The 54,821-nt window shown below is 71.1% G+C and carries 55 protein-coding genes, 1 tRNA gene and 3 pseudogenes (1 of these 59 running past the window's edge); 24 read left to right on the top strand and 35 right to left on the bottom strand.

Translation table 11 applies throughout. The annotated features are described in order from the left end of the window. A protein-coding gene (locus tag AQJ64_RS26470; RefSeq protein WP_059203038.1) for a bifunctional GNAT family N-acetyltransferase/NUDIX hydrolase crosses the window boundary here: on the top strand, positions 1-721 show its 3' portion. The gene continues 230 nt to the left of window position 1, outside the view; only the last 721 of its 951 coding nucleotides appear in the window; its start codon lies beyond the left edge, outside the window; its stop codon occupies positions 719-721. 27 nt (positions 722-748) lie between these two features. Here AQJ64_RS26470 and AQJ64_RS26465 read toward each other — a convergent pair whose 3' ends face one another. Further along, positions 749-2,170, bottom strand: coding sequence for a M1 family metallopeptidase (locus tag AQJ64_RS26465; RefSeq protein ID WP_240512565.1), 1,422 nt, complete (start codon positions 2,168-2,170; stop codon positions 749-751). Positions 2,171-2,177: 7 nt separating this feature from the next. On the opposite strand from AQJ64_RS26465, the gene AQJ64_RS26460 reads away from it, so the two are divergent. Continuing rightward, entirely contained in the window at positions 2,178-2,678 is a 501-nt protein-coding gene (locus AQJ64_RS26460) for a hypothetical protein (protein WP_055633188.1), read from the top strand. Positions 2,679-2,704: 26 nt separating this feature from the next. Here AQJ64_RS26460 and AQJ64_RS26455 read toward each other — a convergent pair whose 3' ends face one another. After that, positions 2,705-3,400, bottom strand: a complete 696-nt coding sequence (locus tag AQJ64_RS26455; protein WP_079061952.1) for a pentapeptide repeat-containing protein — start codon at positions 3,398-3,400, stop codon at positions 2,705-2,707. A gap of 147 nt (positions 3,401-3,547) precedes the next feature. Between AQJ64_RS26455 and AQJ64_RS26450 the strand changes: the two genes are divergently transcribed. Continuing rightward, positions 3,548-5,041, top strand: a complete 1,494-nt coding sequence (locus AQJ64_RS26450; protein ID WP_079061951.1) for an MFS transporter — start codon at positions 3,548-3,550, stop codon at positions 5,039-5,041. A 23-nt stretch (positions 5,042-5,064) separates the two neighbouring features. Here the strand turns inward: AQJ64_RS26450 and AQJ64_RS26445 are convergent, their stop codons facing one another. Continuing rightward, on the bottom strand, positions 5,065-6,471 hold the full coding sequence (locus AQJ64_RS26445) for an NAD(P)/FAD-dependent oxidoreductase (RefSeq protein WP_206189670.1): 1,407 nt from the start codon (positions 6,469-6,471) through the stop codon (positions 5,065-5,067). Then, positions 6,468-7,178 carry a rhomboid-like protein gene (locus tag AQJ64_RS26440; RefSeq protein WP_240512564.1) on the bottom strand — a complete coding sequence of 237 codons (711 nt, stop codon included), beginning with the start codon at positions 7,176-7,178 and terminating at the stop codon, positions 6,468-6,470. Before AQJ64_RS26440 ends, AQJ64_RS26445 begins: the two co-directional genes overlap by 4 nt. Here AQJ64_RS26440 and AQJ64_RS26435 point away from each other — a divergent pair. Beyond that, positions 7,168-7,683 (top strand): annotated as a pseudogene (locus tag AQJ64_RS26435) (aminoglycoside phosphotransferase family protein); the annotation flags it as partial. The gene AQJ64_RS26440 and the pseudogene AQJ64_RS26435 sit on opposite strands and share 11 nt — an antisense overlap. Further along, positions 7,683-7,856, top strand: a pseudogene (locus tag AQJ64_RS46455) (protein spdB); the annotation flags it as partial. The pseudogenes AQJ64_RS26435 and AQJ64_RS46455, both read left to right, overlap by 1 nt. A gap of 634 nt (positions 7,857-8,490) precedes the next feature. Here the strand turns inward: AQJ64_RS46455 and AQJ64_RS26425 are convergent. Next, a tRNA-Thr gene (locus tag AQJ64_RS26425) sits at positions 8,491-8,563 on the bottom strand. Between the two features lie 220 nt (positions 8,564-8,783). Between AQJ64_RS26425 and AQJ64_RS26420 the strand changes: the two genes are divergently transcribed. From AQJ64_RS26420 to AQJ64_RS26410, 3 genes are all read left to right on the top strand, one after another. Then, positions 8,784-9,869, top strand: a complete 1,086-nt coding sequence (locus AQJ64_RS26420; protein WP_055633193.1) for an ABC transporter ATP-binding protein — start codon at positions 8,784-8,786, stop codon at positions 9,867-9,869. Between the two features lie 218 nt (positions 9,870-10,087). Next, positions 10,088-10,555, top strand: coding sequence for a hypothetical protein (locus tag AQJ64_RS26415; protein WP_055633194.1), 468 nt, complete (start codon positions 10,088-10,090; stop codon positions 10,553-10,555). 110 nt (positions 10,556-10,665) lie between these two features. Next, positions 10,666-11,397, top strand: coding sequence for a nucleotidyltransferase family protein (locus tag AQJ64_RS26410; protein ID WP_055633195.1), 732 nt, complete (start codon positions 10,666-10,668; stop codon positions 11,395-11,397). 193 nt (positions 11,398-11,590) lie between these two features. Here the strand turns inward: AQJ64_RS26410 and AQJ64_RS26405 are convergent, their stop codons facing one another. The 6 genes from AQJ64_RS26405 to AQJ64_RS26380 all read right to left on the bottom strand — a co-directional run bounded on the left by AQJ64_RS26405 (position 11,591) and on the right by AQJ64_RS26380 (position 17,894). Next, complete coding sequence (locus AQJ64_RS26405) at positions 11,591-13,258, bottom strand: DoxX family membrane protein (RefSeq protein WP_079061950.1); 1,668 nt, start codon at positions 13,256-13,258, stop codon at positions 11,591-11,593. 150 nt (positions 13,259-13,408) lie between these two features. Further along, a complete protein-coding gene (gene rlmB, locus AQJ64_RS26400; protein WP_055633197.1) occupies positions 13,409-14,350 on the bottom strand; it encodes a 23S rRNA (guanosine(2251)-2'-O)-methyltransferase RlmB in 942 nt (313 codons plus the stop codon). A gap of 99 nt (positions 14,351-14,449) precedes the next feature. Then, a complete protein-coding gene (cysS, locus tag AQJ64_RS26395; protein WP_055633198.1) occupies positions 14,450-15,850 on the bottom strand; it encodes a cysteine--tRNA ligase in 1,401 nt (466 codons plus the stop codon). Positions 15,851-15,883: 33 nt separating this feature from the next. Continuing rightward, complete coding sequence (gene ispF, locus AQJ64_RS26390) at positions 15,884-16,381, bottom strand: 2-C-methyl-D-erythritol 2,4-cyclodiphosphate synthase (protein ID WP_055633199.1); 498 nt, start codon at positions 16,379-16,381, stop codon at positions 15,884-15,886. Next, complete coding sequence (ispD, locus tag AQJ64_RS26385) at positions 16,371-17,120, bottom strand: 2-C-methyl-D-erythritol 4-phosphate cytidylyltransferase (RefSeq protein ID WP_055633200.1); 750 nt, start codon at positions 17,118-17,120, stop codon at positions 16,371-16,373. Before ispD ends, ispF begins: the two co-directional genes overlap by 11 nt. Positions 17,121-17,411: 291 nt before the next feature. Next, positions 17,412-17,894, bottom strand: coding sequence for a CarD family transcriptional regulator (locus tag AQJ64_RS26380; protein ID WP_003953493.1), 483 nt, complete (start codon positions 17,892-17,894; stop codon positions 17,412-17,414). A gap of 681 nt (positions 17,895-18,575) precedes the next feature. Here AQJ64_RS26380 and AQJ64_RS26375 point away from each other — a divergent pair. Beyond that, positions 18,576-19,220 carry a hypothetical protein gene (locus AQJ64_RS26375; RefSeq protein ID WP_055633201.1) on the top strand — a complete coding sequence of 215 codons (645 nt, stop codon included), beginning with the start codon at positions 18,576-18,578 and terminating at the stop codon, positions 19,218-19,220. A gap of 229 nt (positions 19,221-19,449) precedes the next feature. On the opposite strand, the gene phoP is transcribed toward AQJ64_RS26375, so the two are convergent. Continuing rightward, on the bottom strand, positions 19,450-20,121 hold the full coding sequence (gene phoP, locus AQJ64_RS26370; RefSeq protein ID WP_004000192.1) for a two-component system response regulator PhoP: 672 nt from the start codon (positions 20,119-20,121) through the stop codon (positions 19,450-19,452). A gap of 5 nt (positions 20,122-20,126) precedes the next feature. Continuing rightward, complete coding sequence (gene phoR / locus AQJ64_RS26365; protein WP_055633202.1) at positions 20,127-21,515, bottom strand: two-component system sensor histidine kinase PhoR; 1,389 nt, start codon at positions 21,513-21,515, stop codon at positions 20,127-20,129. A gap of 190 nt (positions 21,516-21,705) precedes the next feature. On the opposite strand from phoR, the gene phoU reads away from it, so the two are divergent. From phoU to AQJ64_RS26350, 4 genes are all read left to right on the top strand, one after another. Beyond that, positions 21,706-22,407, top strand: coding sequence for a phosphate signaling complex protein PhoU (gene phoU, locus AQJ64_RS26360; protein ID WP_055633203.1), 702 nt, complete (start codon positions 21,706-21,708; stop codon positions 22,405-22,407). A gap of 121 nt (positions 22,408-22,528) precedes the next feature. Continuing rightward, the gene (locus AQJ64_RS49780; RefSeq protein ID WP_166663508.1) at positions 22,529-22,687 is read left to right on the top strand and encodes a hypothetical protein; all 159 of its coding nucleotides are present in this window, start codon (positions 22,529-22,531) and stop codon (positions 22,685-22,687) included. A gap of 267 nt (positions 22,688-22,954) precedes the next feature. Further along, positions 22,955-23,203 carry an SCO4226 family nickel-binding protein gene (locus tag AQJ64_RS26355; protein ID WP_055636732.1) on the top strand — a complete coding sequence of 83 codons (249 nt, stop codon included), beginning with the start codon at positions 22,955-22,957 and terminating at the stop codon, positions 23,201-23,203. Between the two features lie 66 nt (positions 23,204-23,269). Beyond that, on the top strand, positions 23,270-23,998 hold the full coding sequence (locus AQJ64_RS26350; protein ID WP_055636712.1) for a rhomboid family intramembrane serine protease: 729 nt from the start codon (positions 23,270-23,272) through the stop codon (positions 23,996-23,998). 267 nt (positions 23,999-24,265) lie between these two features. Here the strand turns inward: AQJ64_RS26350 and AQJ64_RS49775 are convergent, their stop codons facing one another. Further along, the gene (locus tag AQJ64_RS49775; RefSeq protein WP_167738999.1) at positions 24,266-24,439 is read right to left on the bottom strand and encodes a hypothetical protein; all 174 of its coding nucleotides are present in this window, start codon (positions 24,437-24,439) and stop codon (positions 24,266-24,268) included. Between the two features lie 727 nt (positions 24,440-25,166). Between AQJ64_RS49775 and AQJ64_RS51115 the strand changes: the two are divergent. Beyond that, positions 25,167-25,406, top strand: a pseudogene (locus tag AQJ64_RS51115) (hypothetical protein); the annotation flags it as partial. Here AQJ64_RS51115 and AQJ64_RS26345 read toward each other — a convergent pair. After that, entirely contained in the window at positions 25,340-26,101 is a 762-nt protein-coding gene (locus AQJ64_RS26345) for a phosphoglyceromutase (protein ID WP_055636713.1), read from the bottom strand. The pseudogene AQJ64_RS51115 and the gene AQJ64_RS26345 sit on opposite strands and share 67 nt — an antisense overlap. A 160-nt stretch (positions 26,102-26,261) precedes the next feature. On the opposite strand from AQJ64_RS26345, the gene AQJ64_RS26340 reads away from it, so the two are divergent. Then, positions 26,262-27,536 carry an MDR family MFS transporter gene (locus AQJ64_RS26340; RefSeq protein ID WP_055636714.1) on the top strand — a complete coding sequence of 425 codons (1,275 nt, stop codon included), beginning with the start codon at positions 26,262-26,264 and terminating at the stop codon, positions 27,534-27,536. 28 nt (positions 27,537-27,564) lie between these two features. On the opposite strand, the gene AQJ64_RS26335 is transcribed toward AQJ64_RS26340, so the two are convergent. After that, positions 27,565-28,044: a DUF2000 family protein gene (locus AQJ64_RS26335; RefSeq protein WP_206189819.1), complete on the bottom strand. Its 480-nt coding sequence runs from the start codon at positions 28,042-28,044 to the stop codon at positions 27,565-27,567. Between AQJ64_RS26335 and AQJ64_RS26330 the strand changes: the two genes are divergently transcribed. Beyond that, the gene (locus AQJ64_RS26330; RefSeq protein WP_055636716.1) at positions 28,043-28,855 is read left to right on the top strand and encodes a helix-turn-helix transcriptional regulator; all 813 of its coding nucleotides are present in this window, start codon (positions 28,043-28,045) and stop codon (positions 28,853-28,855) included. The two genes, AQJ64_RS26335 and AQJ64_RS26330, sit on opposite strands and share 2 nt — an antisense overlap. 124 nt (positions 28,856-28,979) lie before the next feature. On the opposite strand, the gene AQJ64_RS26325 is transcribed toward AQJ64_RS26330, so the two are convergent. After that, positions 28,980-29,483 (bottom strand): type III secretion system chaperone family protein, encoded by a 504-nt coding sequence (locus AQJ64_RS26325; protein WP_055636717.1) that lies wholly within the window; start codon positions 29,481-29,483, stop codon positions 28,980-28,982. After that, positions 29,476-30,813 (bottom strand): D-inositol-3-phosphate glycosyltransferase, encoded by a 1,338-nt coding sequence (mshA, locus tag AQJ64_RS26320; protein ID WP_055636718.1) that lies wholly within the window; start codon positions 30,811-30,813, stop codon positions 29,476-29,478. Before mshA ends, AQJ64_RS26325 begins: the two co-directional genes overlap by 8 nt. Before the next feature lie 220 nt (positions 30,814-31,033). On the opposite strand from mshA, the gene AQJ64_RS26315 reads away from it, so the two are divergent. The 3 genes from AQJ64_RS26315 to AQJ64_RS26305 all read left to right on the top strand — a co-directional run bounded on the left by AQJ64_RS26315 (position 31,034) and on the right by AQJ64_RS26305 (position 34,863). Continuing rightward, on the top strand, positions 31,034-31,879 hold the full coding sequence (locus AQJ64_RS26315) for a class I SAM-dependent methyltransferase (protein WP_211286511.1): 846 nt from the start codon (positions 31,034-31,036) through the stop codon (positions 31,877-31,879). Between the two features lie 251 nt (positions 31,880-32,130). Next, a complete protein-coding gene (locus AQJ64_RS26310; protein ID WP_059203036.1) occupies positions 32,131-33,219 on the top strand; it encodes a C40 family peptidase in 1,089 nt (362 codons plus the stop codon). A gap of 288 nt (positions 33,220-33,507) precedes the next feature. Beyond that, on the top strand, positions 33,508-34,863 hold the full coding sequence (locus AQJ64_RS26305) for a PP2C family protein-serine/threonine phosphatase (protein WP_055638315.1): 1,356 nt from the start codon (positions 33,508-33,510) through the stop codon (positions 34,861-34,863). 74 nt (positions 34,864-34,937) lie between these two features. Here AQJ64_RS26305 and AQJ64_RS26300 read toward each other — a convergent pair whose 3' ends face one another. From AQJ64_RS26300 to AQJ64_RS26275, 6 genes are all read right to left on the bottom strand, one after another. After that, positions 34,938-35,276, bottom strand: a complete 339-nt coding sequence (locus AQJ64_RS26300) for a DUF2516 family protein (protein ID WP_079061970.1) — start codon at positions 35,274-35,276, stop codon at positions 34,938-34,940. 162 nt (positions 35,277-35,438) lie between these two features. After that, complete coding sequence (locus AQJ64_RS26295) at positions 35,439-36,116, bottom strand: hypothetical protein (RefSeq protein ID WP_055638317.1); 678 nt, start codon at positions 36,114-36,116, stop codon at positions 35,439-35,441. 86 nt (positions 36,117-36,202) lie between these two features. After that, entirely contained in the window at positions 36,203-36,616 is a 414-nt protein-coding gene (locus AQJ64_RS26290; RefSeq protein ID WP_055638318.1) for a helix-turn-helix domain-containing protein, read from the bottom strand. A gap of 348 nt (positions 36,617-36,964) precedes the next feature. Then, positions 36,965-37,813, bottom strand: coding sequence for a putative RNA methyltransferase (locus AQJ64_RS26285; protein ID WP_055638319.1), 849 nt, complete (start codon positions 37,811-37,813; stop codon positions 36,965-36,967). Positions 37,814-38,249: 436 nt separating this feature from the next. Next, positions 38,250-39,107 carry an acyl-CoA thioester hydrolase/BAAT C-terminal domain-containing protein gene (locus AQJ64_RS26280; RefSeq protein WP_055638321.1) on the bottom strand — a complete coding sequence of 286 codons (858 nt, stop codon included), beginning with the start codon at positions 39,105-39,107 and terminating at the stop codon, positions 38,250-38,252. An 11-nt stretch (positions 39,108-39,118) separates the two neighbouring features. Next, positions 39,119-39,388, bottom strand: coding sequence for a hypothetical protein (locus AQJ64_RS26275; RefSeq protein WP_055638320.1), 270 nt, complete (start codon positions 39,386-39,388; stop codon positions 39,119-39,121). Positions 39,389-39,548: 160 nt separating this feature from the next. Here AQJ64_RS26275 and AQJ64_RS26270 point away from each other — a divergent pair, with 160 nt between their 5' ends. Both AQJ64_RS26270 and AQJ64_RS26265 read left to right on the top strand, forming a co-directional pair. Next, positions 39,549-40,427: a DUF3152 domain-containing protein gene (locus AQJ64_RS26270; RefSeq protein WP_063808091.1), complete on the top strand. Its 879-nt coding sequence runs from the start codon at positions 39,549-39,551 to the stop codon at positions 40,425-40,427. 80 nt (positions 40,428-40,507) lie between these two features. Further along, the gene (locus AQJ64_RS26265) at positions 40,508-41,326 is read left to right on the top strand and encodes a patatin-like phospholipase family protein (RefSeq protein WP_055634077.1); all 819 of its coding nucleotides are present in this window, start codon (positions 40,508-40,510) and stop codon (positions 41,324-41,326) included. Here AQJ64_RS26265 and AQJ64_RS26260 read toward each other — a convergent pair. From AQJ64_RS26260 to AQJ64_RS26235, 6 genes are all read right to left on the bottom strand, one after another. Further along, positions 41,304-41,801 (bottom strand): HAD domain-containing protein, encoded by a 498-nt coding sequence (locus tag AQJ64_RS26260; RefSeq protein ID WP_055634076.1) that lies wholly within the window; start codon positions 41,799-41,801, stop codon positions 41,304-41,306. The two genes, AQJ64_RS26265 and AQJ64_RS26260, sit on opposite strands and share 23 nt — an antisense overlap. A gap of 20 nt (positions 41,802-41,821) precedes the next feature. Continuing rightward, positions 41,822-43,888, bottom strand: a complete 2,067-nt coding sequence (locus AQJ64_RS26255; protein WP_055634075.1) for a HelD family protein — start codon at positions 43,886-43,888, stop codon at positions 41,822-41,824. 39 nt (positions 43,889-43,927) lie between these two features. Continuing rightward, positions 43,928-44,563: a TetR/AcrR family transcriptional regulator gene (locus AQJ64_RS26250; protein ID WP_055634074.1), complete on the bottom strand. Its 636-nt coding sequence runs from the start codon at positions 44,561-44,563 to the stop codon at positions 43,928-43,930. Positions 44,564-44,583: 20 nt separating this feature from the next. Then, a complete protein-coding gene (locus tag AQJ64_RS26245; protein ID WP_240512619.1) occupies positions 44,584-45,432 on the bottom strand; it encodes a hypothetical protein in 849 nt (282 codons plus the stop codon). Positions 45,433-45,554: 122 nt separating this feature from the next. Beyond that, positions 45,555-47,675: an aminoglycoside phosphotransferase family protein gene (locus tag AQJ64_RS26240; protein ID WP_055634083.1), complete on the bottom strand. Its 2,121-nt coding sequence runs from the start codon at positions 47,673-47,675 to the stop codon at positions 45,555-45,557. Between the two features lie 224 nt (positions 47,676-47,899). Then, positions 47,900-48,772, bottom strand: coding sequence for a winged helix-turn-helix domain-containing protein (locus tag AQJ64_RS26235; RefSeq protein WP_055634072.1), 873 nt, complete (start codon positions 48,770-48,772; stop codon positions 47,900-47,902). Positions 48,773-48,944: 172 nt separating this feature from the next. On the opposite strand from AQJ64_RS26235, the gene AQJ64_RS26230 reads away from it, so the two are divergent. After that, complete coding sequence (locus AQJ64_RS26230; protein WP_055634071.1) at positions 48,945-49,133, top strand: hypothetical protein; 189 nt, start codon at positions 48,945-48,947, stop codon at positions 49,131-49,133. Here AQJ64_RS26230 and AQJ64_RS26225 read toward each other — a convergent pair. Both AQJ64_RS26225 and AQJ64_RS26220 read right to left on the bottom strand, forming a co-directional pair. Then, positions 49,117-49,929, bottom strand: a complete 813-nt coding sequence (locus tag AQJ64_RS26225) for an HAD family hydrolase (RefSeq protein WP_079061945.1) — start codon at positions 49,927-49,929, stop codon at positions 49,117-49,119. The two genes, AQJ64_RS26230 and AQJ64_RS26225, sit on opposite strands and share 17 nt — an antisense overlap. Then, positions 49,878-50,771: a winged helix-turn-helix domain-containing protein gene (locus tag AQJ64_RS26220; protein WP_240512617.1), complete on the bottom strand. Its 894-nt coding sequence runs from the start codon at positions 50,769-50,771 to the stop codon at positions 49,878-49,880. The genes AQJ64_RS26225 and AQJ64_RS26220 overlap by 52 nt, the downstream gene beginning before the upstream one ends. A 142-nt stretch (positions 50,772-50,913) precedes the next feature. Here AQJ64_RS26220 and AQJ64_RS26215 point away from each other — a divergent pair, with 142 nt between their 5' ends. Continuing rightward, positions 50,914-51,108 (top strand): hypothetical protein, encoded by a 195-nt coding sequence (locus AQJ64_RS26215; RefSeq protein WP_055634070.1) that lies wholly within the window; start codon positions 50,914-50,916, stop codon positions 51,106-51,108. Here AQJ64_RS26215 and AQJ64_RS26210 read toward each other — a convergent pair. The 3 genes from AQJ64_RS26210 to AQJ64_RS26200 form a co-directional block, all read right to left on the bottom strand. After that, complete coding sequence (locus tag AQJ64_RS26210; RefSeq protein ID WP_055634069.1) at positions 51,098-52,006, bottom strand: winged helix-turn-helix domain-containing protein; 909 nt, start codon at positions 52,004-52,006, stop codon at positions 51,098-51,100. The two genes, AQJ64_RS26215 and AQJ64_RS26210, sit on opposite strands and share 11 nt — an antisense overlap. A 303-nt stretch (positions 52,007-52,309) precedes the next feature. After that, positions 52,310-53,551, bottom strand: coding sequence for a GNAT family N-acetyltransferase (locus AQJ64_RS26205; RefSeq protein WP_055634068.1), 1,242 nt, complete (start codon positions 53,549-53,551; stop codon positions 52,310-52,312). Positions 53,552-53,643: 92 nt separating this feature from the next. After that, positions 53,644-54,210, bottom strand: a complete 567-nt coding sequence (locus tag AQJ64_RS26200; RefSeq protein ID WP_055634067.1) for an RsiG family protein — start codon at positions 54,208-54,210, stop codon at positions 53,644-53,646. A gap of 162 nt (positions 54,211-54,372) precedes the next feature. On the opposite strand from AQJ64_RS26200, the gene dtd reads away from it, so the two are divergent. Next, the gene (gene dtd / locus AQJ64_RS26195) at positions 54,373-54,798 is read left to right on the top strand and encodes a D-aminoacyl-tRNA deacylase (RefSeq protein ID WP_055634066.1); all 426 of its coding nucleotides are present in this window, start codon (positions 54,373-54,375) and stop codon (positions 54,796-54,798) included. Positions 54,799-54,821: the final 23 nt, after the last annotated feature.

The raw sequence follows: 54,821 nt of genomic DNA, 5'->3' as shown, positions 1-54,821 counted from the left end.
GGCGATCACCCTGGCCCACCACCCCGACCCGGCCGACCCGGATCCCTGGATCGGGCTGCTGATGGTCGACGCGGGGGCGCACGGGCAGGGGTACGGGCGGCGGATCGCCGAGCGCGTGGCGGAACGCTTCCGCGCCGGCGGTCGTACGGCCGTACGGCTCGCCGTGCTCGACGCCAACCCCAAGGGGCTCGCCTTCTGGACGGCCCTCGGCTACGAGGTCATCGGGCACCGGCCCGATCTGCAACTCGGCCGCCCGTGCTCCGTCCTGCGCAAACAGCTCCGTGCGCTCCGCCACACCGCCCGGGTCGCCGTGCTCGACCCAGAAGGCGGCGTCTTCCTCTTCCGGTACGACAACGACGGGACCGGCCCGCACTGGGCACTGCCCGGCGGCGGGCTGGAGGCGGGCGAGACCGCGCCGGAGGGAGCCCTGCGCGAACTGCGGGAGGAGACGGGGTGGGCGGATCTCACACCGGGACCGCTGCTGGGCACCTGGGAGCACGACTTCACCCACTTCGGCGTCCACGTCCACCAGCACGACCACATCTACGTCGCCCGCGGCCCGCACCGGGAGCCGTCCGGACCGCACCTCGCCGCCGCCCACGCCGCCGACGGCATCCTGTCCTGGCGCTGGTGGACGCGGAACGAGCTGCGCACGCCCGCCGAGCCCGTGTGGCCGCCCCATCTGGCGCGGTTGCTCGACCGGTTCGACGAGGAGGGCTGAGCACACCGCGGCGAGGGCACCCGCGGACTACCCTCTCCGCTCCGGCTTGCCCTCCCCGTACAGCCAGTCGTCCCAGATCTCGTCGAAGTCCTCGTCCGGCGCCTGTCCCTCGACGTACGCGGTGAAGTCGTCGGCGTCCGCGGTGCCGTGGCGGTGGGCGGCGGTCCAGCCCTGGACGATGTCGTAGAAGGTGTCGTCGCCGACGGTCTGGCGGATGCGGTGGACGACCATCGCACCGCGCTGGTAGACGGGGTCGGAGGAGATGTCCTCGGCGGTCGGGGGCTCGCCGGGCGGGAAGTCCCACAGGCCGGGGTAGTCGTCCTCGCCGTTGTCGTAGAGGTCGGTGAAGGTCTCCTCCGCCGTGGCGCCGCCCTCGTCCTCCTCCCACAGCCATTCGGCGTAGGTCGCGAAGGCTTCGTTGAGCCACATGTCGCGCCAGGTCCTCGGGGTGACGGAGTCGCCGAACCACTGGTGGGCGATCTCGTGGACGAGGGTGGCGGTGTCGGGGGCGCCGGCGAAGACGGGGCGGTTCTGGGTCTCCAGGGCGTAGTCGGAGTCCTCCGGGCGGTCGACGATCGCGCCGGTGGAGGCGAAGGGGTAGGGGCCGAAGTTGTTCCGCGCCCAGTCCATGACCTCCGGCAGCCGGGCGAGCACCTCGCGGCTCGCGGACACCTGCGCCGGGTCGACCGCGACGTACACCGGCAGGCCGTCCTTCGTCGTGGAGCGGGTGACGGTGTAGCGGCCGATCGCGACGGTGGCCAGATAGCTCGCCATGGGTTCGGCGGTGTGCCAGGTGTAGGTGCTGCGGTCGCCGACGGTCCTCTCCCCGGCCGGCTCGCCGTTGGAGACGGCCGTCAGGCCCTTCGGGACGGTGACCGCGATGTCGTACGACGCCTTGTCGGAGGGGTGGTGGTTGCCGGGGAACCAGGCCATGGAGCCGACCGGTTCCCCGAGGGCCAGGGCGCCGTCGGCCGTGCGCAGCCAGCCCTCCTGCGAGCCGTCGGGGTCGGTGACCGGCCGCGGGGTGCCGGAGTAGGCGACCGTGACCCGGAACGTCTCCCCCTTGTCGAGGGCGTGGGCGGGGTTCACGCTCAGCTCCTGGCCCGTGCGGCTCCAGCCGGCCCGGGTGCCCTCGACCGTGACCTCCTCCACGCTCAGCCCCTTCAGGTCCAGGTGGAAGGAGTCGAGGTCCTGCGTGGCGCGGGCCGTGATCGCCGCCGAGCCGGTCAGCGCCGGGCGGCCCTTCGGGTCGTAGGCGAGGGTCAGGTCGTAGTGCGTGACGTCGTAGCCGCCGTTGCCGGCCTTCGGGAAGTACGGGTCGCCGACGCCCGCCGCCCCGTCGGCTCCCCGCCCGCCGCCGGAGCAGGCCGTGGCCGTGAGGAGGAGCAGCGCGAGGACGGAGCGCACGTATCGGGGCACAACCGCGATCCTACGAGGGCATGACACCATCACCCTCGTGCTCGACATCGGCTACGCCCTCTCCAACCGCTTCCCCGACCCGCCGCAGACCGACTACCGCCGTGCGGACGTCCACGCGCTGCGGCACGACCTGTTCTGCGGTGACGTCTACCTCGCCGACACCAAGGCGGACCGGGAGTTGTCCACAGCCTGGGGATGGGTACCGGTGCTGGACTTCGCCTGGGCGCTGTGCGACATCGTGGAGCGGATCGACCGGGACCCGGCGGGCTCGCGCGCCTCCCGCCCCCAGTACGCCGAGCTGGACTTCACCGAGTCCACCGACCGCATGCTCTTCGAGCGCCGCTTCGGCTGGGTGGACGTCGAGGCCGACTGGATGCCGGCCGAGGAACCCCCGCTGACCTTCTCCCACACCGAACTGCGCCGGGAGTCCCGCGACTTCCTCCACGACCTCCTCGCCGATCTGATCGACCTGCACGAGGACCTGGGCGAGAACCCGGCGATCTGGACCCTCCAGGCCCGCTTCCCCCGCATCGCCTGACGCCCCGGAGATCCGACAGAAGGGCCCTATCCCTCCACCCTGAGCCCCAGTTGGGCCGCCAGTACCGGTGCCAGGTCGAGGAGCTGGGCCGCGCTGATCACCGCGCCCGACAGGCGGTCCACGCCCGACGCGATGCCCAGTTCGGCCGCGCCGCGCAGGTCGACGTCGGTGAGGGTCGCCGCCGTGAAGTCCGCCGCCCGCACCGCGCAGTCCACGAACTCCACCCGCTCCAGCCGGGCCCCGCCGAAGTCCGGCTCGACGAGCACACAGCCCTGGAACACCACGTCCCGCAGCCGCGCCTGCCGCAGGTTCAGGAAGTCGATCTTCCCGCCGCGGATCAGCACCCGCTCCAGCTCGGCGCCGTACAGCTGCGTGCCGCCCAGACGGGCCTCGGCCAGCTCGACGTCGCGCAGGGTCGCCCCCGCGAGGTCGGTGCCGACACCCCGGACGCCGGTGAGGACCGAGTCGAGGAAGCGGGCGTGTCCGAGTCCCGTGCCGTCCAGCGCGCACTCCGTCAGGGCGCAGTCCATGAAGCGGGCCCCCGCGCCGTCCTGCCCGGCGAGGTCCCGCTCACGGAACTCCACCCCGTCGTAGTCCCCGTCGGGCTCCAGCTCCCCTCCCCCGTACGGCTCCAGCGCGGGCAGCCGCACCTCCGGCCGCCGCGCCCCCTTCACTCCCGCGCCACCGGCCCTGCCGGTCCCACCGCTCGCTCGCCTCGCCATGCCCCCCATCGTGCACCCCGCCACTGACAATCCCGGCCCGCCCTTGACCTCAAGTCCGCTTGAGGTCGAAGAGTGGGTCTCCTGAGCGGAGCACCGAAGCCGTCGAACGGGGATGCGATACATCCCGATTCATGGTCTTCTGGGCAAATGAGTGTCACCCGGACAGGTGAACCCTCGACGGAGCCCGACCCCCGCCGCTGGTGGGGACTGGTGATCATCGCCCTCGCCCAGCTGATGGTCGTCCTGGACGCGACGATCGTGAACATCGCGCTTCCCTCCGCCCAGCGGGACCTCGGCATCTCGGACGGCAACCGCCAGTGGGTCATCACCGCCTACACCCTCGCCTTCGGCGGCCTGCTGCTGCTCGGCGGCCGGATCGCCGACCTCGTGGGCCGCAAACGCACCTTCGTCATCGGGCTGATCGGCTTCGCGGGCGCCTCCGCGCTCGGCGGCGCGGCAGTCGACCCGGGGATGCTGTTCGGCGCCCGCGCCCTCCAGGGCGTCTTCGCCGCCGTCCTCGCGCCCTCCGCGCTCAGCCTGCTCACCACGACGTTCACCGACCCCAAGGAACGCGGCAAGGCCTTCGGCATCTACGGAGCCCTGGCCGGCAGCGGCGCCGCGATCGGGTTCATCGTGGGCGGAGTGCTCACCGAGTACCTGGACTGGCGCTGGTGCCTGTACGTGAACGTGCCCATCGCGATCGTCGCGGTGCTCGGCGCGTCCGTCCTGCTGCACGACTCCCCCGGCCACCCGGCCCGTCTCGACGTGCCCGGGGTGATCCTGGGGTGCGGCGGTCTGTTCGCGATCGTCTACGGCTTCAGCGAGGCCGAGTCGCGCGGCTGGAGCGATCCGTTCGTGCTGTCGCTGTTCGCGGGCGGGGCCGTCCTGCTCGCGGCCTTCGTGTGGTGGCAGAAGCGCGCCCCCAGCCCCCTGCTGCCGCTGCACATCATCAAGGACCGCAACCGCGCGGGCTGCCTGCTGACGATGATGCTGGCCGTCATCGGCATGTTCGGCCTGTTCCTGTTCATGACCTACTACCTCCAGGTCATCCTCGGCTACTCGCCCATGAAGACCGGCTTCGCCTTCCTGCCTCTCACCCTCGCGATCATCTTCGGCTCCACCCAGATCTCGGCCCGGCTGATGAGCCGGGTGCAGCCGCGCGCGCTGATGGTCCCCGGCATGATCCTCGCCTCGAGCGGCATGGTGATCCTCACCCAGATGACGGTGGACTCCTCCTACACCAGCGAGATCCTGCCCGCGCTGCTGCTCATGGGCCTCGGCATGGGCCTGACCTTCATGCCGGTCTTCGCCACGGCCACCGCGGGCGTCGCCCCGAAGGACGCGGGCGTCACCTCGGCCACCGTGAACACCTCGCAGCAGGTGGGCGGTTCCATCGGGACGGCGCTGCTCAACACCATCGCCACCACCAGCAGCGCCGCCTACATCACGGCCCACCTCACCGGCCCCGCCGAACGCGCCGCGGTCACCCGCGAGGGCATCGTCCACGGCTACACGGTCGCCATCTGGTGGGCCGCCGGGATCATGCTCCTCGCGGGCCTGGTCGCGGGCCTGATGGTGACGGCGAGACCCCCGAAACACGAGGTCCCGTCCCAGGAGGCGGTCCCGGAGTCGGTGGGCTGAACACCGGCACCCCCGTCAGGACCTCAGTGCCGCCCCGCCACCCGGTCCGCGAGCCGGGCCAGCCGTGAGGAACCCGCGCTGTGGGTCTGCGTCTCGCGGCGGTCGGCGGTGCGGTAGGTGGCGTACATGCCCTGGACGCCCAGCCAGCGCAGCGGCTCCGGCTCCCAGCGGCGCACCTTGTGGCCGACCCAGGGCAGCACGGTGAGGTCGGTGTTGCCGCCCCGGCCAAAGTCCAGGAGCACGAGGTCGCGCAGGGTCCGCCCGGCCAGGTTGGTGGTGGCGACGCCCGAGCCGACGTAACCGCCCGCCCAGCCGAGACCCGAGGCCCGGTCGAGGGTGACCGTGGCGCACCAGTCGCGCGGCACACCGAGCACCCCGGACCAGGCGTGCGCGATCCGCACCCCGGCGAGCGCCGGGAAGAAGGCGACGAGGATCTCCCGCAGCGCCTCGACGGTCTCGGGCTGGGTGCGGCCGTCGTGGTCGGTGCGCGAGCCGAAGCGGTACGGCACCCCGCGCCCGCCGAGCGCGATCCGGCCGTCTGCGGTGCGCTGGGCGTACATGTAGGCGTGCGCCATGTCCCCGAGCGCCTCCCGGCCCGCCCAGCCGACGGCCGCCCACTGCTCGTCGGTGAGCGGCTCGGTGGCGATCATCGAGGAGTTCATGGGCAGCCAGGTCCGCCGCTCGCCCTTCAGCGCGGCCGTGAAGCCCTCGGTGCAGCGCAGGACGTACGGTGCGCGCACGGTGCCGTACGGGGTCACGGCCCGTCCGGCGTGGATCTCGGTGACCGGCGTCGACTCGTACACCTCGACGCCCAGCGCCTCGACGGCCGCCGCGAGCCCCTTGACCAGCTTCACCGGGTGCACGCGCGCCCCGTGCGGGGTCCACGTCGAGCCGACGGCCCCCGTGATCCGCAGCCGCTCGGCGGTCTCCCGGGCGCCGTACAGCTCGCGGTCGGTCTCGCCGTACGCCAGTTCGTGCGCGTGGAAGTCCTTGAGGCGGGCCAGTTGCGCGGGGGTGCGGGCCACCTCCAGGACGCCGCCGACATGGACGTCGGCGTCGACGCCCTCCTCGGCGAGCGCCCGCACCACCTCGGCGACGGTGTCGTTCATGGCGCGCTGGAGCCGTACGGCGGCCTCGTGGCCGTGCAGGGCGGCGTAGCGGTCGCGGCCCGCGATGCCGTTGTAGAGCCAGCCGCCGTTGCGGCCGGAGGCGCCGTAGCCGCAGAACCGCTGCTCCAGGACGGTGATCCGCAGATCGGGGGCGGCCTTCTTCAGGTAGTACGCCGTCCACAGTCCGGTGTAGCCGCCGCCGACGATCACGACGTCGGCGGACCGGTCGCCGCCGAGCGGCTCCCGCACGGCCGGGAGTCCGTCGTCCGCGTACCAGTAGGAGATCCCGCCGTTCACGACATCGCTTGCCGAGGTGCTCATGGCCGGACGTTATCCGGGGAAACGGTGTCTGTCTCCTTCGGATTCCGCACTCTTCCGCGCCCTCTGACCAACGGATAGCAGCCGAGCCCGATCAGGACGGCGACGAAGTGACCGAAGTCCGTGAAGGTCGGCCCGGCGGTCAGCGGCACCGCGAAGAAGGCGAGCACGACCGCCAGATACGCGTACCGCCATGGCCCGCGGATCCGGTAGCCGAGCACCGCCACCACCCCCGCCAGGGCGTAACTCACCCCGACATCCAGGGTGTTGACCGAGGACGCCGGTGCCATCCCGTCCCGGATCGCCTTGAGCAGCGCGCCCTCGCTGACCAGGGTGGCCAGCACATGCGCCGCCACGCACACCGTCAGCCAGCGCCAGGTCCCCAGCCAGCGCTCGGCCTGCGCGTGGAAGACGGAGTACAGCACCGCGTACGGCAGCCAGTGCCCGCCGTCGATCCACATCGCACTTGCGATCAGCACCCGCACGGGGTGCCGGGACAGCTCGTGGAGGTTGGTCGACCGCTGCCGCAGGAACTCCTGCTCGAACTCCGGGGACATGTGGTGCAGGGCGACCGTGGTGAAGAACAGGACCGCCAGCCACACAGAGGTGCCGGGCGCGCTGCGGACGTACGACCACACCGCCCGCCGCACACCGGAAAACCGCGGGAGCCGATTCACATCCGCAAGTATCGTCCGGAAGGTGATCGACATTCCGGGCGCGCTGGTGACAGAACAGGTAAAGATCAACGGCGAGGCGGGGCGGGCCTTCGTCACGGGTCTGCCGGACCTGGTGGCGGCCTTCCTGGAGCGTTGGGAGCTGCGCGTCGACGGGCCGCCGATGCACGGGGTGTGCGCGCTGGTCCTGCCCGTCGTGGCGGCCGACGGCACCCGGGCCGTGCTGAAGCTCCAGCTCCTCGACGAGGAGAGCGTGGGCGAGCCCGTCGCCCTGCGCCGCTGGGACGGAGCCGACGCCGTACGGCTGCTGCGGCACGACGAGCCGACCGGCACCATGCTCCTCGAACGCCTCGACTCGCACCGGATGCTGTCCCGGGTCGCCGACATCCATGAGGCGGTCCTGGTCATCGCGGGTCTGCTGCGGCGGCTGACGTCCGTGCCCGCGCCGGAGGGCATGCGGGAGCTGGGCGGCATCGCCCGGGCCATGCTGGAGCAGACCCCCGCGGCGCTGCCCCGGATCCCCGATCCGGACGAGCGCCGCTCGCGGCCGGCCCTGCGCTGACCGACGCGGAGCTTGACGCACTGGTGGACGAGATCCAGCACAGCGAGACCCCGGCCCTGTCCTACCGCGAGATGGCCGCGCGGTTCCGCGCCGCCGGCCACTCCGCCTCTGAGGTCCGACTGCGGCAGGCATGGAAGCGCGTCGTCGCCTGACGTCCGCTACAGGCTGTCCAGGAAGTTCCAGACCGCATCGAAGATGCGGTTTCTGCGGCGGTGTGACTTGCTGCAGAACCGCCGTCTGCGCCACCGGCTGCGCGGCTGCTGCACCGGTATCCCGCACCACTTGCACGGCCGCGTTCTGACTGCTGGCTCCCCGTTCATGCCGAACACCGTAGCGGCCCACACCCGAGATACCGCCCGACCTCCTTCGGCATGTGCCTGGTGTGCGCCTACCTAGGGTTCTCAGCCGCCTGAGCTGCGGCTTTCCCCTTCAATCGCTGAGGAGTCCTCACGTCATGGGCGAGCCCGACACCGCGCAGCATCGACCGCGAGATCAGCAAGACCACCCACAAGCTGGGGGCCGTCCGCCAGGGCAAGTCCGACGGCGTGAAGGTCATCGGCCGCGACCGCCTCGCCCGCGCCCTCGCCAACCGCAACACAGACGGTTCCGCTTCCGCCTCGGAGTAGAGAGAGGCGCACCCTCCCCGAGCCAGGGAGGCAGGGAGAACTCTGGGCCACATGGATCGCCTGCTCAAACGGCGTCGCTGAGCGGGACTGCCGTCAAGAGCTGCCGTCAACGCCCTCACGGCCGGAAGGTCGTGGGGGCGTTGTCCCAGCTAGATCAAAGAGCCCCCTGTCGGACTCGAACCGACGACCTTCGCTTTACAAGAGCGGTGCTCTACCAGCTGAGCTAAGGAGGCCTGCGCGGACGTGGTTCATGACCGCGCCCGTGCAGTGTACCCAGGTCGGCGGGGCGGTCTGTCGAAAATTTCCGCGAAGTTCACATGCCTCCGGGTACTGACAGATCCGCCGGAGCCGAGGTAGCGTCCTGAGCCAGTTCACTCGTGTGGACTACACCAACCACCTTCCTACAACGGATCGTCCGGCACGTTCCTGCCGGTAGAAGGGGGCCTCTGAGCCATGGCCACTGTCACGTTCGACAAGGCGACCCGGATCTACCCCGGTTCCACCAAGCCCGCCGTCGACGGCCTCGACATCGAGATCGCGGACGGCGAGTTCCTCGTCCTGGTCGGCCCGTCCGGCTGCGGCAAGTCCACCTCGCTCCGCATGCTCGCGGGGCTCGAGGACGTCAACGGCGGTGCGATCCGCATCGGCGACCGCGACGTCACCCACCTGCCGCCCAAGGACCGGGACATCGCCATGGTGTTCCAGAACTACGCGCTCTACCCGCACATGACCGTCGCCGACAACATGGGCTTCGCGCTCAAGATCGCCGGCGTCAACAAGGCGGAGATCCGGCAGAAGGTCGAGGAGGCGGCGAAGATCCTCGACCTCACCGAGTACCTCGACCGCAAGCCGAAGGCCCTCTCCGGCGGTCAGCGCCAGCGTGTCGCGATGGGCCGCGCCATCGTGCGTGAGCCGCAGGTCTTCCTCATGGACGAGCCGCTGTCGAACCTCGACGCCAAGCTCCGTGTCTCGACCCGTACGCAGATCGCGTCCCTCCAGCGCCGTCTCGGCATCACCACCGTCTACGTCACCCACGACCAGGTCGAGGCCCTGACGATGGGCGACCGCGTGGCGGTCCTCAAGGACGGTCTGCTCCAGCAGGTCGACACCCCGCGCAACATGTACGACAAGCCCGCCAACCTGTTCGTGGCCGGCTTCATCGGCTCCCCCGCGATGAACCTCGTCGAGGTGCCGGTCGCCGACGGCGGCGTGAAGTTCGGCAACTCGGTCGTCCCGGTGCAGCGTGACGCGCTCTCCGCCACCTCCGACAAGACGGTCACCGTGGGTGTCCGCCCGGAGCACTTCGACGTGACCACCGACTCCGACACCGGCCTCGGCGTCGTCGTGAACGTGGTCGAGGAGCTCGGCTCCGACGCCTTCGTCTACGGCACCGCCCAGGTCGGCGGCGAGGCCAAGGACCTCGTGGTCCGCGTCGGCGGCCGTGACGTCCCGGAGAAGGGCAGCACGCTGCACGTCGTCCCGCGGGCCGGCGAGACCCACGTGTTCTCCATCTCCACGGGCGAGCGCCTCTCCGACTGACCCGCAAGAAACCGGACATTCCAGACCGGTTGACGACGAGGGCCCCGCGGATCACTGCGGGGCTCTTCTCGTTGCCCGCACACACCCCGGCGCACCGGACATTTCCCCCCGATCGGCCCCATGACCGTCAACCCACTACCCCACAAGAGACACCACTTCATCCCCCGTCCGAGTGACGAAATGTCGCCGAATGATTACGGGGCGCTACCCTCACACGCGTGAAGCACTCCGCGAACCACTCCACCCAGCGCACGCAACGCGGCCAGGGCGGCCCAGCCCGCCGGATCGGCCGCTCGCTCGCCCTCGTCCTGCCCGTCGTCATGGTGCTCTCGGGAACCCTCGCGGTCACCCGGGTCAACTGGTCGGGAGACCCCTCGGACTCGGTGCTCACCGCCTCCGACGTCTCCACCGCCCACCGCACCTCCCACGGCGCCCCCCAGGCCCCGCAGGACGTCCTGCGCGACCAGCTGCTGACCGAGCTCCAGGAGAAGGACCCGGGCACCGCCCTGACCCACCTCCAGGCCGCCGTGAACGGCAAGCCGTCACTGGCGAAGCACTGCACCTCCATCGCCCGCGCCCTGGGCCGCGCCGCGGTCCGTATGTACGGCCCCTCACGCGCGCAGTCCTACGCCCGCCCGGTCTGCGACACCTCCTTCGCCTCGGGCGTCCTCGCGGCCCACAGCTGAGCCCCCCACCCTTCGGCGCGGCTCCCCCTCCCCGACCGGGCGGGGGGACCGCCCGGGCTCCCCCGGGCACCTCTTACGGCGCGTACACCCGCGCCGCGTACAGTGCGCCCATGACTCACCCGCACGCCGCGTCCCGCCCCACGCAAGCCGTCGTCCTGGCCGGTGGCCAGGGGTCCCGGCTGCGTCCGTACACCGACGACCGGCCCAAGCCCATGGTGGAGATCCCCGGCACGGGGACGCCGATCATCGGCCACCAGCTCACCTGGCTCGCCGAGGAGGGCGTCACCGACGTCGTCGTCTCCTGCGGCCACCTCGCCGAGGTCCTCCAGGACTGGCTGAAGACCGCCGACCTGCCGGTGAACGTCATGACGGTCGTCGAGACCGAGCCCCTCGGCCGCGGCGGCGGCCTCAAGTACGCGGCCGCCCGTCTCCCCCACCCCGACCGGCCCTGGTACGCCACCAACGGCGACATCTGGACCCGCTTCTCGCTCCGCGAGATGGCCGACTTCCACACCGAGCGCGACGCCGTCGCGACCCTCGCGCTGGCGCGGCCGCGCATTCCGTGGGGGGCCGTGAAGACCGACGGCTTCGGACACATCACCGACTTCATCGAGGCGCCGCCGACGACGTACGAGATCAACGCGGGCGTGTACGTCTTCTCCCCCGAGTTCGCCGGCCTGCTGCCCGAGCGGGGGGACCACGAGCGGACCACGTTCCCCCACCTCGCGCGGGAGCGCAGGCTGGCGGGGTTCCCGATTCCGCAGGGGGCGTACTGGCGGGCCATCGACACGGCGAAGGACCTGACGGAGGCGGCGAAGGAACTGGCGGCGCTGGGCCGCTGACGGTTCGGCCGCTCTTCGGCTGCGGGCCGGTGGGGGTCGTGCGCGCGGTTCCCCGCCCCTGAGTACACGCAGGTGCCGTGCGCTCGTCAGCGCACGGCACCGGTGACTTTTCAGGGGCGCGGGGCTGATCGGCATGCGGCTCCGCCGCGTGGGCGCGACCAGCCCCCACCGGCCCGCGGCCAACCCCGAACCGCTACCCCAGCAATCCCCCCACCAGCCCGGGCTGACCGGAGGACGAAGAGCCGCCCGACGTACCACCGGTCGACCCGCCGGAGGTGCTCGCGGAGCCACCCGCCCCAGGGCCGGAGCTGGTGCTCGGCGCCTCGCCACCCCCCGTGGGAGCGGACTGCTGCGGCGGGGCCTGACCCGCGGTCCCCTGGGTCTGGCTGGGCGCGCCCGCGCTCGTGGTCGCCGTGCCCTCGTCGCGGGCCGTCGGCTCGCTGTCCGTGCCGGCCGTCGGTGCCGCCGAAGTCGCGCCCTGGGTGGGCGAGGTGGACGCCTCGGGACTGCGGGACGACTCGCGGGTGCCGGACTCCTCCGGGAGCGGGGAGCCGGGCAGTTCGTTGCGCGGGGCCTCGCCGGGGCCGGGGACGACGACCCGGTCGGCGTCGCGGACCGCGCCGCCCAGCAGGGCGCCGATCAGCAGCGTGAGACCGACGGCGATCGCGGTGACCAGGGCGCCGCGGCGCAGGACGTACCGGCGCAGCTCCCAGATGTCGGAGCGGGGGCCGAGCCGGCGCCAGGCCCCGGCGGCGAGACGGCCGTCGACGGAGTAGACCGGGGCGCCCGCGATGATCAGCGGCGACCAGGCGGCGAGGCAGATGATGTCGGGCGTGTCGTAGACCGGGGCGGTCTTCCAGCTGACGGTGACGAGGATCGCCGCCGACAGGCCCGCGCCGACCGCCGCCACGACCCGCTGCCAGCAGCCCAGGACCGTGAGGACGCCCACGACGACCTGGAGGAAGGCGATGACGAGCCCGGAGCCGACGGGGTGGTGCAGGGCGAACTGGCGCAGCGGCTCGGCGACTTCCCAGGGGTGCAGGGTGTTGAGCCACTTCACCATGGAGCCGCGCTTGCCGCCGTCGAAGTAGACGGGGTCGCACAGCTTGCCCATGCCGGCGTAGAGGGAGATGAAGCCGAGGAAGATCCGCAGCGGGAGCAGCACCACGCCCAGGTTCATCCGGCGGCCGGGGTAGTAGGCGTGCCGGGAGGCGTCCGCGTCGCCGGCGTGGCGCCTGCTGCGCGGCTCGACCGCCTCCGCGAGCGCCTCCCCGAAGTCCTCGAACTCGGCGTCGTCGTAGGGGGGTTCGTCGTAGGCGCTGCCGACCGTGCGCATCTGCGGCAGCAGCCGGTGCTCGCCGGGGACCGGGGCGCGCTGGGCGCCGACGAGGGGGGTCTCCAGGGTCTGCGCGGTGAGGTCGCCGTCGTAGCCGTCGCCTACGCGGGGGATGACCTGGGTGGCTCCGGCGTCGGCCCCGGGCGGTCCGCCGTGGCCGACGCTGCCTGCCCGCACCGCTTGCAGCAGCCGGTGGGCGCCGGTGTCGTCCGGGGCGGTCTGGCCGCTCCAGACGACGGGTCGGCGGCGGGCACCGGAGGCGGCGCCCGCTCTGCCCGCCGCCCCGACGACGGGGATGCGCGTGGTGTCCTGGCTGGCGCTCGCGTGCCGGGCGATCCGCGGGGATTGGTTACGCCGCGCCGACACGCCCAGCTGCACGCGGAAGCTCGCGTGATTGACGATGATCTGCGCCGGATCGCTCGGCACCTTCACCATGCTCAGCGCGGGAGCGTCGTCGAAACCGGATTCGAATCCCGACGAGCGGCCCCCCGTGGGCGTGCGGGGTGTTCTGGTGTCCACACTCATCTAACCGAGTGACGTGTGCTTAGGACACTGCTTTGACCCGCCGGATCTGTCCGGACTCCGTCAAGGTTGCCCTACCCGCCGGATTTAACCCGTCGGGGTGAACGGACGGACGCGCGTTCAGATCCGGCACAGGGTCCGGGCGGGCACCCGTCAGGCCCGGCGCCGCGCCGCCTCGTAGAGCACGATGCCCGCCGCCACACCGGCGTTGAGGGACTCCGCGCCGCCCGGCATGGGGATGCGGACCCGGAAGTCGCAGGTCTCGCCGACCAGTCGGGACAGTCCCTTGCCCTCGCTGCCGACGACGATGACGACCGGCCCGTCCAGCGCCTCCAGCGCACCGATCTCGGCCTCGCCGTCGGCGGCCAGACCGACGACCGCGATCCCGGCCTTCTTGTACGCCTCCAGGGCGCGGGTGAGGTTCGTGGCGCGGGCGACGGGCGTACGGGCCGCCGTACCCGCGGACGTCTTCCAGGCACCCGCGGTCATACCGGCCGCGCGGCGCTCGGGGACGACCACGCCGTGGCCGCCGAACGCGGAGACCGAACGGACGACGGCACCCAGGTTGCGCGGGTCGGTCACCCCGTCGAGGGCGACGATCAGCGGGTCCTCGCCCTCGTCGTGCGCGGCGTGGACCAGGTCCTCGGGGTGGGCGTACTCGTACGGCGGGACCTGGAGGACGAGCCCCTGGTGGTTGAGGCCGTTCGTCATGCGGTCCAGCTCGGGGCGCGGCGCCTCCATGAGGTTGATGCCGCCGCGCTCGGCCGCGAGCTGGAGCGCCTCGCGCACCCGCTCGTCGTTGTCGATGAACTGCTGGACGTAGAGGGTCGAGGCGGGGACGCCCTCGCGGAGCGCCTCGACGACCGGGTTGCGGCCGACGACCATCTCGGAGGTGCCCTTGCCGCCCCGCCCGCGCGCCACCGGCCGGCGCTGGACCTGCTTGGCCTTGGCGGTGGCGATGCGGTTCTTCTTGTGCCCCTTGCGCATCTCGGCGGGCGGGGTCGGGCCCTTGCCCTCCAGGCCCCGGCGCCGCTGGCCGCCACTGCCGACCTGCGCGCCCTTCTTGCCGGACATGCGGCGGTTGTTGGCTGCCATGACCTACCTGATTCTGTGCGGAGGTGTGCGTACGTCTATGCAGTGTGCCGCCCGGGGAGCCGGGCGGCACAATCGATCAAGGAAACGCGCTGTGCGCGACTAGCGCGACCCGAGGATCCAGCGCGGTCCCTGCGGGCTGTCCTCGATGGTCAGCCCGGACTGGCCCAGCTGGTCACGGATGGCGTCCGCGGTCCCCCAGTCCTTGCGCGCCCGGGCCGCCTCCCGCTGGTCCAGGACCAGGCGTACGAGACTGTCGACCACGCCGTGCAGATCCTCGCCCTGGTCCGCCTCGCCGGCCCAGTGGGCGTCGAGCGGGTCCAGGCCGAGGACGCCGAGCATGGCGCGGACCTCGGCGAGCCGGGCCACGGCTGCTTCCTTGTCGTCGGCGGCCAGCGCGCTGTTGCCCTGACGGACGGTGGTGTGCACGACGGCCAGGGCCTGCGGGACGCCCAGGTCGTCGTCCATCGCCTCGGCGAAGGCCGGCGGCACCTCGGCGGCGGGCTCGACGACGCCCCCCGCCTTCTCGACGACGCGCTGCACGAACCCCTCGATCCGGGCGAACGCCGACTCGGCCTCGCGCAGCGACTCCTCGCTGTACTCGATCATCGAGCGGTAGTGCGGGGTGCCGAGGTAGTAGCGGAGCACGATCGGGCGCCACGCCTTGACCATCTCGCTGACCAGCACGCTGTTGCCGAGCGACTTCGACATCTTCTCGCCGCTCATGGTGACCCAGGCGTTGTGCACCCAGTACTGGGCGAACGCGTCGCCGTAGGCCTTGGCCTGGGCGATCTCGTTCTCGTGGTGCGGGAAGATCAGGTCGAGGCCGCCGCCGTGGATGTCGAAGGCGGAGCCCAGGTACTTGTGGGCCATCGCCGAGCACTCCAGGTGCCAGCCGGGACGGCCGCGGCCCCACGGGGTCTCCCAGTCGGGCTCGCCCGGCTTGGTCGCCTTCCACATCGCGAAGTCGCGCGGGTCGCGCTTGCCGGTGATGCCCTCCTCGGTGGGCTGGCGCAGATCGTCGATGTCCTGGTTGGACAGCGCCAGGTAGCCGGGGTAGGAGCGCACGTCGAAGTAGACGCTGCCGTCGGCCTCGTACGCGTGACCGCGCTCGATGAGGCCGCGCATCATCTCGATCATCTCGGGGACGTGCCCCGTCGCCCGCGGCTCGTACGTGGGCGGCAGGCAACCGAGGGCGTGGTAGCCGTCGTTGAACGCGCGCTCGTTGTCGTAGCCGATGGACCACCAGGGGCGGCCCTGCTCGTGCGACTTGGCGATGATCTTGTCGTCGATGTCGGTGACGTTGCGGATGAACGTGACGTCGTAGCCGCGGTACTCGAACCAGCGGCGCATGATGTCGAAGTTCAGGCCGGAACGGATGTGGCCGATGTGAGGGGCCGCCTGCACGGTGGCACCACAGAGGTAGATCGAGACACAGCCCGGCTGGAGCGGGGTGAAGTCACGGATCTGCCGGGCGTTGGTGTCGTACAGGCGAATAGTCACGATGCCTAGGGTAGTGGGCGGTGGGCCCTGCCCTCACCCCTGTCTGACGACCAGCGCCGTCGCCACCGCCATCAGGCCTTCCTCCCGGCCGGGGAACCCGAGTCCGTCCGTCGTCGCACCGGATACCGAGACCGGTGCTCCGGCCGCCTCCGAGAGCAGCTTCTGCGCCTCCTCCCGGCGTTTTCCGATCTTCGGCCGCGGGCCCACGACCTGGACCGCGATGTTCCCGATGACGAAGCCGGCGTCGCGGACGATGCGGGCCGCCTCGGTCAGGAGGGTCACCCCGGAGGCGCCGGACCACTCGGGGCGGCCGGTGCCGAAGTGCTGTCCGAGGTCACCGAGGCCGGCGGCGGAGAACAGGGCGTTGCAGGCGGCGTGGGCGACGACGTCGGCGTCGGAGTGGCCGGCCAGGCCCGGGCCCTCGCCCTCCCACCTCAGGCCCGCGCACCACAGCTCGCGGCCCTCCTCGAAGGCGTGGATGTCGGTGCCGATGCCGACCCGGGGCAGGACGTACGGCAGCTCAGAAGCCATCGTTGAGCCTCCTGCGGGCCAGGACCGCCTCGGCGAGGACCAGGTCGAGGGGACGGGTGACCTTGAAGGCCTCCTCGTGGCCGGGGACGACCACCACGGTCAGGCCGAGCTGCTCGACCATGCTCGCGTCGTCGGTGACGTCCTCGGTGACCGTCTCGTGGGCGCGGACCAGGGTGGCCCGGTCGAACCCCTGCGGGGTCTGTACGGCGCGCAGCCGGGCGCGCACCGGGGTGGCGACGACCGGCTCGGGCTCGCCGGGGGCGGCCGGTCCGACCTCCTTGACGGTGTCGGCGAGCGGCAGCGCCGGGACGACCGCGGGGGCGCCCTCGCGTACGGCCTCGATGACCCCGTCGACGGTGTCCACGGGGACCAGGGGCCGGGCGGCGTCGTGGACGAGGACGATGTCGTACTCGGGCGGCAGGGCGTCCAGGCCGAGGCGCACGGACTCCTGGCGGGAGTCGCCGCCGGGGACGACGACGAAGTCGGTGCGGTCGGGCAGCGCGTGCGCGTCGAGCAGCGACTTGACCTCGCCGGCGCCGTCCGGCGGGGCCACGACGACCACCAGGGAGACGGCGCGGGAGGCGGCGAGGGCGCGCACCGCGTGGATCAGCATGGGCGTGCCGTTCAGCGTGCGGAGCGCCTTGGGGGCGCCCGGACCGAGGCGTACGCCCCGGCCGGCGGCCGGAATCACCGCGGCCGTACGGGCGGGCGCGGGCGAGGGACGCGAATCGTCAGACATCGGTTCCTGTCAGGTTTGTGTGCTCGGCCTAGTTGGGTACGGAGACAGCGTGCCGGGCGCGACGCCTTGACCGGACCCTTCCGTGACGCGCCGGTCGAGGGCTGCCCGGGCTCGGCACGCAAAGTATCGGGGGTTTCCCCGAAGGACACGTCGGCGGGGACGTCCCCGTCGGCCGGGTAGCACGGCATCCGGACGCGAACATGCCGCAGCGCCCGGCGACGGGAATTCGTCATCGGGCACCGCGGCATTTCGGTGTTCAACGGTGTGCGTCGGCGTCGGCCTTCGCCGGCGTCAGGACGCGAGAACCTCGTCGAGCAGGGCTTCGGCCTTGTCCTCGTTGGTGTTCTCCGCGAGGGCGAGCTCACTCACCAGGATCTGGCGAGCCTTGGCGAGCATGCGCTTCTCACCGGCGGAGAGTCCACGCTCGCGCTCACGACGCCACAGGTCACGCACGACTTCCGCGACCTTGATGACATCGCCGGAGGCGAGCTTCTCCAGATTTGCCTTGTAACGACGCGACCAGTTCGTGGGCTCCTCGGCGTACGGCGCGCGCAGCACCTCGAAGACCCGGTCCAGCCCGTCCTGACCGACCACATCACGCACGCCGACGAACTCCGCATTGTCCGCTGGCACACGTACCGTCAGGTCACCCTGGGCGACCTTCAGCACCAAGTAGGTCTTGTCCACGCCTTTGATCTGGCGAGTTTCGATGGCCTCGATCAGCGCGGCCCCGTGATGGGGATAGACCACGGTGTCGCCAACCTTGAACGTCATGTGACAGGTACCCCTTCCGTGGCTATCCAGGGTAACACGGAAACTGCGGTTCCTGAATGGCGTTTTCGCAGGTCAGGGCATATCTCGGGGCTTGACAACTGTAACAGGAACGTGCTTCGGACAGCTCCCGGAAGCAGGTATTCGCAGGTCGGAGCGGCTCTCCGAGGGGGGTGAAACGCGGACGTTACACGCGTCCAGGGCCCACCCCGGGCGGCCGAACGTCCACATATGTCCGCTTCCAGATGTGCGACTTGCGCTACTCCGTTCGGTGCCCATGGCCGGATACCAGTCGTTTCCGGAATTGATCACCAAGGCTTCGGGCAGACCCGTGATCAATTTCCCGGACGACCACGCATTCCTTCACGGAAAATCCGCGAGCGGAGCGTGACGGCGCTTAACCGGAGGCCCCGCGCGGATATGTGAATGACGTACGCGCAGGAAGAGCCAGGAAGAGTCAGGAAGAGCAAGGATGAAGTCCGAGTGACCGGTGGGTCACCCGAGAGTGTCGTGACGGGTGTGATGATCAGGGAGATCCCGGCGCGCGGCGGCCCCCGGACGCGTTAGAGGCGGGTCGGGTGCGGCGGCGCAGGAACGGCTCGGTAACCTGAGGCCGCTGACAGACCCTTAGGGCGGCTTTAACCAGGTGAGCTGCCCCTGTGCGTTCAAGGAGATGCCGCCGCCGTGAGCAGCAGCCTTCGACGCGGCGCCCTCGCCGCATCCGCCCTCGCGTTCTCGATCGCCACGCTCGCCGCCTGCGGCGCCGGCAACAACAGCCAGACGCTGGAGATCAAGCCGGACAACGCCTCCACCAGTGTGGGCGACATCAAGATCCAGAACGCTGTCGTCATCACCCAGCCGAACCCCGCCGGCGGCGGCCCGGTCGCGGTCTCCGCGACCGTCTTCAACTCCGGCAAGCAGGCCCAGACGATCGAGTCGATCGACGTCGAGGGCCTCGGCACCGCGAAGCTCTCGCCCGCCAAGGGGGAGAAGGAGCTGACGGTTCCGGCCGGCGGTGTCGTCGTCATCGGCGGCGAGGGCAACGCCTCCGCCGTCCTGGAGCACCCCGACGAGAAGTCGATCGACGGCAACGCCCAGAAGACCACCTTCACGCTCAGCGACACCGGTGCGGTGAGCCTGGCGGCCTTCGTGGTGCCGGCCGCGGGCTACTTCTCCAGCTGGGGCCCCAGCGCCATCCCGAGCGTCCCCTCGGAGTCCCCCTCCGAGAGCGCCTCGGAGACGGCGACGTCCACCGCCTCCCCGGCCGCGGGCGGCTCCGAGTCCCCGTCCGCCTCGGAGTCCCCCTCCGAGTCGGCGTCGGGCAACTGAGCCCCGTACCCATACGACAGGGGCGGCACCCTCACCCGGGGTGCCGCCCCTGTCGTATGCCGGAACCCGCCTACGGCTCGACCTCGAAGCCCGGACCGCGGACCGTCACCAGGTGGCGGGGCGCACCCGGGTCGGGTTCGAGCACCCTCCTCGACGCGCCCCTCGCACCGCCGCGCGGGCTTCGAGACGCCGCACCGGACACCGTCCGCCGACTCCCCGCCAGGCCCTCCTACGGCTCGAACTTGTAGCCGAGACCGCGGACCGTCACCAGGTAGCGGGGCGCGCCCGGGTCGGGTTCGATCTTGGCGCGGAGGCGCTTGACGTGGACGTCGAGGGTCTTGGTGTCACCGACGTAGTCGGCGCCCCAGACCCGGTCGATGAGCTGCATACGGGTGAGGACGCGGCCGGCGTTGCGCAGCAGCATCTCCAGGAGGTCGAACTCCTTGAGGGGCAGGTCGACCTTGGAGCCGGAGACAGTGACGACGTGGCGGTCGACGTCCATGCGGACCGGGCCCGCCTCCAGGGCGGCCGGGGTCACCTCCTCCGGCTCGCCGCGGCGGCGCAGGACGGCCCGGATCCGGGCGACCAGCTCACGCGAGGAGAACGGCTTGGTGACGTAGTCGTCGGCTCCTATTTCCAGGCCGACGACCTTGTCGATCTCGCTGTCCTTGGCGGTCACCATGATCACGGGGACGTTGGAGCGGCCGCGCAGCTGCCGGCACACCTCCGTGCCGGGCAGACCCGGCAGCATCAGGTCGAGGAGGACGAGGTCGGCGCCGTTGCGCTCGAACTCGTCGAGTCCGTCGGGCCCGGTGGTCGCGACGGCGACCTCGAAGCCCTCCTTGCGGAGCATGTACGACAGGGCGTCGGAGAAGGACTCCTCGTCCTCGACGACGAGCACTCGGGTCACGGAAGGACCTCCGGGGCGGAAAGCGTCTGGTACGCGGTCGAATCGGGGGATGAGCGGCGGGACGAGGTGGGGGAGGAGATGTGGGAGGAGGAGTGGGAGGAGGAGTGGGAGATGCCGCCGGCCTGCCCGTCCTCGTCATTGAGGTCGTCCAGGTCGTCGAAGGTGTCAAGACCTTCGAGGCCTTCCGGGTCGTCGGGATCCGGATGCTGGTGGGCGCGATCGCGGTCGCGGGCGGCCGCGGCGGCCTCGGGCAGCCGCAGTGTGAACGTGGAGCCCTGTCCCTCGGCACTCCACACCGTGACCTCCCCGCCGTGCGAGGCGGCCACATGCTTGACGATCGCGAGCCCGAGGCCCGTACCGCCCGTCTGACGGGAGCGGGCCGGGTCGACTCGGTAGAAGCGCTCGAAGATGCGCTCCTTGTCCTTGTCGGAGATCCCGATGCCCTGGTCGGTCACCGCGATCTCGATCAGGTCCCCGCCGGGCGCGGTCACCCGGCGGGCGGCTATGCCGACACGGGTGCGGGCGGGCGAGTAGTTGACGGCGTTCTCGACCAGGTTGCCGAGGGCGGCGGCCAGCTGGCCGCGGTTGCCCCAGACACGCAGGTCGGCGGTGCCGCCCGCCGCCATGGTGATCTGCTTGGTGCCGGCCTGGTGCCGGCAGCGGTCGACGGCCTCGGCGACCAGCTCGTCCACGCCGACCGGTTCCGCGTCCTCCAGCGGGTCGTCGTTCTGGACCCGCGAGAGATCGATCAGTTCCTGCACCAGGTTGGTCAGCCGGGTGGCCTCGATCTGCATCCGCCCGGCGAACCGCTCCACCGCCTCCGGGTCGTCCGAGGCGTCCATGACGGCCTCGGAGAGCAGGGAGAGCGCGCCGACCGGGGTCTTCAGCTCATGACTGACGTTGGCGACGAAGTCCCGCCGCACCGCCTCGATCCGCCGGGCCTCGGTGAGATCCTCGACCAGCAGCAGCACGAGCCGGGAGCCCAGCGGCGCCACCCGCGCGGAGACCGCGAGGGCCTCGCCGCGCCCGGTGCCCCGCCGGGGCAGGTCCAGCTCGACCTGGCGTATCTCCCCGTCGCGCCGGGTGTCCCGGGCCATCTTGAGCATCGGCTCGACCGCGAGTTTTCCGCCACGCACGAGTCCGAGGGCGTACGCCGCGGAGCTCGCCTTGACGACGGCGTCGGCCTCGTCGAGGACGACGGCCGAGGAGCGCAGCACCGACAGCACCGTGTCCACACCGGGCGGGAGCACGGGGTCGGTGTGCAGGGAGCTGCGGGTGGGGCGTGCCTGGTCGCGCTCGCTCCAGCGGAACGCCAGCATGGCGATGACACCGGTGAGCACCCCGGCGATCGCTGCCGCTGCGGCGACCGCCGCGTTCACGTCCATGCGTCCAGGTTAGGCACGGGATCCGGCGTGACCACAGCCATGCAGGTGCGACCTCGAACACTCGTCGCCCAGAGTTCACCTTGGAGCCAGTAGTGGTTCATTTGAGGTGACTGAATCCGACGCGTAGCGGGCGGACCGTGGCACCGTGGGGTTCGCCCCGGAGCATACGTACGTACGAGAGGGAATCCTGATGCGGGACGCGTACCACGAGGAACTTGACTCGATAGGCGACAGCCTGGTGGAGATGGCCCGGCTGGTCGGGTCGGCGATCGGGCGCGCCACGACCGCCATCCTCGACTCCGACCTGAAGCTCGCCGAGAGCGTCATCGAGAACGACCAGAAGGTCGACGAGCTGCAGCACGACCTGGAGGCGAAGGCCATCGCGCTGCTCGCCCGCCAGCAGCCGGTCGCCACCGACCTGCGGATCGTCGTCACCTCGCTGCGGATGTCGGCCGACCTGGAGCGCTCGGGCGACCTCGCCCAGCACGTGGCGAAGCTCGCCCGGCTGCGCTTCCCGAACCGGGCGGTGCCGCAAGACCTGCACGCCACGATCCTGGAGATGGGCCAGCTCGCGCAGCGCCTGATGGCGAAGGCGGCGGAGTGCATCATCACCAAGGACGTCGACCTGGCGCTCCAGCTGGAGTCCGACGACGACGCGATGGACCTGCTGCACCGCACGCTGTTCCAGCACCTGATCGACGACCGCTGGAAGCACGGCATCGAGACGGCCGTGGACGTGACCCTGCTGGGCCGCTACTACGAGCGGTTCGCCGACCACGCCGTGGCGGTCGCCAAGCGGGTGGTGTTCCTGGTGACGGGCGAGCACGCGGACGAGCTCCAGCCCGACATCCAGCCGGACATCCAGCCGGCCACGGGGACCGAGGGGGCGTAGGTCTGCCGGGGAGGCAGACGGTGGGCTTCCGGAGAGCGTGCGGGCGCCACTGTGCGCCGTTGATGCGCCTGGCACAAGGGGCATGAAATGGGCACAGGCCCTACGCCTCCGGGAGGAACCCATGGCAGAGTCCCCCAGCACCCCTCAGCCCGACCCCACCCAGGAACGCCCCACCGAGCAGCCCGCCGAGATCAGGAACCTGATGCTGATCGGCGCGTGCGGCTGCGGTTCCGGGTGCGGCTGCGGGTGCCAGTCGGGCAGCCCGTGCCAGTGCGGCTGAGCGCGGCGTCGTACGTATGACAGGGCGGGGCCGGTGCCCACACCGGCCCCGCCTTCTTGCCTTCCCGCCTTCTTGCCTTCCCGCCTTCTTGCCTTCCCGCCTTCTTGCCTTCCCGCCTTCTTGCCTTCTTGCCTTCCCGCCTTCTTGCCTTCCCGCCTTCTTGCCTTCTTGCCTTCTTGCCCTCTTGCCCTCTTGTCGCGGGAGCGCCGGGCCGGGCGCAGCATGGAGGGACGAGCAGGAACGGGAACAGGAAAGGGGGTGGACACCATGCCCAAGTTCATGGACGTCCACCACAACATGAAGGGCATCACCCGCGAGCAGCTCCTCCAGGCGCACCAGGACGACCTCGCCATAGAAGGGGAAGAGGGCGTCCACTTCGAGTCCGCCTGGGCGGACCCCGACTCCGGCGTCGTCTACTGCCTCTCCGAGGCCCCCTCGGCGGAGGCGGTCCAGCGCATCCACCAGCGCACCGGCCACAAGGCGGACGAGGTCCACCCGGTGCCGCTTCAGGTGTGATCCGCGCATTGTGCGACAGGGGGAAACCTGCATGATGGAGGTCCGGCAGGTGGAGGGGGACACACCATGGACAGGCCGACTTCCGATGCGCAGGTGATGGTCGCGGAGGCGCGGAAGGCGTTCTTCGTGATGTTCGGGTTCCTGGCGCTGGTCTGGCTGGTGCAGCTGGCCAACTTCGCCGACGACTACGCGCCGGCCCGCGAATACGGCGTGGTATCCGGCGATCTCGGCTCCCTGCCGCACCTCCTCACCGCACCCTTCCTGCACTGGAGCTGGGCGCACATCGAGAGCAACTCCGGGCCGCTGTTCATCTTCGGCTTCCTGGCCGCGTACCGCGGGGTGCTGCGTTTCCTCGGGCTGAGCCTGCTGGTGGCGGTGACCAGCGGCCTCGCGGTCTGGCTCTTCGAGGGCGGGAACGCGGAGACGGTCGGCGCGAGCGGCCTGATCTTCGGCTACTTCGGATACGTCGTCGTCCGCGGCCTCTTCGACCGCCATCTCATCGACACGCTCATCGGCGTCGTCATGGCGGCGTCCTTCGCCTACCTGCTCACGGTCGCGGTCCCCGGCACCCCGGGCGTCAGCTGGCTGGCCCACCTGGGCGGCCTCGCCGGCGGCCTCCTGGGGGCGTGGCTCTTCCGTGACCGCACCAGGCGCCCGTCGGCGAAGACCCCGCCGGCCTCCTCCGGATCATCCGGCGGTTCTGCCGGCACGTCCGGCTCGCCCGGCAGCATCGCCCCCGCCGGGCATCCACGGGCGGACCTGCACAAGGAACTGGGGGACTTGGGACTGTTGTAGCGGCCGCGGCGAGCAGAGTGGTGAGGACGGCCTCTTCCTACTGAGTCGCCCGAGTCACGGCGCAGGGACAGATCTGGCGGGTGACGGCGAGCCCGACGAGAAGCCCGCACATCAGGATCCGGTTCCGATGCCGTCGGCCATCAGCGGAGACCGGCCAGCGTGAGGAGCAGGGAAGCCGCACAGAGTCGCGGGCGACGGTGGAGTGTGCCGTGAGCGCTCCGGGCGGAAGCCACAAAACCACGTACTCGGACATGCGTGATATCAGCGTCAGCGCTTGACGGCGCCCTTGACCCTCTCTTTCTCTCCCCGCATCCTGCCCCGCGCTTCAAGGGCCGCGCCCTTTGCCGCGAGGGTGTTCTTGTGCATCGCGTGGGCCGCCTTCCGCACGGTCTTCCCGACGACCTGCTCGGCCTTTGCCTTGACCTTCTCTCCGGCGCTCATCTCAGCACCTCCGCGCAATCACTGACAGAGTTCCCTCCAGACAAGGGCCAACCCCTGCCGCTGCGGATTGGCTCGAGGAAGTCGTGGAGCCCAACCTTCGGCCGCCGACCGCTGCCGCCGTCCTCGGCTCCCAGCGCCTGGACCGCTGTAGATGATCAGTGGCCTCGCGCCAATGCGCTGCTGGCCCGATCTCGCGGTCGAACCAGTCTGGGAGTTCTTGAGTGGCGCCCACCTCGACGCGCATAAGTGCTCGCACGTGTCCTTGTTGCTCAGTGAGTGAGTTCAAAGCTCTCGCCAACCAAGAAGGCCCGGGTCACTGACCTGGGCCTTCTTCATGGAGCGGGTGACGACAATCGAACTCGCGCTCTCAGCTTGGAAAGCTCGGGTTCTCCAGACGCGGAAGCGCTGCTGAGCTGCGGCGGAGCGGCGTCAGGCCATGGTGAGCCGTCGAGCGGTTCCCTGGTGTTCCCACTTCCCCGCAGTCGGGACACGCTCACCCCGATCCGCCACCATTGCTGCTCGCGGACTTGCCGAAGATGCCCATGGTTGCCCCCTGGATTCCGTTCGTGCGTTGGTTGTCGTCCTTGCGGAGAATCTTGGGGGCGGCGACGACACGTCATCGGCCGCTCTCTCCGCTCTCCGCGCCGGCGCTTCCCACGTTGTCCGGGACGGAACGACGTCAGCCGAGTCGCTCGCAACGCTCCACGGACGCCGACTCCGTCACACCTTCTCCGCGTCGGTGCTGCTGGACGCCGGCGAGAGCATCAAGCCCGTCAGCGAGTACCTGGGGCACTCCGCCCGCCGCAGGACCCGCCGCGCTGAGGTCCCACAGAGGGCCCAGGTCGTGAAAATGCCCCCGCCCCGCGCAGTATGCGCAGGTCGGGGGCATGATCACGAACCCTACTTCTTCTTGCCCTGGTTCTTGACCGCCTCGATCGCCGCTGCCGCCGCCTCGGGGTCGAGGTAGGTGCCGCCCGGCGTCAGGGGGGTGAAGTCGGCGTCCAGTTCGTAGGACAGGGGGATGCCCGTCGGGATGTTCAGGCCCGCGATGTCGGCGTCGGAGATGCCGTCGAGGTGCTTGACCAGGGCGCGGAGGCTGTTGCCGTGGGCCGCGACCAGGACCGTGCGGCCGGCCAGGAGGTCGGGGACGATGCCGTCGTACCAGTAGGGGAGCATGCGGGTGACGACGTCCTTGAGGCACTCCGTGCGGGGGCGGAGCTCCGGGGGGATGGTCGCGTAGCGCGGGTCGGCGGACTGGGAGAATTCCGAGTCGTCCGCGAGCGGGGGCGGCGGGGTGTCGTAGGAGCGGCGCCAGAGCATGAACTGCTCCTCGCCGAACTCGGCCAACGTCTGTGCCTTGTCCTTGCCCTGGAGGGCGCCGTAGTGGCGCTCGTTCAGGCGCCAGGAGCGGTGGACCGGGATCCAGTGGCGGTCCGCCGACTCGAGGGCGAGCTGCGCGGTACGGATGGCGCGCTTCTGGAGGGACGTGTGGACCACGTCGGGCAGCAGATCGGCGTCCTTGAGGAGCTCACCGCCGCGGACCGCCTCCTTCTCGCCCTTCTCGTTGAGGTTGACGTCCACCCAGCCGGTGAACAGGTTCTTCGCGTTCCATTCGCTCTCGCCGTGGCGGAGGAGGATCAGCTTGTACGGTGCGTCGGCCATGGCTATGAGCGTAATCCACCGTCCTGATGCGGTGCGCCCCTGCTCGTTCCTCGGACGGTTGACTGGTTCTGTTAATCGGCTCGCGTCCGAGGGCTCCCGCTTCGTAAGTTCTGAGCATCGCTTACGACACTTACCGCACGTACCTACGGGGGGCTCCGCCATGTCCGTCACCGCACTCAGACGTGCCGCCCGCGAGACCCTCTCCGGGCTGCCCCGTGAGTTCTGGTGGCTGTGGACGAGCACGCTCGTCAACCGGCTGGGCGGGTTCGTCGCCACCTTCATGGCGCTGTATCTGACGCTCGATCGCGGGTACTCCGCCTCCTACGCCGGGCTGGTCGCCTCGCTGCACGGTCTGGGCGGGGTCGTCTCCTCGCTGGGCGGCGGGGTGATGGCGGACCGGATCGGACGGCGGCCCACCCTGCTTCTCTCCCAGATCGCCACGGCCGTGTCCGTCGCCGTCCTCGGGTTCGTCACCGATCCCGTCGCCATCGCCGGTGTCGCGTTCGTCGTCGGTGCCGCGTCGAACGCCTCCCGGCCCGCCGTGCAGGCGATGATGGCCGACATCGTGCGGCCCGAGGACCGGGTGCGGGCCTTCTCCCTCAACTACTGGGCGATCAACCTCGGGTTCGCCGTCTCCTCCATGGCCGCCGGGTTCATCGCCGAGGTCAGCTACCGCGCCGGGTTCCTGCTCGAGGCCGGGATGACCTTCGTGTGCGCCGTCGTCATCTTCCTCAAGCTGCCCGAGTCCCGGCCGGAGCGGGAGAGCAAGGCGGTGCGGGAGGAGCCGGTCGGGCTCGGGAGTGTGGTGCGCGACCTGCGGTTCATGAGCGTCGTCGGGCTGTCCTTCCTCGTCGCGCTCGTCTTCCAGCAGGGGTCCGTCGGACTGCCGGTGGCCATGGGCGCCGCCGGGTTCACGCCCGCCGACTACGGCCTTGCCATCGCGGTCAACGGTGTGCTGATCGTCGTGCTCCAGATTCCGGTCACCCGCTTCATCGAGCACCGGGATCCGCGCCGGCTGCTCGTGATCTCCTCCGTCCTCGCCGGGTACGGCTTCGGGCTCACCGCCTTCGCCGGGTCGGTCGGTGTCTTCGCGCTCACCGTCTGCGTGTGGACCCTCGCCGAGATCGTCAACGCGCCGACCCAGACCGGGCTCGTCGTCGCCCTCTCCCCCACCCAAGGACGCGGGCGCTACCAGGGCATGTACACCCTGTCCTGGGCCGTCGCCTCGCTGGTCGCGCCCGTGATGTCCGGGTTCGTCATCGACCGGTTCGGGGCGGAGTGGCTGTGGGGGATGTGCGCGGTCGTGGGGACGGTCGCCGGGGCCGGGTACGCCGTGCTGATGCGGCGGCTGGGGGCCGAGGAGCCCTTCGCCGACGGGGGCGAGAGGGCGGGCGACGAGCGTACGGCGGCGGTTCGGACCGGCACCGGCACCTGAGCCCGAGCCCGTCGGCCACCGAACCCCCTCACGGATGCATCCGCGCCCCCTTCATCACCTTGTCCACCGCGTTGCGCGGCCCGTACACCGCGAGCCCCACCAGATCCAGCTCCGTCGTCCGTACGGCCCGTACCGCCGCCCGGTTGTCGCGGTCGTTGCCGGTGGCGAAGAGGTCGCCGGTGAACACCGCGCGCGGGAGGGAACGGGACAGGACGCGCGCGTGGGCCGCGGCCAGCGTCTCCTTCGAGCCCTCGAAGACCAGCACCGGCTGGCGGAACATCGGGAGGTACGGCACACCGTCCCCGTCCTCGTACGGCTCCCCGATCACCTCGGGGACCCGGGTGCCCAGGCCGCTGACCAGGAAGGCGGTGACGTTGAGGCGCTGCCAGGACTCCAGGTCCTCGCGCAGCAGGACGGCGATCTTGGTGTCGAAGCGCAGGGGTGCGTCGTCGTTCATGCTCCGAGACTGCCGACCGTCGTACGGCCTCGTCTTGTACGTTCTTTGCATGGCCGGTCAGCGTCCCCAGCAGGAGGTCTCCGCCTGGCGCCCCCGGATACCCGGTGTCGTGGAGGTCTTCCACGCCCACTTCACCGCGTACGCGTATCCGATGCATGTGCACGACGTGTGGACGCTGCTCATCGTCGACGACGGGGCCGTACGGTACGACCTCGACCGGCACCGGCACGGCACCCCGCACGACACGGTCACCCTGCTGCCGCCGCTCGTGCCGCACAACGGCTCGGCGGCCACCTCGCGGGGTTTTCGCAAGAGGGTGCTGTACCTCGACGGCACACGTCTCGGGGAGGATCTCGTCGGGGCCGCCGTCGACCGGCCCGATCTGCGCGATCCCGTGCTGCGGCGACGGGTGGGCCACCTGCACACGGCGCTCGCCCGGCCCGGCGACGAGCTGGAGGCGGAGAGCAGGCTGACACTGATCGGGGAACGGCTGCGGGACCATCTCCGGCGTGCCGTTCACCCCGCAGTGCGCAGCCCCGACCCGGCGCTCGCCCGACGTCTGCGCGAACTCCTCGACGCGTCCGTCGTCCAGGGCATCGGCCTGGAGGAGGCCGCGCGGACCCTGCGGGCCCATCCCGCGCATCTCGTCCGGGCGTTCAGCGGCGCGTACGGCATCGCGCCGCACCAGTACCTCACCTCACGCCGGGTCGAGCGCGCCCGGCGGCTGCTGCTCGACGGGGTGCCGGCCGGCGAGGTGGCGGTGGCGGCCGGGTTCTTCGACCAGTCGCATCTCACCCGGCACTTCCGGAGGTCGGTGGGGGTCACACCGGGGCGCTACGCACGGAAGTCCTCCGTCCGCTGATCGCCCCCGGCCGGCGCACCCGTCGCGCCGGGCGTCCCTCGGCCGCCGACGCCCTGCGCGCGTTCGCCGGCCGGCTCGACCAGCCGCAGCCGTGACGGCCGTCGTGGTCCGGTGGCTCCCGGGGTCAGTCGGCCGGCCGCTGCGTCAGGTGTGCGAAGGCGTCCAGGTTGCGGGTCGGCTCGCCCCGGGAGACGCGCCATGCGTACTCCCTGCGGATCGCGGAGGCGAAACCCAGCTCCAGCAGGGTGTTGAAGGCGCCGTCCGCCGCCTCCAGGACCTGTCCGAGGAGGCGGTCCACTTCGTCCGGCGTCACCGACGACAGGGGCAGCCGGGCCGTGACGTACACGTCACCGAGCTGGTCGACGGCGTAACTCACGCCGTACAGCTTGAGGTTGCGCTCCAGCAGCCAGCGGTGGACGCCGGGCTCGTTCTCGTCGGGGTGGCGGATGACGAAGGCGTTGAGGGAGAGGGAGTGGCGGCCGACCAGGAAGGAGACCGTCGTCTTCAGCTTGGCGGTGCCGGGGAGCTGGACGACGTAGGAGCCGGGGCGGGGGCTCTCCCACTCCAGCTCCGCGCCCGCGAGGTACTCCTCGATGATCCGCGCCGCGCTCTTCTCCGCCTCACCCATGCTGGGAGCGTACGGGACGGCGGTGGGCCTGGGTCGCGGCCGTGTAGACGTCGGCGGTGACGGCGGCCGCGGTGTCCCAGCCGAAGGACTGGGCGTGGGCGGCGGCGGCCGTGCCCATGCGGGCGGGCAGCTCCGGGGTGTCGGCGAAACGTTCGAGCACGCGCGCGTACGCGGTCGGGTCGTGGCCCTGGACCAGGAAGCCCGTCTCACCGTCGCGGACGGCCACCGGGAGGCCGCCGACCGCCGCCGCGAGCACCGGGGTGCCGGCCGCCTGGGCCTCTATGGCGACCAGGCCGAAGGACTCGCTGTAGGAGGGGACGACGAGGACGGAGGCGGCGCGGAACCAGTCCGCGAGCTGGTCCTGGCCGACGGGCGGCCGGAACCGTACGACGTCCGCGACGCCGAGCCGGGCGGCGAGCTTCTGCAGGCCCTCCGGCTTGGCGAGGCCGCTGCCGCTGGGGCCGCCGACGATCGGTACGACGAGCCGGGTGCGGAGTTCGGGGCGTAGGTCGAGGAGGGCGGCGACGGCGCGCAGGAGCACGTCCGGGGCCTTCAGGGGCTGGATGCGGCCCGCGAAGAGGGGGATCAGGGCGTCCTGCGGCAGGTCGAGGCGGGCGCGGGCGGCGGCGCGGCCGTCGGCCGGGGAGAAGCGGTCGAGGTTGACGCCCGGGTGGACGATCGCGACCTTGCCGGGGTCGGCGCTGTAGTGCCGTACGAGTTCGTCGGCCTCCTCCGCCGTGTTGGCGATGAGGCGGTCGGCGGCCTCGACGATCTGGGTCTCGCCGATGACACGGGCGGCGGGTTCGGGGGTGTCGCCGTCGGCGAGGTTGGCGTTCTTGACCTTGGCCATGGTGTGCATGGCGTGCACCAGGGGGGCGCCCCAGCGCTGGGCGGCGAGCCAGCCGACGTGGCCGGAGAGCCAGTAGTGGGAGTGGACCAGGTCGTAGTAGCCGGGGCGGTGGCCGGCCCAGGCCTGCATCACACCGTGCGTGAAGGCGCACAGCTGGGCGGGGAGGTCCTCCTTGTTGAGTCCCTCGTAGGGGCCGGCGTCGATGTGGCGGACGAGGACGCCGGGGGCCATCTCCACCTTCGGGGGGAGCGCGGCGGCGGTCGCGCGCGTGAAGATCTCCACCTCGATGTTGATCGCGGCGAGGCGCTGGGCGAGCTCCACGATGTAGACGTTCATGCCGCCGGCGTCGCCGGTGCCGGGCTGGTGGAGCGGCGAGGTGTGCACGGAGAGCATCGCGACGCGGCGGGGGCGGCGGTGGAGCCTGAGCCGCGGGGGTACCGCCGGAGTGCGACGCCCGAGCCGGCTGGCGTAGTGGCTCACGTGGCGTTCCTCCTTGCTGCGGGCATGCCGGACGGAGGGGGCGAAAGCCTCCCAGGGGGCTGGAACGCCGGAGGGAGGCGTTCCCATTCCGGACGGGATCACCGGGGAGGGGATTTTTGCCTGAGCGTTACCCGGATCGCTCAACCGTTCGAGCCCCGGTGGCGTCCCCCGCCCCGGACGTGCCCGTGCCTCTCGGGCGCACCGCCTACCCTCGTATGTCATGGCCTCCCGCGCGCCCCTCCCCCACTCCCGGCTTCGCCCGAGCGGGGGGACCCCCGTCGTGGGCACCGTCACGCGCGGGACCACCAACCCCAACCGGCTGCGCCGCATGGACCGCTGGATCGCCGCGACGCACGGCGCCGAGCTGCGGCGGGCCGCCGATCCCGTGGCCGTCGACCTCGGGTACGGGGCGGCCCCCTGGACGGCCGTCGAGCTGCTCGCCCGACTGCGGTCCGTCGCGCCACGCGCGCGGGTCGTGGGCGTCGAGATCGAACCCGCGCGGGTCGCCGCCGCGCAGCCGTACGAGCGCGAGGGGCTGGCCTTCCGGCACGGCGGGTTCGAACTGCCCCTCCCCCAGCGGCCGCAGCTCGTGCGCGCCGCCAATGTGCTGCGGCAGTACGACGAGGAGGAGGTCGCCGGGGTCTGGGAGCGGCTGTGCGCGCGGCTCGCGCCGGCCGGCGGGGGCTCGGCGGGCGGGCTGCTCGTGGAGGGGACCTGCGACGAGATCGGGCGCCGGCACGTCTGGGTCGCGCTCGGGCCCGAGGGGCCGCGCACGGTCACCTTCGCGGCCCGGCTGGGGTCCCTGGAGCGGCCGTCGGACCTGGCGGAGCGGCTGCCCAAGGCGCTGATCCACCGCAATGTGCCGGGCGAGCCGGTGCACGCGTTCCTGCGCGACTTCGACCGCGCCTGGGCCGCCGCGGCGCCCTACGCCTCGTACGGCGCCCGCCAGCGGTGGATCCGCGCGGTGCGCGACCTCATGGCGGACTGGCCGGTGACGGACGGCCCGGTGCGGTGGCGGCAGGGGGAAGTGACGGTGCGGTGGGGGGCGTTGGCGCCTCGGGGGTGAAGAAGGCCCGCGAAGGTGCTGTTTCACCGATCGTTCACCCCTTGGTGGGACAGGGGAACGATCTCCTTGAGTCGTTCGTCACATCGGCGGGGCGATCATCATTCCGGGGCATGCCGGGGGGCGAGGAGGGAAGGGCTCAGCTGTTCGGCACCGGTCGGTTCCGGGCCTGACTCTGTCACTTTCGGCCGTGACGTGGCACGATCCCCCGAGCACCGTAAGTTACTGACGGGAAATCAGTTGGGGGGCGAGGTATGGGTCCGGGCAAGCGCGGCCTGTTCGCGGTCGCGGTGGCGGTCGTCTGCGCGGTGACCGTCCTGGGGGCACCCGGCGCCGCGTTCGCCGCCCCCGACAACCCCGCACCGTCCCCGACGGCGACGACCGCCCCCGACCTCACCCTCCCGCCCAGCAACGACCTGGAAGAGGTCCGCGAGAAGCTGGAGGCGCTCTACCACGCCGCCGCGGTCGCCACCGACGCGTACAACGCGGCCGAGGAGGCGGCGAAGAAGCAGTCCGCGGAGATCGTCGCCCTCGCCCAGAAGATCGTCGAGGGCCAGGAGCGGCTCGCGAAGCTGAAGGACCGGGCCGGAGCCGCCGCCCGCTCCCAGTACCGCACGGGCGGGCTGCCCGACGAGGCCCAGCTGATGCTGAGCGACGACCCGGGCGATTTCCTCGACGGCGCCGGCCGGGTGATCCAGGGCCAGCGCGCGACCAAGGGCCTGATCGCGGAACTGACCCGCATCCAGCAGGACTTGGAGCAGTACTCCGCCGACGCCTCCGCGCAGTGGACCAAGCTGGAGGCCAACCGCAAGGCCAAGGCGACGGCCCAGAAGAAGATCGAGAAGCAGATCGCGGCGGCCGAGAAGCTGGAGTCCCAGCTGGAGAAGGCGGAGAAGGAACGCCTCGCCGAACTCCAGGAACAGGCCGACCAGAAGGCGCAGACCGCCTGGCTCGACACCGGCATCCTCGACGAGATCGACGGCAAGGCGAGCGCGGCCGGCAAGAAGGCCATCGCCTACGCGACCGCGCAGCTGGGGAAGCCGTACGTGTGGGGCGCCGAGGGCCCGGACTCCTTCGACTGCTCCGGGCTGACCTCCGAGGCCTGGAAGAGCGCCGGGCGGACGATCCCGCGCACCTCGCAGGAGCAGTGGAAGCAGCTCCAGCACGTCGCCGTCGCGGACATGCGCCCGGGCGACCTGATCATCTACTTCGGGGACGCGAGCCATGTCGCGCTCTACGTCGGCGACGGCGCGATCATCCACGCCCCGCGCCCGGGCCGTACCGTCACCCTCGCCGGGGCCGGCACCATGCCGATCCTCGCGGTGGTGCGACCGGACGCGTGAGACGAAAGCCCCACATCGGTTCAATCGCCCCCTCGTGACCCCTGACGCGTGACACACGGCACCCGGCCGGACTCCCCAAACCCGGTACGGACGTGACCTTCGTCATTCCCGCCCCTGTACCGGCCTGCCCAACTGCGCTACGGAACGCGGCATATGACACTGGTCTGAGATCAAGCAGGGTGCCGCACACCATTCCGCTGTGGCGCCTTCTGCCGCTATGGTCCCCGTCGGTGGGTCGAGGTCCCTCGTCCCCGCCGTGCCCTCGGGGGGAGGGAAGGAACCCGACACATGCCCGCACCCGTACCGCGGCAGAGAGCGATCCCGGCCGCGGAGTGTGGTCAGGCGCAGGCCGTGCCCGCAGCAGGCGGCCCCTCCGACGACGTGGCCCCGCCCCGGCGGGGCGCCGCCCGCACGGACCAGACCGTTCGCGACACCGCGACGGCCGACAACGACACCGCGCACCCCACGCTCACCCTGCTGCTGATCCAGGACGACCCCACGGCCGCGCCGATCGTCCCCGATCTGCTCGACTCGGACGGCAGGCCGATCCGCGTCCGCACCGCCCGCAACCTCACCGAGGCCGAGCGGCTGCTCACCGACGACGTGCACTGCATCCTGCTCGACCTGGCGCTGCCCGCGCCGGGCCGGGCCGCCAAGGGCGAGACCGACGAGGAACTCGCCGTCCTGCGGCATGTGCTGCGGCTCGCGCCCCGGCACGCCGTGCTCGCGCTCACCGCCTCCGGCGACGCCGAGCGCGGCGCCGAGGCCGTGCGCGTCGGCGCCCAGGACTATCTCTTCCGGGACGAGCTGGACGGCCGGCTGCTGAGCCGCGCGATCCGCTACGCCGTTGAGAGGAAACGTTCCGACACCGCCGAGCGGAGGCTCGCCGAGGGCAAGCTGCGCGCCCAGGAGAACGCCCGGCTGGAGCGCGGGCTGCTGCCCACGCCCCTCCTCGAGGGCTCCCCGCTGCGCTTCGCCGCCCGCTACCGCCCCGGCCGCTCGCGCGCGCTGCTCGGCGGTGACTTCTACGACACCGTCCGCACGCCCGACGGCACGGTCCACGCGATGATCGGCGACGTCTGCGGACACGGCCCGGACGAGGCGGCGCTCGGCGTGGAACTGCGTATCGCCTGGCGGGCGCTGACCCTGGCGGGGCTGTGCGGCGACGAACTGCTCGGCACGTTGCAGCAGGTGCTGGAGCACGAGCGGGGCGACGACGAGATCTTCGCGACGCTGTGCACGGTGGACATCGCACCGGACGGGCGGCGGGCCGGGCTGTGCCTGGCCGGGCATCCGGCGCCGCTGATCGCCGCTCCCGGGCGGCCGGCGCGGCTGCTGCCGCAGGAGAACAACGGGCCCGCGCTCGGGCTGCTTCCGGGTGCCCGCTGGCCCCGGATGCAGGTGGAACTGGGCGCGGAGTGGAGCCTGATGCTCTACACCGACGGGCTGATCGAGGGGCGGGTCGGCGCGGGGCGCAAGGAGCGGCTCGGGCAGGACGGGATGGTGGAGATGATCCGGCGGCAGTTCTCCGAGGGGCTGAGCGGGGAGGCGTTGCTGCGGGCGGCGGTGAGTGAGGTGCGGGAGCTCAATGGGGGGGAGCTGACGGACGACGTGGCGGTGGTGCTGTTGGACCGCGTGCCCTAGCGCTCCGCCGGGGGCCGAAATCAGGGTGTCGCCGTGGGGGTTCGGGTACAGCCCCGCGCCCCTGGGGCGTGCCCTTATCGTCCGCCGTTGTAGGGGCCGTACGGGCCGTCGCTGCTGGAGCCGCCGCCTCGGTGGCTGCGGCCGCCGCCGGGGAGGGCTCGGAGGGCGGGGCGGACGTCGACCATGTAGACGATCGTCGCGACCAGGCCGATGACCGGCAGGAACGACAGGATCGGGAAGATCAGGTTCACCACGAAGGCGATCCCGAGGATGATCATCCAGAAGGGCTTGGTCTGCTTGTCGGCGGCGCGGTAGCCGTCCTCGCGGCGGACGGCCGCATCGATCAGAGCGAAGCCGCTGAACACGATCAGGGCCAGGCTCAGCAGCGACATGAACCCTGCGAACCCCTGCATCAGCACTACGTCCACCACCCGACTCGGCACGACCCGGTTCGTCCTTACGCGGTCACCGTACCCGCAACCGCGCTCTCGTTACCCGTACAACGGGCCGGGCACCGTTTCCGTGCCCGGCCCGTGACCGTATGTCCGTGTCGGCGTCGTTGCCGGCGGTGTGTCTCACTTGGCGGGCGGCGTCGTCTTCTTCGCGGTGGCCTTCCGGGCGGCCGGGGCCTTCTTGGCGACCGTCTTCTTCGCGGGCGCCGGGGCCGGCTCGGCCTTGGCCTCGGCGGCCGGGGCGGGCTTCGGCTCGGCGGCGGACGCGGTGGCGGGCTCGTCCTTGCCCTCGACCGCGATCGCCAGCTCCTCGATCTCCTCCGCGGCCTCGCCACGCCAGGTCTTCACGGCCTGCTCGCCGTGCTCGGCGACCTTCTCGTAGGTCTCGCGGGCCTTGACCGCGTACTCGGCGGCGACGCCGACACCGCGCAGCGCGAGGTCCTGGGCGGACTCGCCGAGCTTCTTCAGGTCGGCGTCGAGCGTGGTGCCGAGCGTGGTGCCGAGCTTCTTGATGTCGCCGTCGAGGGTGGAGATGAACTCGTTGACCTTCGTCTGGAAGGTCTCCTGCGCCTCCTTGGCCTTGACCCCGGCCTCCTTGGCGCGGGCGGCGGCCTTCTCCTGAACGGCCTTGGGGTCGGTGCTGCGCACGGCCTCGATACGGGCCGGGGCTTCGGCGCGCAGCTGCTCCACCAGGGCCGGCACCTTCTTCGCCTGCTGGAGCGCCAGGTCGGCGGTGCCCGCGGCGAAGTAGAGCGGGGTCGGGTCACTGAAGGTCTTGCGCAGGTCGTCGGTGATGGCCATGGTGGTAGGTCCTCCCGGATTCACATTCGTCGTCTTCGGCTGAGGGTCGTACGGGTCCGCAGTCGGCGGCCGGTCCCCTGGTCCGGTCAACTGGCCGTCTGCTGCGGATCGGCGTCGCCCTCGTCCCCGGGCCGGCTCTCCTGGCCGCTCTCGAATCCGTTCTCCTTGCGGAAGGACTCGTAGATCTGCAGCAGTGCCTGCTTCTGTGCCTCCGTCAGGGTGGGATCGGCGAGGATGACCGCGCGGGTCTCGACCTCGTCCCGGTCCCGCTCCGCGTCGAGGATGCCGGCGCGCACGTACAGCGTCTCGGCGGAGATCCGCAGGGCCTTGGCGACCTGTTGGAGCACCTCCGCGCTCGGCTTGCGCAGCCCGCGCTCGATCTGGCTCAGATAGGGATTGGACACCCCGGCGGCGTCGGCGAGCTGCCGGAGCGAGAGCTTGGCGTTGCGCCGCTGCTCGCGCAGGTAGTCACCGAGATTGCCGACGTTGAGCGATGCCATGTCTCCACTGTGCACCACCGGCGCTAACTATTGCAAGCACCTGCTTGCAATAGTGTGTCGCGCCACTGCGCAGTCGAGGCGGTCCGGGTCTTCGGTTGTCCGTTCCCGGTATATCTGCGACGTCCCGCCGAGTCTGCAGTGTGAGGTGAACGGGTCCCGGACGACCTGCGCAGCGAACTGCCCCAGCCGGGCCACCTGCCCGGGGGAGGATCTGGCCCTCGTCACCTGGCTTGGAGAGACCACAACGGCCGGCGGGACGAACGCCTCACCCTTCCCCGAGCTGCCGGGAAGGGTGAGGCGCCGGGCGCGCCCACTGGTTCGTCGGTCAGCAGGCCCGTCCGCTCGTGGTCACCGAGGCTGGTACGAGGTGGCCAGCACGGAGACGGTGACCTGGTCAGGCAGGGGGCCGTGAGCGCTCAGGTCCGCATGGGTCAGGTGTCGTGCGCTCGGTGTCATCCCCACCAGGTCGATGGCTTCTTGCCTGGTCAGGGGCGCGGTGTAGGCGACGTGCTGGGTGCGGGCGGCCTCGAAGTAGGGGTCCAACGCCTGGTGCAGGCGCTGTTCCTTGTCCGGGTCGATCGCGACCATCGCGGGGACCTGGCCCCGTAGCTCAGCCAGGTGCCGCTCGACGGGGCGCACCACGATCAACCGGCCGGTCGGACGGAGGACTCGGTGGAACTCGGCCGGGTTGCGCGGGGCGAACACGTCCAGCATCACGTCGACCGTCCGGTCGGCCAGGGGGAAGGGGCGGAAGACATCCCAGCTCGCCGCAGCGGCTCGCGGATGGGCTCGGGCCGCCGAGCGCAGGGCGCGTACGGACGCGTCCAGCCCCAGGCCGCGGGCGCCGGGCAGTTGATCGAGTACGCCGGCCAGGTAGTAGCCGGTGCCGCATCCGATGTCCACGACCCTGCCTTGACCAGGCAGGACGTCGGCTGTCATACGGGTCAGGGTCCGGCGAACAGGGGCGTACCTGCCGGTGGACAAGAACTGGTTTCGGGCCCGAACCATGGCTGCGTCGTCACCGCTGGTGGTGCGGGCGCCCGTCAGGAGGCTGACGTAGCCCTGACGGGCGATGTCGAAGGTGTGGCCCGACGGGCAGCGCAGTGAGCCACGGTCGGATCGGAGACCGGTGCGGCACACCGGGCAGCGCAGCGAGTCGAGGAACGGTTCGAGGGCAGGGGGAAGCAACGCGGGCACAAGGCACTCCTGGCAACGGTGAAGGGAAGGGACCGTGCCTGTACGCGCTCTCAGAGGCCGCCGTCGTGAGAAGACGAGGCCCGGTATCACGCCGCCTCGGTGCGGGCGGCGCAAGGAGGATGGATCACGTGGCAGGCACGCCAAGGAGGGCGACGCCCTACGGCATCGCCCTCAATACCTCGTGATCACAGAGCCTGGGTGTGCTGGGTCCACATGCCTACACCTTACGAGGCTCACCGAAAGCCCCTTGCCTCGCCTGAGCGGGGCGGGCTCTGGGAAGTCCCCTACGACCCCTACGACTGCACCGTCTCGCCGCCGCCAGGCAAGTGACGGCGGGCCAACTGGCGAAAGCTCTGACACCGGTTCAAAAACGCGCAGGTCGGCAAGCGGACAGACGCACTGTGGCGCTGCGCCTCGCCGGCAACCTCAGGGAGGGTCAGTCGCGGCTCCGGAGTGCGTCGAGGATCTGGGGCCAGGCAACCGTCCCCAGATGCGCGTCGGCTTCGGGCGTGCCTCCGTACTGGAAGCGTGGGGATGCCGGCGCCGGGCTCTCGCCGGGAAAGCGCGGGCGGTGGCCTGCATCGTGGCGGGTGATCAGACGCACCGCGGCCCCGGCTGAGCGCCGGCGTTGTGCCAGTCGTTCGGCGAAGGGAAGAGACGGCCACATCGCATCGTCGCCGCCTGCGACGAGCAGCAGATCGGCCCGCGCGTCGGCCACGGGGATCTCCGCCGGAGGGAGCAGATCGGCGAACGTCCGCTCGCTGAGTTCGTACCACCCACGGATGGCGACCGGCCCGCCGTCCGGCCCTGCAGAAGTCCAGGAATCGTCCAGCGGCACGAAGGGCAGCGGCTGTTCTCGCCATGTCCAGGACGATCGATAGGGGTGTCGTGCTCCGTCCCGGCCTGGTCCGACGTTGCACCAGACCCAAGAGGTGGGCGACATCGCGATGACGACGTCCACGCGCGGATCGTGCACCGCCGTGAGCAGAGCCGCCTCAGCCCCCTTGGAGGTGCCCACGATGCCGATGCGCCGTGCCCCGTTCAGCCGGAGGAGGTGGACGGCGGCGGTGAAGGTCTCCAGGGGGATCTCGCAGATCCCCGGGGGTTGCCCCGGACCGCCGAACCAGCGGATCGACACGGCCGTCATGCCCTGCTGGGCAAGAATGCGCGCCCTCTCCCGTTCGACACGCCCGCTGGATCCCCCCAGGACCAGGACACCGATGTCACTGCCGCGGGCGGGAACGACCAGCACGCCCTCCCAGGGTTCGGTCAGCTCGCGCTCGGCGACTTCCACACGACCCCCGATCACGAAGCATCCGCACCGTGGGCGAGGCCGTGGGTGACGCCTTGGCCGAGGCCGACGCACAGTGCCCTGAGTGCGGTGGTCGGCCGCTGCGCCTGATGCGATGTCACGACACTCCCGTTGTGGGACCTTCCGGTGAACAGCGCGGTCAGATGGTTCTCCTGCGACCGGACGGACGGGGCGAGCCGGGCGCCGGGGTCGGGGTCGTGCGGGGCCATGTCCAGCAAGGCGCGGCGGTTGCGTTCCCCGGCCTCCGCTCTCGTCGTCCTCACAGTTTCATCATTTCCGTAATCTCGTTACGGAACCGGCCCGGCCGGTTGCTCGGCACGCCGGCCCGGCTGATGGCCGCCTCAGGCATGGCCCTGCGTTCGTTACCGTCTCGTGACAGTTTGAGCTCGTGATCATCATGTGAAATGACCAGCTTGAGCTGCCATGCATTCGGTACGAGAGCGGGAATCCGCACCGCCCACCGGCAGCGGCGGCCGCCACCGGTCCTCCCACCGCCGGGGCGGTCCGCGCCGCCGGGGCCGGACCTACCTGGTCGCCGCGCTGGTGACGGTCGGTCTGCTGGGCTCCGCGGCGTTCTTCCTGGACGGCGGACGAAGCGACACGACGAGCGCGGCGCCGCGCCCGCGCAGCACGGTGCGCACCACCCCCACGCCCACCCCGACCCCGACCCCGACGCCGACCCCGACCCCGACGCCGACCACCCCCACCCCGACCTCCACCAAGATCGACGTTCCCGCGACGGGCTCCGGCACGTTCGTCACCGCGCGGGCCAGTGGCGCGAAGGTCGGTCGGGGGACACGGCTGCTCCGCTACGTGGTGCAGGTCGAGACCGGGCTCGACATCTCGCCGGCCCAGGCGGCGGGAGAGATCGCCGACATCCTCGGCGCTCCCCGGGGCTGGACCCGGAACGGGGTTTCCTCGTTCCAGTTGGTGAGCGCGGGGGAGCCCTATGACCTCAAGGTGAAGATCGCGACCCCGGGGACGGCGGACGCCCTGTGCTGGGCGGGCATTCACCAGGACACGCACGGCGAGTACAACTGCGAGATTCCCGACGGGGTGGTGGTGAACCTCAAGCGCTGGGTGGAGGGCTCGCCCACGTTCGACGGTCCGATCCATGACTACCGGGCGTTGATCGTCAACCACGAGATGGGCCACTTCCTGGACTACACGCACATGACCTGCGCGGGTCCCGGACAACTGGCCCCCGTGATGATGCAGCAGATCAAGGGCCTGCACGGATGCGTCGCCAATGCCTGGCCCTATGACAAGGACGGTGACTTCGTCGACGGGCCGCAGGCATAGGCCGAGCGCTCGGATGTCATGCTCAGCCTCATTCGGTCCGCCCGGCCGTGCGGGCGGCACGCCGGAAGGAGCATGCCCAGGTGACCTCGTCGACGTCCGCTTCCCCTCCCCTGTCCGTGGGGTTGGTCCTGTCCAGCGGGGCGGCCCTCGGGGCCGCGCACGCGGGGGTGCTGCGGGCCGTGGAGGAGGCGGGGATCGAGGTGACGGCGGTCGCCGGGGCGAGCGCGGGGGCGCTGATCGGCGGGGCCTGGGCGGCCGGGGTGGACAGCGAACGCCTCACCCGACGCCTGCTGCGCGCCCAGTGGGCGGACTTCGGAACCGCCGCGATCAGCCCGCGCCTCGGACTGCTGGACACCTCGCCGCTGGCCCGGAACATCGAGGACCTGGTCGGCGACCTGCTGATAGAGAACCTGCCGATCCGTTTCGGCGCGGTGGTCACCGAACTCGGCTCCACCACCCCCCGGTTGGTGACCTCGGGCTCCTTCACGGCCGCGCTGTGCGCGAGCAGCGCCGTCCCCGGGCTGTTCCCTCCGGTCCGGCTGGAGGAGGGCGGGGCACTGTGCGTGGACGGGGCCGTGGTCTCACCGCTGCCGGTGTGGGCCGCGCACCGGCTCGGCGCCGACCGTGTCATCGCCGTCGGTTTCGGCCGCGGCACCACCCGCTGGCGCCGCTGGTTCGAATCCCGGCCGACCCACCCCGCCCAGGGCCGGCTCCCCGACCTCTCCATCACCATCGACACCACGGGCCACTCCCCCTGGTCCCCGTCGGGCGTCCCGGCCCTGGTCGAACGGGGTTACGACGCAACCCGGGCGGCCCTGAGAACCTGGCCGCAGGACTCCACGCCCACAGCCCGCCCCGGTCACCCGCTCCCACCCCCTACACCCCCGCCACCCCGGTGATCGACGCGACCCACGCCTCCACGGCCGCGAGGTCCCCCTCCCCGAGCCCGTACCGGTGGTCGACCCGGTGCAGGAGCGCCGGACCCGGATGGCGAGCCCTCACCCAGGCACGGTCGACGCCGGTGATCTCGTCGTCGAGCCAGATGAACGGCCGCCCCGCGGCGCGGTCGACCAGCGCCCGTGTCTTCCAGTGCAGCCCGGGGCCGCGCCGCACCGCCGGCGCCTCCCCGCCCTCCGGCCACTCGACCACCGGCAGCGGGGGCAACCCCAGCCAGGGCGAGAGGAGTTCGTTCGCGTCGTCCAGCCAGGTCGTCGCCCAGACCGGTGCACAGCCCAGCGCGAGCAGCCGGGGTCCCAGGGCCGGGTCCAGGCGGGGCAGCAGAGGGTGGGACGAGGTCCCGTACTCCCGGTAGGGATCCGGTCCCCCGAACGGAATCAGTGTGCCGTCGACGTCGAGGAAGAGCAGGGGTGTCATCCCTCCAGAATGAGCCCCGATCAGCCCTCGGCGCTCTCCTCCCCGCCCCACGGCAACTCCCGCCGCTCGTGCACCACGTCCAGCCGGGACACCGCGCGGGTCAGGACCACGTACAGCCGGTTGAGGCCGCGCTGCTCGGACTCGGCGATCGTGGTCGGTTCGACGGCGACGACATGGTCGTACTCGAGGCCCTTGACGAGGGTGGCGCCGATGACCGTCACCCGGCCGGTCGTCGGGGCGAGGCCGGCTGCGGTGAGGGCCTCCCGGACGCGGGTGGTCTCGGTGTCCGGGGTGATGACGCCGATCGAGCCCTCGTGGGCGAGGGCGTCGCGTACGGCGGCGACGACCGTGGCCGCGAGGCCGCCGTCCGGGGCCCGGCGGACGCGCAGCGCGCCGTCGTGGCGCAGCGAACGGGCCGGGGGTACGTCCGTGTCGAGGCGGGCCAGGAGCCGGTTGGCCAGGTCGAGGACCGCACCGGGGACACGGAAGCCGGTGGTGAGCGGGACGATGGTCGCGTCGGGCTTGCCCAGGTGGGTCAGCTGGACCCGCCAGGAGCGCGCCGCCCACGGGGTGGTGCCCTGGGCGAGGTCGCCGAGGACGGTGAGGGAGCCGAAGGGGACCCGGCGGGCGATGGCCCGGCACTCCATCGGGGAGAGGTCCTGGGCCTCGTCGACGACGACATGGCCGTAGCCCTGGGGGTGTTCGAGGAGCCCGGCGATCTCGTCGAGGAGGACGAGGTCGGCGGCCGACCAGCGCGCGGACTTAGGTGAGCGCGGCGGCCGGGCCCAGAGCAGGGCCGCCTGCTCGGCGCGCTCCAGCAGCCCGTCGGCCGCCCCGGCCAGCGCCTCCTGGTCGCTCAGCAGCCCGGCCAGCACCTCCTCCGGCCGCAGCCTGGGCCACAGCGACTCCACGCAGGCGCTCACCGCCCGCGCCCGTTCGATCCGCCGGAGCCAGGCGGCCGGGGGCGGCCCGCCGCGCCGCTCCGCCTGGGTCAGGATCAGGCGCACGATCCGGCTGCGGACCCGTTCCCGTCCGACCTCGTACGGCGGCTCCTCGGCGAGCACCGCGCTCACGATGCCGGTGAGCCGGTGGCCCGCGATCCGCCAGCGGTACGACCCGTCCGGTACGGCGAGGTCCTCGGCGTGACCGGCCGTCACCCGGCCGTACACCGCCCGGCGCAGCACCTCGGCCATCCGGGGGTCGTGCTTGAGGGCGGCGGTCCGGTCGGTGTCGGCCCCGGTGACCGGGTGCCGGGCGATCTCGTCCTCGAGGGTGGACTGCCGTACGCCGGTCTCGCCGAGGGAGGGCAGCACCTCGGCGATGTAGGAGAGGAAGGTGCGGTTGGGCCCGAGGATCAGCAGACCGCCGCGCCTGATGCGCTGCGGGTGGGTGTAGAGGAGGTAGGCGGCCCGGTGCAGGCCGACGGCGGTCTTGCCGGTGCCGGGGGCGCCCTGCACACAGACCGAGTCGGCGAGTCCGCCGCGTACGAGGTCGTCCTGCTCGGGCTGGATGGTGGCGGCGATGTCCCGCATGGGCCCGACGCGGGGCCGTTCGAGCTCCCGGAGGAGGAGACCTCCGGGGCCCGCCGCCGGCTCACCGCCCCTCAGGTGCTCGTCCTCCAGGCCGGTCAGGTCGGCGGAGTCGCCGCGGCTTCCGGGCGCCCAGCCGAACCGCCGCCGGACGGTCACGCCCTGTGGATCGCGGGCGCCGGCCTGGTAGAAGGCGCGGGAGACGGGGGCGCGCCAGTCGACGACCAGGGGCGGGGCGGCGGGGTGCTCGCTGATCCGCAGTCGGCCGATGTGGTGCCCGCCTCCTTGTGCGAGGTCGAGGCGGCCGAAGAACAGCGGGCCCTCGGGGAGTTCGCGCAGGGCCTTGGCGCGGCTGCGCAGCCCGTGGCCGAGGACTTCGGCGTCGGCGCCGGACGCGGAGACGTCCTCGCCGACGACGACCTGGAGGTCGGCGCCGTCGACCATGGCGGCGAGGGCGGCGCGGCAGGTGTCGTGGTGGGCGCGTTCATGGCGGAGGGCGGTGTCGAGGTCGTGGTCGGGTCCCTTTACGGCAGGCTCGGCAGGCTCGGCAGACGTCATGCGCCGAGGATAGCGAATACCGTAACTGAGTTAAATATTTTACCGAGTAATGTCAGGGGTCGCGAGATACGGCAGTCCCGCCTCCAGCGTCGCGAACGCCCGTTCGGCCGCCCCGACCGCGTCCTCCCGTACGTCCTCCACCGGCTCCCCCGCCGAGATCCGCCGCCAGTTCTCCTCGGCGAGGATCCGCCGTACGGCGATGATCTGCCCGGCGGCCAGCCTGGCCCCGAGGCCACCGCCGAGGGCCTCGGCGAGGGCGGCCTCGGAACGCTCCAGGTGGGCGTGGAGCCGGGCGACCAGGGACGGGGTGCCGTAGAGGAGGTCGTAGAAGGCGCGGACGGCGGGGTGGTCGTTGAGCCCGGTGATCGGGTCGCCCGCGGCGATCCCGTCGAGGAAGTGCCGGCGCAGGGCGGCGAGCGGCGCGACCCCCTCGGCCCGTCCGCCCTCCACCACCCGCGCGGCCTCCCGCTCATGGTCGGCGATCCGGTGCAGGACGAGGTCCTCCTTGGCCGGGAAGTACCGGAAGAGCGTCGGCTTGGAGATCTCGGCCGCCGCGGCGACCTCGGCGACGGACACCGCGTCGAAGCCCCGCTCCAGGAACATCCGCACGGCGATGTCCGACACGGCCTGATACATCCGCTGCTTCTTCCGCTCACGCAGCCCGGGGTCGCTCATGGGGGGAGCCTACGGCGGCTTCAGGGCGTGGAACCTCGCCAGGGCGGGGCCGCGGCCAGGCTCCAGAGGTTGTCGAGATGCCGGTTCCAGGTGGCGATGAGCGCCTTGGAGTCCTCGGCGCCCTCCAGGGACCACACATTGAGGTCGGTGCGGTAGCCCTTGGGGTCGTAGTACTCGGGGGCGGCGCCGCGCAGCACGGTGCGGGCCATGACGTCGTAGAGGCCGTGGAGCACCAGCTCGCGGTTGAAGATGCAGATCTTGTCCCTCGGGATGCCGGGGTAGACGCGGTATTCGCAGTGGGCGCTGACCCTGCCGACGGCGGTGAGGCGCTCCGCGAGCGTCGAGAGCGTCTCGTCGTACTCCTGGCACTTGCCTTCCAGACGCTTGCGGAAGTCCGGGTCGTCCAGCGGGGCTCCGGTGTCACCGACCCGCGAGGGGACCGTCATCGGCTGCCCGAAGTCGGGGATCAGCACCTGGATGGTGACGTGGCGGGTGGGGCCGGGGTCCTCGATGAGACCTTCGAGGCGGTGGTACAGCTCGTTGTAGAGGGTCTCGCCGGTGTAGCCGAGGAACCGTATGTCGACCGTCCGCGCCCGGAAGGCCTCACTGACGAAGACGCCCAGCTCCCGTGACTTCACCTGGCCGCGCGTGGGCAGGCGCAGGGTCGTGGAGAGGTCCTTGACCGCGTCGTAGAGGACGTAGCCGACCAGGCTGAGCAGGGCACCGCCCAGATACGCCTTGCCCTCCAGGGCGTCGCCGACCGGTCTGACGAACTGCGCGGTGAGTCCGGTGACGAAGATCCCGATCAGCAGGACCCTGGTCACCACCGGCTCGAAGCGGTCCTGATAGCGCCGGAGCACCTGCCCCACGCCGACCTCACCTGTCGTTCGGCTCCCCCGCGCGGACATGGCCGTCCCCCTCGCGCCGCACGCCCCCATGGAGCGTCATATGTCCCTGGACAGAACGGAGTTCAGTGGGAGACATGGTCTCCCTAGGCCAGAGCTCGGGCAAGATACGGGTTCGCCGTGGCCGGGATGGGGAGACCGAGGGAGGCGGTGGCGGCCGTGAGAGTGGCCGCGTAGGAATTCACAGCGCGACGGACGTTGGGGGCGTCGAGGCTGGACCCGGTGACGAGGCGGTCGAGGTCGATGTAGGCGGAGCGGACGAGCTCGATCCAGCGGTAGACGTGACTGTCGCGGCTCCAGTTCTTCGTGTAGTGCTTCGGCAACTGCTTCTCCCAGCGCCGGAACATGCGGGCCCGGATCTCCGGCCGGGTCGGGGTGAGGTGCATGTGCCGCACCAGGTCGTACAAGGGGTCCCCGACGAGGGCCATCTCCCAGTCGATGATGGTGAGGGCCAGCTCGTCGTCCCTGCGGACCAGGTTCCACGGGTTGAGGTCGCCGTGCAGCAGGACGTGCGTCCGGCGGCTCACCGTGTGCCGGGAAAGGATCTCCCGGAGCCTCCAGTCATCGGGCAGCCCGAGCGTGCGGGCGAGTTGAAGCGACTCCTTGGGCAGGTTCCGTACCAGACCCACGAGCTGCTCCTTGAGCCACTCGTAGAAGTCGATCTCCACGGTGACCGGGGCGACCATCGTGTGGTCCACACGGGTGAGCTCGCACAACTGGTCGACCAGGGCGTCCGCCTCATGCGGGAGCAGGCCGTTCACCGGATGGTCGGGCGGTGCTCCCGTTTCCGTGCCGACGTAGGTGTGCACGGCGAAGAGGTCGTTCGGATGGCTTTTGCCGAGGGCGAGGACTCTCGGCGCCGCCACCCGGACGGCCGACGTCTCGATCGCATGCAGGACGGTGTGCTCGCTCAGATAACTCGGTTCCCTGCGCGAGACGTTGCGCAGTCTGCGGCGCACCACCACCGGTTCGGACATGCCCGGCACCCGGACGACCGAGTTGAGGTGGGCCGTCCCCTTGAACACCCGGTTGGCCGGGGCGGCTCCCTCCGCCAGCAGGGCTTCGTGTACGGAGGACCGCGGAAAGTCGGGATGCTCGGGCATGCGCGGGTCCGGCTCCCAGTCGTATGCCTGGGCGAGCCAGGCATGCCCCCCGATGTCGCCGCGCGAGGCCAGCCAGCGGAAGAGGGCACGCTCGATCTCGTCCGGGCTCGGCACGTTCCTGAGCCCGAGCGGCTCCTCCGCCGCCCTCAGCGCCCGGTGCACCTCCACCGTCGCCTCGTCCAGGCTCTTCTGGGTGAACGACTCCTTCAGCGAGCGCGCGGCACGCATCACGTCCGGGTAGACCGACTGCGCCCGCTCGAAGTCGACGTAATGACGCAGATCCCTGGCCATGCCGGTGACCGCGCTGGGCCGGAACTCCCCCATGGCCTCGGCCCAGGCTTCGATCACCTCGGGCCACTGGTCGCCCGGGTACTGCATACGGACCAGGTGGGTGGCGAGGTCGTGCAGGGGGTCGCCGTAGGTCGCGAGTTCCCAGTCGACGCAGATGAGCGGCGGGGAACCGTCGTACGAGAAGATCAGGTTGTCCCGGTGCAGGTCCGCGTGGAGCAGGCTGTACGGCCGCCTGGCCATCGGGGGAACCCGCTCGGCAAACCGCAGCAGGGCGTCGTCGGCGATGCCCAGTGCCTTGAACAGGCCCCCGAACTCCGTCCAGTTGGGCTTGCGGACCTGCTCGTCGGCCAGGTGGGCCAGAGTCCTCAGAAAACCTCGGCTGTCGCTGTGGTTCGCCGGCCAGCGATCCGGCAGGGGCGGCAGGGCCGTCCGGCGCACCTGAGTCATCTGGGCCAGCAGACGGGCCAGCGCCTTGATGAGCAGGGTGTCGACGGGCTTACCGTTTCCGCAGATGGTGGAAAGCGGAACACCTTCCACGAAGCTGTGGACGGAGTGTCCGTCGACCTTGGCCAGGCATTCGGGCGCGTGGGGCAGGACTCCGCGTACGGCGCCGAGAATCGCCGCCTCGTCCGCCCAGGTCCTGATCACTACGGGCAGTGCTTCGGAGCGCCTGATGCGCACGGTCACAGAAGTGCCGGCCTCGCGGCCGACCAGTCGGGCCACATCCTCGGTCAGCGGGAGAACATAGTTGCGGTTGTGGTGCCCGCTCGTGGACTCCTGTGTCGATTCCGCGGCCCGGACAAAGGCGCGCAGGACCTGGTCCTCGGCGGCTCGTTCCCCAAGGTGCAGAGGGGGAACAAACTGGTCGACCACTGGCCGCTCCGGTGAGTTGCGCGGGGATGGGTACGGCAATCGTCGAGTGCCGTGCGGTGCGCCGCACTACCGGGGTGGCCGGTGGGGTGAGCACAGGGAGGAATACGTACAACAGGAGAGGATTACTCGCTCAAGATGCCGGGGATACTAGCGCACCCGCTGAGCTATTCGGCGAGATGATTCCAGACCGAGTCGAACCAGGACTGCCAGGTGTCGACGAACACCGAGCCCGGTGAGTCCGGGTCGCCGTCCTTCACCTGATGGGTGAGGGTGGCGCCGAGGCCGAGAACATCGAGAGCGGTGACCTCCTCACCGGAATCCAGCTCGATCTGCCGCTGGATCACCTCGTACGGCCCGTGCAGCACCTCCGTGCCGTTGAAGACGTAGAGCTTGAACGTCGGCGTCAGGGCCACATGGCGGATCTGGACGTCCACGGACGGCACGAGCTTCTCGGTCCTGAGGTCTTTCAGCACGCCGCGCAGCGAGGCTGTATGACGGTCCGCGATCTCGTGCAGACGGTTCTTCAGACGGTCGTCGTCCTTGTCGTCCTTGACCCTCGGATAGGGCAGGTTGAGTTCCTCGGACGGCAGGATCATCCGCAGGCCGATGTGCTGCGGCGCTATGGAACCGCCGTGGATCCGCTCGGCCTGGAGCCGGATGTGCGCGTCCAGGGACTCCGAGGTCAACGTGTAGACGTCCAGGGTGACTTCAGGCTGTTCGAAGGCCTCGCTGAGCAGGGGTCCCAGGGTGGCCCCATGGCTCTGCCGGGTGGCCCTGGGCGTGGAGGACTGGATCCGCTGCATCTTGACCACGCGGGACCCGCTGCCCTGGCGGGACTCGATCCAGCCCTCGTTGGCCAGCTCCCGCAGCACCCGCTGGATGGTGTCGCGGGAGACCCCGTACTCCTCGGCGAGGTCCCGCTGGGACGGCAGGAAGGAGCGCAGCGGATACGTGCCGTTCGCCATGCGGGCGCGCAGGTCGTCGGCGACCCGCTGGAACTCCCGGCCGCCGACGTCACCGCTCTGCTGCGCGTCCACACGGCGACCGTACCGCCATCCGTCCAGTACCAAACCACCGTCGGTCAAGTCTCGGACAGGGCCGCCCGATTAAGGATCAATCGGCCAGGGGAGACCCACCTCGACAAGTCAAGCAGTCCAATTGGACCGAGACTTGAAAGCTTCACCGATACTGGCAGGTAGGTGGAAGGCCATGCTCCTTTTATCAGCGGTCCTGGAACTGCTCGCCTACTGTGCGGGCCTGGCGGTGCAGGCGAAACTGGGCGCCCTCGGGGTGATGCTGATACTCACCGTGATGACCGGCTGGAAGGCCAGGGCCGAGAAGCTCACCGTCGTGGCGGTCTGTGTGCTGGTGGTGTTGATGCTCAGGGCCGTTCCCTGACCACCCGCAGCACCGTCTCCAGCGAGTTCACCACCGATGTCGCCCCCGCGTCCCGCAGCAGCTTCTCCTTGCGTTCGTTACGCGCGTAGCCCAGGAAGGGGACGCCGGCCTCACGGGCGGCCAGGAAGTCGGAGGGGGTGTCGCCGATCATCAGGGCGGTGTCGGGGGCGGAGCCCGTCGCGCGCAGGGCGCGGTGGAGGCAGTGGGGGTGGGGCTTGAGCAGCTGGAGTTCCTGTGTGCGGCCGTAGACGTGCGGGGTGAAGCAGGAGGCGAGGCCCCGGCCGGTGAGGTACTTGGCGACCACGCGGGGGGAGTTGTTGGTGGTGATGGCCAGGCGGAGGCCCAGGGCGGTCCAGGTGCGTATCAGGGGGTCCGCCCAGGCCGTGGGCATCGCCGAGGAGGCGGCCCGCAGTTCCTCCTGGGTGAGACGTTCCTCCAGCTCCGCGACCAGGTCGCTGCCGGGCCGCAGGCGGTCCACGGCGCGCAGGACGACGTGCGGGTCCAGCGACTCCCGCTCGGACTCCGTCAGCAGATGGTGCAGGCCCCGCCCCTCGAGCCACTCCACCAGTCCGTCGGCCACGTCCTCCGCCGAATGGCCGGCGAAGAGCCGGCAGATGGGGCCGTCGAAGTCCCACAGGACGACCCTCGTACGCGCGATCAGCTCCCGCAGATCCGCGGTTCCGTTTCCCTGGGTGTTGTCGGTGTCGGCTGCCACCTGTTCAGTCTGCGTCGTATCAGAAGTCACTAGGAGAGTGTCAGGTCCGTCGTGATGGTTTCCCAGAGGGCGTTGAACCACTTCTGGGATTCCTCCACGAACGCGCCGTCGCGCGGACCGGCCGAGGACTCGAAGGAGAACAGGAGCGACTCGGTGCCGAGGACGTCGTACATGTCGAGCGGCCCGGTGTCGGTGTTCTCCGCCCGCCGCTCGACCATGTAGTACGCCATCAGCGCCTCCGTGCCGTTGAGCAGGTACAGCTTCACGGGCGGGGTGAACGGCAGCGCGCGGAAGGTGATGTCGACGTCGATGCCGTGGGAGCGCAGGGTCTGGAGGTTGTGGCGCAGGACGTGGCCCTGGGCGTTGCGCATGGCCAGCCAGCGCTGGTGCACCGGGTCGTCGTCGCCGCGGCCCTCGACGGGCACGGGAAAGGCGAGATTGATACGGCGGGAGGGCAGGAGGATCCGGACGTCGATCTTCTGGGGGTGGATCACGCCCGCGTGGATGAGGCGCAGGGGCTCGCCCAGGGCGGGGATCAGGCTCTCGGCCGTGAGGCAGGCCGCGTCGATGCGGACGTGCGGGGCGGAGAACGCCTCGGTGAGGCGGGGGGCGAGGCCGACCATGGTGGGCTGGGGCTCGTCGTGACCGGGCGCGGGCGGTTCGGCGATGCGCGGCGGGCTGCCCTTGCTGACGTTGGTGAGGAGTCCGTCGAGCTGGAGTTCCCGCAGGGCCTGGCGTACGGCGCCGCGCTCCACCCCGAACTCGTCGGCGAGCTCGGCCTGGGTGGGCAGGCGGTCGCCGGCCTTGAGGTCACCGGCACGGATGCGCTGCCGCAGGACGTCGGCGATCTCCTGGGGCGACCTTCTGCTGCCGTTCACTGCCACGTTCTCCGCCACGTTCTCCGCCACGTTCTCCAGGGTCACGACCAAACGCTACAACTTAGATCCATCTATGGGGAGTTGCTTGAAAGTTGTTTAGGGGTTGGTACCAAGTGGGGACAACATAATCATAGTTGGTTGCCAACTCGATCGAGTTGGCAAAGGTTTGTCGGAAGGGGGGAACACCATGCCTGTCCTCACCCTCGTCTGTGCCGCCATCGTCGTCGGCGTCGAGCAGACCATCCAGTGGAAGTACGGCACCACCGGCGCCGTCGGACTGCTGCTGCTCAGTATCGGCATCAAGGTCAGGAGCCCGGCCCTCAGCTCGGTCGGCGCCGTGGTCCTCGCCCTCGTGGCCACCGGACCCGCCGTCAGCTCGTGAGCAGCAGCTCCGAGCTGATCGTCTCCCAGAGTGCGTCGAACCACAGCTGGGACTGTTCCACGAACGCCGAGTCGCGCGGCCCGGCCCCCTGTTCGAAGGCGAACAGCACCGACCGCGTGCCCTCGGCGTCGTACATCTCCAGGCTCTCCTGGTCGATCGTCTCCTCGCGCAGCCGCACGGTGTAGTACGCGAACAGCGCGTCCGTGCCGTTGAGCAGATACAGCTTCACGGGCGGGGTGAACGGCAGCGCGCGGAAGGTGACGCTGACGTCGATGCCGTGCGTGGAGCGCAGGCTCAGCAGGTTGTGCCGCAGCACCTGGCCCTGCGCGTTGCGGTGGGCCAGCCAGTGACGCTGGAGCCGCCCGGTGGCCGAGGTGTCCACCGCCGCGGGGAAGGCCAGGTCGATGTTCCGGGAGGGCAGCAGGACCCGGACGTCGATCTTGGCCGGTTTCAGCTGTCCGGCATGGATCCGGCGCAGCGGCTCGCCGATCGCCGCCGTCAGTGAGACCGCCGTGAGGCAGAGGGCGTCCACCTGGACATGCCGGGCCGCGAAGGCCTCGGTCATCCGCGGGGGGAGGCCCACCATGGACGGCTGCGGGGTCGCCTGCGGACCCATCGGCGGGCCGGCCGCGCCCGGCGGCGGGGCGACCGTGGCCGGGCTTCCCTTGGAGACGTTGGTGAGCAGGTGCTCCGACTGGAGAATGCGCAGCGCCTGGCGTACGGCCCCCCGCTCCACCCCGAACTCGTCCGCCAACCTGGCCTGCGTGGGCATGCGTTCGCCCGGCCGCAGCACTCCGGTCCTGATCCGGGTACGCAGCTCGTCGGCCACCTCACGGTGCGAGGGCTGGGGCCGCCCCGCTCTCCCCCGTCCGTTGACGGGGGCATGTTCCGGCTCCACGGGGGAACAGTACAACTTCCCGCCATCTTGTGGCAGTTCAAAGAGAGATGGTTATAGGACGCTTCCAAGCGGACATAAGTACAGTGAAGTTGGCTGCCAACTTCAACAACATGGTCAAACTTCCGGACGGTTGGCCGGTCGGACTCCCTTCCGGAGGGGAGCCGGGAGCCCGAGAAGCCGACACCTGAGCACAGCCACAACTGCAGATCGCCGCACAGCCACAACCGAACATCGCGCACAGCCACAACTGAACAGCTACGGATGCACCAACACCTTCCCCGTCGTCGGACGTCGAAAGGAGCGTCAGAACAGGTCCGGGCACCACGGTCGCCCGGGCGTACGCAGCAGGGCGTCGGCCCCCCGGGCGGCGCCCGCTCGTTCTTCCCGGAGCCGGCCCAGCTCCGCGAGCCGTACCGCCGACTCGTCGCCGAGCCACAGGGACGCCAGCTCGGCCACGTCCAGGGTGAGATCGGCGTCGCGGGTCGTCGGCGTACAGGAGGCACCGTCGGGGGTCGCGTCCAGCAGGAAGCGGCCCCCGGCCAGGCCGGCCCCGTCGACCACCTCCAGGACCAGGGCGCCCGCCGTGTCGTACGTCCGCGCCTCCAGGGCCGCCGCGACGTCCAGGAGCCGCACCCACAGCCAGTCCGCCTGGGTGGTGATGCTCGCCGCCCGCGGGTCGGGCAGCAGGAGGGGAAGCAGGTCGTCCGGGGAGCGCCAGCCCGACTTCACCCGGGTGATCCAGTCGATGGAGCACAGGTAGTGCCACAGGGCACGGGCGGCGGCCGGGGTCACCGAGAGCAGCCAGTTCACCGAGGCCGTGTTCCGCGGCTGCTTGGCGTCGGTCCAGTGGTCGTCCGCCTGGTACGAGACCAGCCCCTCGACCTCGCCGTCCGCCGAGCGGTACACCGCGTAGAACGGCTCGGTCCAGCTCGCCTCGCCGTGCAGGTGGATCACACCGGTGTTCATGTCCCACCAGTGCTCGTGGCGGCTGACGGCGCCCGGCTGGGTGCGGCGCAGTCGCTCGTGCAGGACGGGGCCGAGCTTGCGGACCTCCGCGCCGTCGACCAGGTCGATGCGGCCGCCGGCCAGCGGGACCGGGTGACGGGGGTCGAAGCCGGCCCTCGGTATGTCGATCGTCCACTCGGTCATGGTGGTGGCGGGGCCGAAGCCGTGCCGGCCGTAGATGCGGTACTCGGCGGCGATGAGGGTCGCCACGACGTCGCCGCGGTCCTTCGCGGCCGTGAGGTCGTCGGCCATCAGCCGGGTGAGGAGGCCCTGGCGGCGGTGGGTGGGCAGGACGGCGACGTTGGAGATGGCGTCGGCGGGGACGGGGGTGCCGCCCGGGGTGGTGAGTTCCTGCGGGAAGGAGCGGAAGGTGGCCACGCAGGTGTCGGCGTCGAAGGCGCCGGTCAGACGGGAGTCGCCGAGGGTGGCCCGGCGGGCGGCGACGGACTGTTCGGTGACGGCCGGGGGGCGCAGGAAGCCCGTGTTCAGGGCGCGCATCCAGGCGGGGAGTTCGTGGTCGGTGACGGGGCGGACGTCCATGGGGCCACGGTAGGCAGGGCGGTGGCGGGTGTCGCCAGGTTTTCGCCCCCCACCCCCGCCAGGGGGCTCCGCCCGCCGGCGGGGGTGGGAGGTCACACCAGCAGGTCGTCCACCTGGGCCTCGCCCTCCCGGTAGCGGCGGGTGATCTCCGCTCCGCAGTCGTCGGCCGTGCGCTGGAGATGCTGGCGGCGGCGGGAGACCTGCTGTTCGTAGCCGATCAGACGGGCCATCGCCGCATGGAGTTCCGGGTCGGTGCGGGCGTCGAGGTCGGAGAGTTCGACGTCGGCGAGCATGTCGGCGGCGAGGCGGCCGTACTCCTCGCTGTGCGGGGTGCCCAGGGTGACGTGGCGCGCCGAGGAGCGGTGGCGGGCCGGGGCGTCGGTGAGGATCTCCGGAAGGCGTTCGACGACCGACGCGGCGCCCGACGGGGAGCGGCGGGCCAGCTCCGCGCGCAGGATGTCGATCCGGCCCTGGAGCAGTCGCCGTACGTAGCTCAGGTCCGCCTCGTCGCGTTGGGCGCCCTGGCGCAGGGTGCGCAGCTCGGGCAGGCTGAGCCGGGCCAGCTCGCGCCCCGGTGGATCCGCGGGCGGCCCGGGGCTCTCGCCGCGCTGGACGGGCGGCCGGTGTGCCTCCAGCCGCCCGGTACTCGGTGTGCTCATGTCCCTCTACCGTCCCCTCGACCGGCGTGTGGTGGAAAGCATCGTGCCACCCCAAGTCGCCGCGAGGTGACCGAGTCCCCCCGAACGGCCCCAGACAGGGCCTAAAGGATCAAAAATGGGCCCTTCGCGAGTCCGTGCGGGGCACCCGGCATGATGGTCCGCATGCGAGCTGTGGTGCAGAGGGTGGACGGCGCGAGTGTGGTCGTGGACGGGGAGACGGTCGGGGAGATCGTCGGCGAGGGGCTGTGCGTGCTGGTGGGGGTGACGCACGAGGACACCGCGGAGAAGGCGGCGCAGCTCGCCCGCAAGCTGTGGTCGGTGCGGATGCTGCACGAGGAGAAGTCGTGCAGCGACATCGACGCCCCGCTGCTGGTGATCAGCCAGTTCACCCTGTACGGGGATGCGCGCAAAGGACGGCGGCCCACCTGGAACGCCGCCGCCCCGGGGCCCGTCGCCGAGCCCCTCGTCGAGGAGGTCGTGGCGCAGCTGCGGGCGCTGGGTGCCACCGTCGCGACGGGTCGGTTCGGGGCGCAGATGCGGGTGTCCCTGACGAACGACGGCCCCTTCACCGTCCTCCTGGAGATCTGAGCCCCGGGAACCTAGTGCCGCGG

It is taken from the genome of Streptomyces griseoruber, assembly GCF_001514205.1.
Classification (GTDB): domain Bacteria; phylum Actinomycetota; class Actinomycetes; order Streptomycetales; family Streptomycetaceae; genus Streptomyces; species Streptomyces griseoruber.
The sequence above is the reverse complement of the archived record's forward strand: the minus strand, read 5'-3'. Positions and strand labels throughout refer to the sequence as shown.

Bases quoted from the DNA above. Each gene is read 5' to 3' on its own strand.
- AQJ64_RS26380 (WP_003953493.1), bottom strand. From the start codon at position 17,894: ATGACGTTCAAGGTTGGCGACACCGTGGTCTATCCCCATCACGGGGCC.
- AQJ64_RS26445 (WP_206189670.1), bottom strand. From the start codon at position 6,471: ATGAGCACCTCGGCAAGCGATGTCGTGAACGGCGGGATCTCCTACTGG.
- AQJ64_RS26355 (WP_055636732.1), top strand. From the start codon at position 22,955: ATGCCCAAGTTCATGGACGTCCACCACAACATGAAGGGCATCACCCGC.
- AQJ64_RS26200 (WP_055634067.1), bottom strand. From the start codon at position 54,210: ATGAGCACACCGAGTACCGGGCGGCTGGAGGCACACCGGCCGCCCGTC.
- ispD (WP_055633200.1), bottom strand. From the start codon at position 17,120: ATGTCTGACGATTCGCGTCCCTCGCCCGCGCCCGCCCGTACGGCCGCG.
- AQJ64_RS26340 (WP_055636714.1), top strand. From the start codon at position 26,262: ATGTCCGTCACCGCACTCAGACGTGCCGCCCGCGAGACCCTCTCCGGG.
- AQJ64_RS26440 (WP_240512564.1), bottom strand. From the start codon at position 7,178: ATGTCGATCACCTTCCGGACGATACTTGCGGATGTGAATCGGCTCCCG.
- AQJ64_RS26410 (WP_055633195.1), top strand. From the start codon at position 10,666: ATGACTCACCCGCACGCCGCGTCCCGCCCCACGCAAGCCGTCGTCCTG.
- AQJ64_RS26230 (WP_055634071.1), top strand. From the start codon at position 48,945: ATGCTCCTTTTATCAGCGGTCCTGGAACTGCTCGCCTACTGTGCGGGC.
- AQJ64_RS26455 (WP_079061952.1), bottom strand. From the start codon at position 3,400: ATGGCGAGGCGAGCGAGCGGTGGGACCGGCAGGGCCGGTGGCGCGGGA.
- AQJ64_RS26215 (WP_055634070.1), top strand. From the start codon at position 50,914: ATGCCTGTCCTCACCCTCGTCTGTGCCGCCATCGTCGTCGGCGTCGAG.
- AQJ64_RS26260 (WP_055634076.1), bottom strand. From the start codon at position 41,801: ATGACACCCCTGCTCTTCCTCGACGTCGACGGCACACTGATTCCGTTC.
- AQJ64_RS26330 (WP_055636716.1), top strand. From the start codon at position 28,043: ATGGCCGGTCAGCGTCCCCAGCAGGAGGTCTCCGCCTGGCGCCCCCGG.
- AQJ64_RS26450 (WP_079061951.1), top strand. From the start codon at position 3,548: ATGAGTGTCACCCGGACAGGTGAACCCTCGACGGAGCCCGACCCCCGC.
- AQJ64_RS26270 (WP_063808091.1), top strand. From the start codon at position 39,549: ATGCATTCGGTACGAGAGCGGGAATCCGCACCGCCCACCGGCAGCGGC.
- AQJ64_RS26405 (WP_079061950.1), bottom strand. From the start codon at position 13,258: ATGAGTGTGGACACCAGAACACCCCGCACGCCCACGGGGGGCCGCTCG.
- AQJ64_RS26255 (WP_055634075.1), bottom strand. From the start codon at position 43,888: ATGACGTCTGCCGAGCCTGCCGAGCCTGCCGTAAAGGGACCCGACCAC.
- AQJ64_RS26315 (WP_211286511.1), top strand. From the start codon at position 31,034: ATGGCCTCCCGCGCGCCCCTCCCCCACTCCCGGCTTCGCCCGAGCGGG.
- AQJ64_RS26325 (WP_055636717.1), bottom strand. From the start codon at position 29,483: ATGGGTGAGGCGGAGAAGAGCGCGGCGCGGATCATCGAGGAGTACCTC.
- dtd (WP_055634066.1), top strand. From the start codon at position 54,373: ATGCGAGCTGTGGTGCAGAGGGTGGACGGCGCGAGTGTGGTCGTGGAC.
- phoU (WP_055633203.1), top strand. From the start codon at position 21,706: ATGCGGGACGCGTACCACGAGGAACTTGACTCGATAGGCGACAGCCTG.
- ispF (WP_055633199.1), bottom strand. From the start codon at position 16,381: ATGGCTTCTGAGCTGCCGTACGTCCTGCCCCGGGTCGGCATCGGCACC.
- rlmB (WP_055633197.1), bottom strand. From the start codon at position 14,350: ATGGCAGCCAACAACCGCCGCATGTCCGGCAAGAAGGGCGCGCAGGTC.
- AQJ64_RS49780 (WP_166663508.1), top strand. From the start codon at position 22,529: ATGGCAGAGTCCCCCAGCACCCCTCAGCCCGACCCCACCCAGGAACGC.
- AQJ64_RS26420 (WP_055633193.1), top strand. From the start codon at position 8,784: ATGGCCACTGTCACGTTCGACAAGGCGACCCGGATCTACCCCGGTTCC.
- AQJ64_RS26205 (WP_055634068.1), bottom strand. From the start codon at position 53,551: ATGGACGTCCGCCCCGTCACCGACCACGAACTCCCCGCCTGGATGCGC.
- AQJ64_RS26300 (WP_079061970.1), bottom strand. From the start codon at position 35,276: ATGCAGGGGTTCGCAGGGTTCATGTCGCTGCTGAGCCTGGCCCTGATC.
- AQJ64_RS26295 (WP_055638317.1), bottom strand. From the start codon at position 36,116: ATGGCCATCACCGACGACCTGCGCAAGACCTTCAGTGACCCGACCCCG.
- AQJ64_RS26250 (WP_055634074.1), bottom strand. From the start codon at position 44,563: ATGAGCGACCCCGGGCTGCGTGAGCGGAAGAAGCAGCGGATGTATCAG.
- AQJ64_RS26305 (WP_055638315.1), top strand. From the start codon at position 33,508: ATGCCCGCACCCGTACCGCGGCAGAGAGCGATCCCGGCCGCGGAGTGT.
- AQJ64_RS49775 (WP_167738999.1), bottom strand. From the start codon at position 24,439: ATGAGCGCCGGAGAGAAGGTCAAGGCAAAGGCCGAGCAGGTCGTCGGG.
- AQJ64_RS26310 (WP_059203036.1), top strand. From the start codon at position 32,131: ATGGGTCCGGGCAAGCGCGGCCTGTTCGCGGTCGCGGTGGCGGTCGTC.
- AQJ64_RS26335 (WP_206189819.1), bottom strand. From the start codon at position 28,044: ATGCAAAGAACGTACAAGACGAGGCCGTACGACGGTCGGCAGTCTCGG.
- AQJ64_RS26350 (WP_055636712.1), top strand. From the start codon at position 23,270: ATGGACAGGCCGACTTCCGATGCGCAGGTGATGGTCGCGGAGGCGCGG.
- AQJ64_RS26345 (WP_055636713.1), bottom strand. From the start codon at position 26,101: ATGGCCGACGCACCGTACAAGCTGATCCTCCTCCGCCACGGCGAGAGC.
- AQJ64_RS26465 (WP_240512565.1), bottom strand. From the start codon at position 2,170: ATGGTGTCATGCCCTCGTAGGATCGCGGTTGTGCCCCGATACGTGCGC.
- AQJ64_RS26290 (WP_055638318.1), bottom strand. From the start codon at position 36,616: ATGGCATCGCTCAACGTCGGCAATCTCGGTGACTACCTGCGCGAGCAG.
- phoR (WP_055633202.1), bottom strand. From the start codon at position 21,515: ATGGACGTGAACGCGGCGGTCGCCGCAGCGGCAGCGATCGCCGGGGTG.